Annotated in this window: 43 protein-coding genes and 1 pseudogene (1 of these 44 cut by a window edge); 15 read left to right on the forward strand and 29 right to left on the reverse strand. The window is 69.5% G+C overall.

What is annotated here, in order from left to right; genetic code table 11:
• Positions 1 to 480: the 5' portion of a sensor histidine kinase gene (locus tag D3230_RS03385; RefSeq protein ID WP_202343568.1), read on the reverse strand. The gene continues 777 nt to the left of window position 1, outside the view; 480 of the gene's 1257 nt are visible here — the first part of the coding sequence; the start codon lies at positions 478 to 480; its stop codon lies beyond the left edge, outside the window.
• A gap of 100 nt (positions 481 to 580) precedes the next feature.
• Here D3230_RS03385 and D3230_RS03390 point away from each other — a divergent pair, with 100 nt between their 5' ends.
• Positions 581 to 1330, forward strand: a complete 750-nt coding sequence (locus D3230_RS03390) for a GAP family protein (protein WP_202343569.1) — start codon at positions 581 to 583, stop codon at positions 1328 to 1330.
• 150 nt (positions 1331 to 1480) lie between these two features.
• On the opposite strand, the gene D3230_RS03395 is transcribed toward D3230_RS03390, so the two are convergent.
• The 4 genes from D3230_RS03395 to D3230_RS15800 form a co-directional block, all read right to left on the reverse strand.
• Positions 1481 to 2527 carry a hypothetical protein gene (locus tag D3230_RS03395; RefSeq protein ID WP_202343570.1) on the reverse strand — a complete coding sequence of 349 codons (1047 nt, stop codon included), beginning with the start codon at positions 2525 to 2527 and terminating at the stop codon, positions 1481 to 1483.
• Positions 2528 to 2711: 184 nt separating this feature from the next.
• A complete protein-coding gene (gene sucD, locus D3230_RS03400; RefSeq protein WP_202343571.1) occupies positions 2712 to 3614 on the reverse strand; it encodes a succinate--CoA ligase subunit alpha in 903 nt (300 codons plus the stop codon).
• Positions 3615 to 3648: 34 nt separating this feature from the next.
• Positions 3649 to 4815, reverse strand: coding sequence for an ADP-forming succinate--CoA ligase subunit beta (sucC, locus tag D3230_RS03405; RefSeq protein WP_202343572.1), 1167 nt, complete (start codon positions 4813 to 4815; stop codon positions 3649 to 3651).
• Between the two features lie 128 nt (positions 4816 to 4943).
• A complete protein-coding gene (locus D3230_RS15800) occupies positions 4944 to 6914 on the reverse strand; it encodes a GGDEF domain-containing protein (protein WP_237466669.1) in 1971 nt (656 codons plus the stop codon).
• 298 nt (positions 6915 to 7212) lie between these two features.
• Here D3230_RS15800 and D3230_RS03420 point away from each other — a divergent pair, with 298 nt between their 5' ends.
• Positions 7213 to 7842, forward strand: coding sequence for a TetR family transcriptional regulator (locus tag D3230_RS03420; protein WP_202343573.1), 630 nt, complete (start codon positions 7213 to 7215; stop codon positions 7840 to 7842).
• Between the two features lie 61 nt (positions 7843 to 7903).
• Here the strand turns inward: D3230_RS03420 and D3230_RS03425 are convergent, their stop codons facing one another.
• Positions 7904 to 10492, reverse strand: coding sequence for an ATP-dependent helicase (locus D3230_RS03425; RefSeq protein ID WP_202343574.1), 2589 nt, complete (start codon positions 10490 to 10492; stop codon positions 7904 to 7906).
• Between the two features lie 110 nt (positions 10493 to 10602).
• Here D3230_RS03425 and D3230_RS03430 point away from each other — a divergent pair, with 110 nt between their 5' ends.
• Complete coding sequence (locus D3230_RS03430) at positions 10603 to 11616, forward strand: asparaginase domain-containing protein (RefSeq protein WP_237466670.1); 1014 nt, start codon at positions 10603 to 10605, stop codon at positions 11614 to 11616.
• Between the two features lie 67 nt (positions 11617 to 11683).
• Here D3230_RS03430 and D3230_RS03435 read toward each other — a convergent pair whose 3' ends face one another.
• Positions 11684 to 12706 carry a glycerophosphodiester phosphodiesterase family protein gene (locus tag D3230_RS03435; protein WP_202343576.1) on the reverse strand — a complete coding sequence of 341 codons (1023 nt, stop codon included), beginning with the start codon at positions 12704 to 12706 and terminating at the stop codon, positions 11684 to 11686.
• A gap of 147 nt (positions 12707 to 12853) precedes the next feature.
• Between D3230_RS03435 and D3230_RS03440 the strand changes: the two genes are divergently transcribed.
• Positions 12854 to 13696 carry a Bax inhibitor-1/YccA family protein gene (locus tag D3230_RS03440; RefSeq protein WP_202343577.1) on the forward strand — a complete coding sequence of 281 codons (843 nt, stop codon included), beginning with the start codon at positions 12854 to 12856 and terminating at the stop codon, positions 13694 to 13696.
• A 357-nt stretch (positions 13697 to 14053) separates the two neighbouring features.
• On the opposite strand, the gene D3230_RS03445 is transcribed toward D3230_RS03440, so the two are convergent.
• Positions 14054 to 15418: an aspartate aminotransferase family protein gene (locus D3230_RS03445; protein WP_237466671.1), complete on the reverse strand. Its 1365-nt coding sequence runs from the start codon at positions 15416 to 15418 to the stop codon at positions 14054 to 14056.
• A 122-nt stretch (positions 15419 to 15540) separates the two neighbouring features.
• Here D3230_RS03445 and D3230_RS03450 point away from each other — a divergent pair, with 122 nt between their 5' ends.
• The 6 genes and pseudogenes from D3230_RS03450 to D3230_RS15805 all read left to right on the forward strand — a co-directional run.
• The gene (locus tag D3230_RS03450) at positions 15541 to 16614 is read left to right on the forward strand and encodes a phosphotransferase enzyme family protein (RefSeq protein WP_202343578.1); all 1074 of its coding nucleotides are present in this window, start codon (positions 15541 to 15543) and stop codon (positions 16612 to 16614) included.
• Positions 16611 to 17258 carry a GntR family transcriptional regulator gene (locus D3230_RS03455; RefSeq protein ID WP_202343579.1) on the forward strand — a complete coding sequence of 216 codons (648 nt, stop codon included), beginning with the start codon at positions 16611 to 16613 and terminating at the stop codon, positions 17256 to 17258. The genes D3230_RS03450 and D3230_RS03455 overlap by 4 nt, the downstream gene beginning before the upstream one ends.
• A 43-nt stretch (positions 17259 to 17301) precedes the next feature.
• A complete protein-coding gene (locus D3230_RS03460) occupies positions 17302 to 17679 on the forward strand; it encodes an iron chaperone (protein ID WP_202343580.1) in 378 nt (125 codons plus the stop codon).
• 60 nt (positions 17680 to 17739) lie between these two features.
• The gene (locus tag D3230_RS16305; RefSeq protein ID WP_202343581.1) at positions 17740 to 18279 is read left to right on the forward strand and encodes a helix-turn-helix domain-containing protein; all 540 of its coding nucleotides are present in this window, start codon (positions 17740 to 17742) and stop codon (positions 18277 to 18279) included.
• Between the two features lie 230 nt (positions 18280 to 18509).
• A complete protein-coding gene (locus tag D3230_RS03470; RefSeq protein WP_202343582.1) occupies positions 18510 to 20075 on the forward strand; it encodes a Na+/H+ antiporter NhaC family protein in 1566 nt (521 codons plus the stop codon).
• A gap of 141 nt (positions 20076 to 20216) precedes the next feature.
• Positions 20217 to 21179: pseudogene (locus tag D3230_RS15805) on the forward strand (aminotransferase class V-fold PLP-dependent enzyme); the annotation flags it as partial.
• A gap of 74 nt (positions 21180 to 21253) precedes the next feature.
• Here the strand turns inward: D3230_RS15805 and guaA are convergent.
• From guaA to groES, 7 genes are all read right to left on the reverse strand, one after another.
• Positions 21254 to 22846: a glutamine-hydrolyzing GMP synthase gene (guaA, locus tag D3230_RS03475; protein ID WP_237466673.1), complete on the reverse strand. Its 1593-nt coding sequence runs from the start codon at positions 22844 to 22846 to the stop codon at positions 21254 to 21256.
• Between the two features lie 128 nt (positions 22847 to 22974).
• Positions 22975 to 23424 carry a DUF3817 domain-containing protein gene (locus D3230_RS03480; RefSeq protein WP_202343583.1) on the reverse strand — a complete coding sequence of 150 codons (450 nt, stop codon included), beginning with the start codon at positions 23422 to 23424 and terminating at the stop codon, positions 22975 to 22977.
• Between the two features lie 10 nt (positions 23425 to 23434).
• Positions 23435 to 24322: an SURF1 family cytochrome oxidase biogenesis protein gene (locus tag D3230_RS03485; RefSeq protein ID WP_337249063.1), complete on the reverse strand. Its 888-nt coding sequence runs from the start codon at positions 24320 to 24322 to the stop codon at positions 23435 to 23437.
• Positions 24323 to 24402: 80 nt separating this feature from the next.
• Positions 24403 to 25524 carry a GuaB3 family IMP dehydrogenase-related protein gene (locus tag D3230_RS03490; protein ID WP_202343584.1) on the reverse strand — a complete coding sequence of 374 codons (1122 nt, stop codon included), beginning with the start codon at positions 25522 to 25524 and terminating at the stop codon, positions 24403 to 24405.
• A 165-nt stretch (positions 25525 to 25689) separates the two neighbouring features.
• Positions 25690 to 27192: an IMP dehydrogenase gene (gene guaB, locus D3230_RS03495; protein ID WP_202343585.1), complete on the reverse strand. Its 1503-nt coding sequence runs from the start codon at positions 27190 to 27192 to the stop codon at positions 25690 to 25692.
• Positions 27193 to 27264: 72 nt separating this feature from the next.
• Complete coding sequence (rarD, locus tag D3230_RS03500) at positions 27265 to 28188, reverse strand: EamA family transporter RarD (RefSeq protein WP_202343586.1); 924 nt, start codon at positions 28186 to 28188, stop codon at positions 27265 to 27267.
• A 112-nt stretch (positions 28189 to 28300) separates the two neighbouring features.
• On the reverse strand, positions 28301 to 28597 hold the full coding sequence (gene groES, locus D3230_RS03505) for a co-chaperone GroES (RefSeq protein WP_025133745.1): 297 nt from the start codon (positions 28595 to 28597) through the stop codon (positions 28301 to 28303).
• 268 nt (positions 28598 to 28865) lie between these two features.
• Between groES and D3230_RS16170 the strand changes: the two genes are divergently transcribed.
• From D3230_RS16170 to D3230_RS03520, 3 genes are read left to right on the forward strand one after another with little or no spacing between them, the layout of a single operon-like run.
• Positions 28866 to 29387 (forward strand): DUF4190 domain-containing protein, encoded by a 522-nt coding sequence (locus D3230_RS16170; RefSeq protein WP_272928971.1) that lies wholly within the window; start codon positions 28866 to 28868, stop codon positions 29385 to 29387.
• A gap of 10 nt (positions 29388 to 29397) precedes the next feature.
• The gene (locus D3230_RS16310; RefSeq protein ID WP_202343587.1) at positions 29398 to 29838 is read left to right on the forward strand and encodes a DUF4190 domain-containing protein; all 441 of its coding nucleotides are present in this window, start codon (positions 29398 to 29400) and stop codon (positions 29836 to 29838) included.
• A gap of 4 nt (positions 29839 to 29842) precedes the next feature.
• A complete protein-coding gene (locus D3230_RS03520) occupies positions 29843 to 31081 on the forward strand; it encodes a THUMP-like domain-containing protein (protein ID WP_337249064.1) in 1239 nt (412 codons plus the stop codon).
• A 16-nt stretch (positions 31082 to 31097) separates the two neighbouring features.
• Here D3230_RS03520 and D3230_RS03525 read toward each other — a convergent pair whose 3' ends face one another.
• The 9 genes from D3230_RS03525 to glmS all read right to left on the reverse strand — a co-directional run bounded on the left by D3230_RS03525 (position 31098) and on the right by glmS (position 38553).
• Positions 31098 to 31505: a DUF4190 domain-containing protein gene (locus D3230_RS03525; protein WP_202343588.1), complete on the reverse strand. Its 408-nt coding sequence runs from the start codon at positions 31503 to 31505 to the stop codon at positions 31098 to 31100.
• Positions 31506 to 31707: 202 nt separating this feature from the next.
• Positions 31708 to 32178 (reverse strand): DUF4190 domain-containing protein, encoded by a 471-nt coding sequence (locus tag D3230_RS03530; RefSeq protein WP_202343589.1) that lies wholly within the window; start codon positions 32176 to 32178, stop codon positions 31708 to 31710.
• Between the two features lie 161 nt (positions 32179 to 32339).
• Positions 32340 to 33434, reverse strand: coding sequence for a tRNA (adenosine(37)-N6)-threonylcarbamoyltransferase complex transferase subunit TsaD (gene tsaD, locus D3230_RS03535; protein ID WP_202343590.1), 1095 nt, complete (start codon positions 33432 to 33434; stop codon positions 32340 to 32342).
• Positions 33431 to 33928: a ribosomal protein S18-alanine N-acetyltransferase gene (gene rimI / locus D3230_RS03540; RefSeq protein WP_202343591.1), complete on the reverse strand. Its 498-nt coding sequence runs from the start codon at positions 33926 to 33928 to the stop codon at positions 33431 to 33433. Before rimI ends, tsaD begins: the two co-directional genes overlap by 4 nt.
• On the reverse strand, positions 33925 to 34572 hold the full coding sequence (gene tsaB, locus D3230_RS03545) for a tRNA (adenosine(37)-N6)-threonylcarbamoyltransferase complex dimerization subunit type 1 TsaB (RefSeq protein WP_337249065.1): 648 nt from the start codon (positions 34570 to 34572) through the stop codon (positions 33925 to 33927). Before tsaB ends, rimI begins: the two co-directional genes overlap by 4 nt.
• Positions 34569 to 35018, reverse strand: a complete 450-nt coding sequence (gene tsaE, locus D3230_RS03550) for a tRNA (adenosine(37)-N6)-threonylcarbamoyltransferase complex ATPase subunit type 1 TsaE (protein WP_237466907.1) — start codon at positions 35016 to 35018, stop codon at positions 34569 to 34571. Before tsaE ends, tsaB begins: the two co-directional genes overlap by 4 nt.
• 50 nt (positions 35019 to 35068) lie before the next feature.
• Positions 35069 to 36205 (reverse strand): alanine racemase, encoded by a 1137-nt coding sequence (gene alr / locus D3230_RS03555; protein WP_237466674.1) that lies wholly within the window; start codon positions 36203 to 36205, stop codon positions 35069 to 35071.
• Positions 36202 to 36624: a holo-ACP synthase gene (locus tag D3230_RS03560; RefSeq protein ID WP_202343593.1), complete on the reverse strand. Its 423-nt coding sequence runs from the start codon at positions 36622 to 36624 to the stop codon at positions 36202 to 36204. Before D3230_RS03560 ends, alr begins: the two co-directional genes overlap by 4 nt.
• 78 nt (positions 36625 to 36702) lie before the next feature.
• Positions 36703 to 38553 (reverse strand): glutamine--fructose-6-phosphate transaminase (isomerizing), encoded by a 1851-nt coding sequence (gene glmS / locus D3230_RS03565; protein WP_202343594.1) that lies wholly within the window; start codon positions 38551 to 38553, stop codon positions 36703 to 36705.
• Between the two features lie 32 nt (positions 38554 to 38585).
• Between glmS and coaA the strand changes: the two genes are divergently transcribed.
• Positions 38586 to 39635, forward strand: coding sequence for a type I pantothenate kinase (gene coaA, locus D3230_RS03570; RefSeq protein ID WP_202343595.1), 1050 nt, complete (start codon positions 38586 to 38588; stop codon positions 39633 to 39635).
• Positions 39636 to 39665: 30 nt separating this feature from the next.
• On the opposite strand, the gene D3230_RS03575 is transcribed toward coaA, so the two are convergent.
• From D3230_RS03575 to truA, 5 genes are all read right to left on the reverse strand, one after another.
• Complete coding sequence (locus D3230_RS03575; protein WP_202343596.1) at positions 39666 to 40127, reverse strand: DUF3995 domain-containing protein; 462 nt, start codon at positions 40125 to 40127, stop codon at positions 39666 to 39668.
• A 60-nt stretch (positions 40128 to 40187) separates the two neighbouring features.
• Entirely contained in the window at positions 40188 to 41537 is a 1350-nt protein-coding gene (glmM, locus tag D3230_RS03580; protein WP_202343597.1) for a phosphoglucosamine mutase, read from the reverse strand.
• A 17-nt stretch (positions 41538 to 41554) separates the two neighbouring features.
• Entirely contained in the window at positions 41555 to 42034 is a 480-nt protein-coding gene (rpsI, locus tag D3230_RS03585) for a 30S ribosomal protein S9 (RefSeq protein ID WP_202343598.1), read from the reverse strand.
• Positions 42035 to 42071: 37 nt separating this feature from the next.
• Positions 42072 to 42518: a 50S ribosomal protein L13 gene (gene rplM / locus D3230_RS03590; RefSeq protein ID WP_202343599.1), complete on the reverse strand. Its 447-nt coding sequence runs from the start codon at positions 42516 to 42518 to the stop codon at positions 42072 to 42074.
• A 398-nt stretch (positions 42519 to 42916) separates the two neighbouring features.
• Positions 42917 to 43852, reverse strand: a complete 936-nt coding sequence (truA, locus tag D3230_RS03595; protein WP_202343600.1) for a tRNA pseudouridine(38-40) synthase TruA — start codon at positions 43850 to 43852, stop codon at positions 42917 to 42919.
• A 107-nt stretch (positions 43853 to 43959) separates the two neighbouring features.
• Between truA and D3230_RS03600 the strand changes: the two genes are divergently transcribed.
• Positions 43960 to 45915: an acyltransferase family protein gene (locus D3230_RS03600; protein ID WP_202343601.1), complete on the forward strand. Its 1956-nt coding sequence runs from the start codon at positions 43960 to 43962 to the stop codon at positions 45913 to 45915.
• Positions 45916 to 45993 lie beyond the last annotated feature (78 nt).

A 45993-nucleotide genomic window follows, 5' to 3' on the forward strand; every position in this document is an offset into this window, starting at 1 on the left:
CAACGCGCCCAGCTGCAGCCCGATCATGAGCGCCGTACGCAGATCCCCGGTGACCGCGAGGCAGGTGAGAATCGCGGCGACCACGGCGGCGATCCCCCAGGCCAGCACGGCCTGTCTTGCGTGCGGCCGGAGCCGGACGGTCAACGCGTGCAGCTGTTCGAGGATCACCAGCAGGGGAACGAGCCCGCCCACGGTCAGCACATCCGCGATGAACAGCGGGATCGCGAGCCCCAGGCCGAGGCCGGGTGCGCGACGGCGCAGCAGTACGGTGGCGGCCGCGGGCATCGCGGTGGCGAGCGCCACCCAGGGGGCGGTCCGCGTCTCGGGGACGAGTGAGATGTCGCGCCACAGCCCGTCGAAGCCGAGCGCGGCGAGCAGCACCGCCACTGCCGCGTAGAGCAGCGCGATCGCCCAGGGCTCCCCCAGCAGGCGGCGCAACGCACTGCGCGGTGCGCGTTCGCCCCCGTCCATGTGTTCCATTTCAGCAGACCCTGTCGCAGCGCGCCTCAGCCCAAAGGATGAGGCCCGATCGGTCGCTGTGCCGATGCGCGGCTCCGCACTCGCCCGCGAGAGTGGCATCATGGACCTCCTCACTTCGCTCCCGCTGCCCGCGGGGCTCGCGATCCTCGCGCTCATCGATGGCCTCAGTATCGGCACGCTCGTGATCCCGCTGTTCCTTATCATCGCACCCGGCCGGCCGCGCGTCGGCCGCTTGACGGTGTACTTGGCCACGATCACCGCGTTCTATTGCCTGATCGGCGTCCTCTTTACCCTCGGCCTGGTCAGCGTGATCGACATCGCCCGAAGCATCGTGGACAGCACCGGCGGCCAGGTTCTGCTGCTCGTGGTGGGCGTCGCCGCCCTGCTCGCGGGCATCGGCCTCGGCACCGCGGACGCGCGGCGCCGGAAGCAGGCCGGAGATGGCGTCCCCACGAGCGGGCGACTCGTCCAGTGGCGCACCCGGCTCCTCGACGAGCGCGCCAGCGGGGCGGCCGTCGCGGGCGTCGCCCTCGCCGCGGGCACCCTCGAGCTCGCGGGCATGCTCCCGTACCTGCTCGGCATGACCATGCTTGCCGACGCCGAGATCTCCTCGCCGTTGCGGGTGCTGTATCTGCTCGGCTACTGCCTGGTGATGATCCTGCCCGCGGTGGTGCTCCTGGGGGCCCGCGTGATCGCGGCACAGGCCGTCGAGGCGCCGCTCCAGCGATTCTCCGCGTGGCTGCAGCGTACCGGCCCCGAAAACACGGCGTGGCTGCTCGGCATCATCGGGTTCCTGATCGCGCGCATGGCCGCGCAAAACCTCGGGATCGCGCTGCCGATCATCGGCTAGTCGCGGGGTTCCTGTGGCCCCGCGCCCGTGCTCCGCACTTGCCCAGCCAGATCACCGCCGACCGCGCACTCTCGCACCCTCCCAGGGCGCGACAACGCGCCACAGTGCGCGCTCGGCAGACATGAGGGCGCAGGCGCAGGAGGGCTCTGGCTACCAAGCGGCGGCGACCGCGCGGTGCGCCTCGAAGAGGGGGATCGTGGTGCCCTCCGGCGCGCGCCCGAAGCCGCACTCCGTGGCCACGCCAAACGGGCGCGTCACGTGCTGCTGCGCGGCCGCGATCCGGCGCTCCGCACCCGCCGCCCCGTCTTCGCGGTGCACGAGCCCCAGGTACAGCTCGGTCTCGGCCGGCAGCTGGAGCTCGGCGAGCGCCGCATAGTACTCGGCGTCATCGCGCTCGATCGGCACGGGCAGGTGCAGCCACGTCAGCGGGCGCTCCGCCGCGGCGACCACCAGATTCGCGAAGCGGGTGAGGTTCGTGGTGTCGCTCGGTTCGACGAAGTGCTGTTCCGCGACGTCTCCGTAGCACAGGTGCACCCCGACCTCGACGTCCGCGGGCACCCGATCGATCTGGCGAGCGAGGCGCGCACTGGTTTCCTCCCACACGTTCTCGAACCACTCGTGGGGCACGCCGCGCGTGCTGACCCCCTCGAGGATCGCGAACTCCAGCGCGGCGTCCCACTGAATCGCGAGGCGCTCGTGCGGGATCGCGGCGAGGATCGTGTCGAGTTCCGCGGCGAGCGCGGCCTCGTAGACGGGTTCGAACTCGGCCCGGTTCGCCGGGTGCACAAAGCTTCCCACCACGCCGAGCGGCGTCGGCAGGGAGACCTGAAAACGCGTGGCCGCGGGGATCTCGCCCGCCGCCTGCACCCGCGCGAACACCGCATACGACTCGAGCGCGGCCTCCGCGTACCCGAGCGGGGCCAGCGTGAGGTCCGCGGCCCGCACCCCGGGCGCGAGCTGCACGGGACGGGCGTCGAGCGTCCGGATCGGGATCGGCGTGTCCCCCACGCGCTCGATCCCCGGGGTCTGGCCCAGCCGGTCGGCCTGGAACACGATCCAGTGGAAGCGCTCCCCCACCTCGCCGTCCGGGATCCGCTTCAGGTGTGCCCCCAGCTCGGTCGCGGCGGTGCGGATCGTGGTCTCGGCATCGTCGAAATTGATGCTGCCCACGAGGTGGGCGCCCTGTGGCTGGCTCATGTGTGTGCTCCCTGCGGTGTGTGTGCGGCGGGCTGCGCCTCCGTTCAGTATCCCGCACCCGCGGCGCGCACCCCACTGTGTTGCGTCCGGTGACGCCGCACGCAGGCACCACCGCGCACCCCCGCACACGCACGAGACCCCGCCGGCGCGTGGCCGACGGGGTCTCCAGGGTGTGCCCGGCTGGTTACAGCGCGGCGAACGCCTCGCGCAGCAGCTCAGCGGTCTCGGTCGGCGTCTTGCCGACCTTCACGCCAGCCGCTTCGAGGGCTTCCTTCTTCGCCTGCGCGGTGCCCGCGGAGCCCGACACGATGGCACCGGCGTGGCCCATGGTCTTGCCCTCGGGGGCCGTGAAGCCGGCAACGTAGCCCACGACGGGCTTGGTCACGTTGGCCTTGATGAACTCGGCCGCGCGTTCCTCGGCGTCGCCGCCGATCTCGCCGATCATGACGATCGCCTTCGTCTCGGGATCCGCCTCGAATGCGGCGAGCGCATCGATGTGCGTGGTGCCGATGACCGGGTCGCCGCCGATGCCGATGGCGGTCGAGAAGCCGAGATCGCGCAGCTCGTACATCATCTGGTACGTGAGGGTACCCGACTTCGACACGAGGCCGATCGGGCCCTTGCCGGTGATGGTGGCGGGGGTGATGCCCGCGAGCGCCTCGCCCGGCGTGATGATGCCGGGGCAGTTCGGGCCGATGATGCGGGTCTTGCCACCGGTGGCCTTCGCGTGCGCCCAGAGCTCGGCCGAGTCCTTGACGGGAACGCCCTCGGTGATGATGACGAGCAGGCCGATGCCCGCGTCGATGGCCTCGATGGCGGCGTCCTTCGTGAAGGCCGGCGGCACGAACGCGACCGATACGTCGGCCCCGGTCGCGGCCATGGCCTCGGCGACCGTCGCGAAGACGGGCAGCTCGACCGGGTTGCCCGCGGCGTCAACGTGCGACACCGTGGTGCCGGCCTTGCGGGCGTTCACGCCGCCCACGAGCTGGGTGCCGGCCGCGAGCATGCGTGCGGTGTGCTTGGTGCCCTCGCCGCCGGTGATGCCCTGGACGATGACCTTGGAATCCTTGTTCAGGAAGATCGACATTCTGTTGCTTCTTTCCGTGAGTCTCGTCGGTGGCTTAGCGGGCGTTGGCGAGGTCGGCGGCCTTGTCGGCGCCCTCGTCCATGGTTGCGGCCTGGGTGACCAGCGGGTGCGCCGCCTCGTTCAGGATGCGGCGGCTCTCTTCGACGTTGTTGCCGTCGAGGCGCACCACCAACGGCTTGTTTGCCGCGTCGCCGAGCTTCTCGAGCGCCCCGACGATGCCGTTGGCCACCGCGTCACAGGCGGTGATCCCGCCGAACACGTTCACGAACACCGACTTCACCTGCGGATCGCCGAGGATGACGTCCAGGCCCGCGGCCATGACCTCAGCCGAGGCCCCGCCGCCGATGTCAAGGAAGTTGGCGGGCTTCACGCCGCCGTGGTTCTCGCCCGCGTAGGCGACGACGTCGAGCGTCGACATCACGAGGCCCGCACCGTTGCCGATCACGCCGACCTCGCCGTCGAGCTTCACGTAGTTGAGGTCCTGCTCCTTGGCCTTCGCCTCGAGCGGATCCTCGGCACCCTTGTCCGCGAGCGCCTCGTGGCCTGCCTGGCGGAAGTCGGCGTTCTCGTCGAGCGAGACCTTGCCGTCGAGCGCGATGATGTCACCGGCGCCGGTGAGCACGAGCGGGTTCACCTCGACGAGCGTGGCGTCCTCGCCCACGTACACGGCGTAGAGCTTCTCGAACACCGCGGCAACCTTGGCGACGAGCTCCTCGGGGAAGTTCGCGGCGCGCGCGATCTCCTCGGCCTTCGCGGCGTCGATGCCGCGCAGGGGATCCACCTCGATGCGCGCGAGCGCCTCCGGCTTCTCGACCGCGAGCACCTCGATCTCCATGCCACCCTCGACGCTGCACAGCGAGAGGTAGGAGCGGTTGGCGCGATCCAGCAGCACCGAGAAGTAGAACTCCTGGGCGATGTCGGCGCCCGCCGCGACCATCACGCGCTTCACGGTGTGGCCCTTGATATCCAGCCCGAGGATCGCCTCGGCTGCGGCGTGTGCTTCGTCGGCGTTCTTGGCGACCTTGACGCCGCCGGCCTTGCCGCGACCGCCAACCTTCACCTGCGCCTTGACAACCACGACGCCGCCAATTTTTTCGGCGGCGGCGCGTGCCTCGTCCGGGGTGTCGGCAACGATGCCGGCCAGCACCGGCACTCCATATTCTTCGAAGAGGTCTCGTGCCTGGTACTCGTACAGATCCACGTAGTGTCCTTTGCTTTGTGGTGGGGGACGCGAGGCAGAAAATGTCTCGATGTCGAGATAAGTCGACCAGTGGCTACCCTACCACTGCCCTCCCCGGGTGTGGACCCAGAATCCGCGCGCCACCCGCGCTATTTCCGCGCGGCCCGCGACGCGTACAGCCGCGCGTCCGCGCGCTCGATCGCGGCGTCGAGCGCCTCCTGGTTCCCGAGCTCCACGAGCCCCCACGACCACGCATACCCGGATGCCCGCGCCACTTGCTCGAGCTGTTCTTGCGCGGCACGCTGGTCCGCCCGGAATACGATCACGAACTCGTCCCCGCCGAGGCGCGAGACGATCCCGCCCGTGCGTCCCGTGATTCCGCGCATCCCCACTTCAGCACTCCAGCGCCGCACCGAGTCGCGCAGCGCCTCGTCACCCGCCGAGTGTCCGCCGCGCTCGTTGAGCTGCTTGAACCGGTCGAAGTCGATGAGCGCGACCGAGACCGAGTCCCCGGCGCGACGCGCCCGCTGGCGCAGCTCGGCGCCCGCTGCGACGAGGCCCCGCCGGTTCAGGGCGTGCGTGAGCGGATCGGTGCTGACCTGCACCTGCCCGAGACGTCGCACCGCGCGTGCGCCTTCGAAGCAGAAGAGCGCGATGAGGACCGAGTAGCTGACCATGATGAACGGGGACCCCAGGCCGTGCCCCAACTCCGGATTCCAGAGCAGCGTCGCGGCGACGCGCAGGGCGCTGCACGCCATGAACACGCGGGCGATCACGCTCGTGTAGAACCATCCCACATAGAGCGCGATCACCGGGAGCTCCAGCAGGGCGTTGATCTCGGCGTGCGGGTGTTGCGCGGTCAGCAGGAACATCGCCGACCAGACCTCGATGATCGCGATCATCCCGATCCCCGCCCACCGCGGGTAGCGGTGCCCGAACACCAGCGGAACGATGCCCGCGATCACGTACACGCTCACCCACGTCACGACGGACCGGATCTGCAGCCCCGGATGCGGGAGGAGGAGATCCGAGAGGAGCACGATCGCGAGGAGCAGCGGGATCAGCGCGCTCACGAAGGAGAACGGGGTCTGCCAGCGCACCCAGCGACTGATCTGGTCGCGCAGCCAGGCGCGCACGCGGCCCGGAATCCCGTCTCCCGGCTCCCGTTCGGCCGGCGCGGCCGCCGGGGCGACCCGCTCGTCCGGCGATCCCCCGTTCGCTTCCCGACGTCGCAGCGCCTCCTCGGCTCTGCGCTCGCGCTTGCTCGCGTACAGGCCGCCGTCGGCCCGCGCGAGCAGCTGCTCGGCGGTGTCGCCCGGACGGACCTCGGCGATCCCCCACGACCACGGGTGCTCGGAGACGTGCTGCAGACGCTCCACCACCTGCTGTGCCGCGGCCGCGTTCGTGTTCGGGAGCAGGATCACGAACTCGTCACCGCCCGCACGCGCCACGATGTCCCCCGCACGACTCGCCTCGCGCCACGCCTGCACCGTGCGGCTCAACACCAGATCCCCGGCCGCGTGCCCGCGGGAGTCGTTCAGCTCTTTGAATCCGTCGAGATCAATGGCGATCACGCTGAACGGTGCCCGACTCCCGCCGCGCTTCCGGAGCATGTCGGCGAGCCGGGCCTGAAGCCCCTGGCGATTCTGCGCCCCGGTGAGCTGATCGATCGACGCGATGCGCACCTGTCGCCGCCACAGGTACATGCCCGCGGTGAAGCAGAACAGCATGCCGAGAATTCCGTGCACGGCGACCGGGGCCCCGATCGCCCCGTCCGCGCTGAGGAGCGGGTTCCCCACCATCACCGCGCTGAAGGCGACGGCGCTCACGCCCATGATGATCAGGGCGAGCCGGGGCCGCACGAACCACCCGAGGTAGAACGCGACGACCGGCAGCTGCTGAATCGAGGCGATGACCGACGGCGGATCCTCCGGCAGACTCAGAAAGTAGGTCTGGGCGACCAGAAACATGAACACCGAGGCGAGGCCGATCCAGCGGGGGACGCGTCGCCCCAACCAGAGCGTCGCGAGGGATCCGGCACCGCAGAACACCAGCAGCCCCCACACGAACCAGCGGTTGTCCATGCCGGTGTGGGCGAGCAAGTCGACAACCAGGGTCATGCTGAGAAAGGATGCGGCTGCGAGCAGGTACGCCGAATGCGCGTCCTGCCGCGCGCTCAGGCGCTGCAACACCCCCCACATCAGACGGCCCACTCCCCACTGCGCGGAATATCCGCGCGGTCCCCCAAATTTCCCCTCAGGTAGCGTACACACACTCCGCAGAGAAATCGCGGATGTTTTCCTCCCGCGACACCGTTCGGCATTCTCAGGCACGCTCGCTAGACTCGGTCCAGGCGAAGCCACGCTCGGTACCACGAGCTTTCCATCCCGACCCGGCTTCGACTGGAGTTGACGCCGAGTGAGCACCACTGGAGTACCGAAGCCCGAGGGCCTCCGCGCACGGAAACGACGTGCGACCGAAAACGCGATCGAGACGTCAGCGGTGTCGCTGGCGTTGGAGTTGGGGATCGAGAACGTCACGGTTGAGGCAATCTGCGAACGCGCGGACATTTCGCGCAGCACGTTCTTCAACTACTTTCCCGCGCGCGACTACGCGATCGTCGGCCGCGCCATTAATTTGCCGGAGGGCACTGCCGCGTTCTCGATCCTGGACAGCAGCCCGGACGACCTCACGCTCGGCGTGTTTCGGCTCCTGTTCGCCGCGATCGGGCATAGCTATGTGAACACTGAGGTCGCGCGTCTGCGCGCGCAGTTGATCGCGGAGCAGCCGGTCGCCGGGCGCATCACCATGTCCTCGCTGTTGGAGTCGGGCTACGCGCTCACCGCGACCGCGGCGGCCTGGCTTGAGGCACACCCCGAGCACGCCAAGCTCGATTCCCCACTTCGTGAGGCGTCGCTCGCGGTGTCGCTCATGCACGGTGTGATCACCACGCAGATGAGCGATTGGATGACCGGGGACGGCGACGTCACGGCCAGCGACGAGGACTTCCACCGCGCCATGGCGGAGTACCGCACCCTCCTCGGCTAGCTCGTCGACGCCCGTGCCGGTGGCCTCGGCGCCGCCGGTCTCGCCGTGCCGAGGGTGTCGACTACTCGACCTTGCTGATCGGTGCGAGCTTCACGAGGAGCTTGCGCTCGCCAACCGACTCGAAGTCCACGTGCGCGATGCGCTTGGTGCCCGCCCCCGTGAGCTGCACCACCCGGCCCTCACCGTACTCGTCGTGCCGGACCCGGTCGCCCACCTCGAGTGCGAGGTCGCCGTTGTCGCGGCTCCCGAGCCCAATCGTGTTCGGGAAGCCGCCGCCCGCCGCCTGCGCGGCCTTCGCCGCCCGCTTGCGCTCCCGCCACTGCTCAAGCGCGGACTGCATGTTTCCGCTCGCGGGCTCCGACACCGCGGCCGCCCCGGATCCGCCCCCGCTCCCGAAGGAGACCGCGGACTCTGTCCGGCCGCCCCGTGAGCGGGATCCCGCGGCACCCGGCCGCGAGGGCGCGTTCAGCGCGCGGGAGGCCGTGCCCCCTCGGCTCGTGACTTCGCCCGGCGACTGCCGCCAGTCGATGAGCCCCTCCGGGATTTCTTGCAGGAAGCGGGAGGGCATCGCGACCGACACGTCGCCGAAGGTGGCGCGGGTCGACGCGAGCGTCAGATACAACCGTTCACGGGCGCGCGTGATGCCGACGTACATGAGTCGCCGTTCCTCGTTCACGCCACCGACCTCGTCCACGGACATCTGGTGTGGGATCAGTCCTTCTTCGACGCCGGTGATGAACACGGCCGGGTACTCGAGGCCCTTTGCCGTGTGCATGGTCATCAGGGAGACCGTGCCACTCGAATCGTCGAGATCGTCCGCTGCGGCGACCAGGCTGACCTCGGTGAGGAACGCGAGGAGCCCGGCACCCGGCTGCTTCACGTCGAATTCGCGGGCCACGGCGAGGAGCTCCTCAAGGTTTTCGGCGCGCGCGTCATCCTGCGGATCCCGCTTGGCCCGGAGCTTTTCGATCATCTCGGTTTCGTCGAGGATGAGCTTGAGCACGTCGCCCACCGGGGCCGGGGCCTTCTCCTCCGGGGCCTCGCCGGGCTCGGCGATCACATCGGTGGTGCCGCCGCCCGCGGCCATGCGCGAGGCGCGCACGAGCAGTTCCCCGAGTCCCAGGATGGCACCGCGCACCTTGGGTCCGAACGAGAGTTCCGAGGCCCGCAGGAGGGCGTCGTGCAGGGAAATCCCCTCGGCCTCCTGGAAGTTGGCAAGCTGCGCTTCGGCCATGGGGCCGATCCCGCGCTTGGGGGCGCCGAGGAGGCGCGACCACGCGATCGGGTCGTAGGGGTTCGCGATGCTCGTCAGGTACGCCATCGCGTCCTTCACCTCGGCCCGCTCGTAGAACTTGGTGCCACCGAGCACCCGGTACGGGATCGCAGAGCGGATCAGCAGTTCCTCCAACGCACGGGTCTGCGAGTTGGTGCGGTAGAACACGGCGATGTCGTTGTAGTCGAGGCCCCCGCGGTGCAGGTCCTCGATCTCTTCCGCGACGAAGCGGGCCTCGTCGTGCTGCGAGTACCCGGTGAAGCCGACGATCTGTGCCCCGTCGCCCTCCGAGGTCCAGAGGTTCTTCTCCTGGCGATCGAAGTTGTTGCCGATCACGGCGTTCGCGGCGCTGAGGATGTTCTGGGTGGATCGGTAGTTCTGTTCGAGCTTCACCACTTCGGCCCCCGCGAAGTCGCGCTCGAACTCAACGATGTTGCGGATGTCCGCGCCGCGGAACGCGTAGATCGACTGGTCCGAATCGCCCACCACGGTGAGGCTGGCACCGGGGATCTGCCCCGTCGCGTCGAGTTCCCGCTCCCGCACCGGCGGCACGAGCTGCCCGATCTGCGCGAGCGGCACCGGCCGCGTGAGCTCCCGGATCAGGGAGTACTGGGCGTGATTCGTGTCCTGGTACTCGTCGACCAGGATGTGCCGGAAGCGGCGCTGGTACACGGCGGCCACGTCCGGGTGGGCGCGGAACAGGTGCACGGTCTGCCCGATCAGGTCGTCGAAGTCGAAGGCGTTCGCCCGCCGCAGCTCCTGTTCGTACATGCGGAAGATCTCGACAAACAGGCGCTCCCGCGGATCGGACTCGTTCATGGTCGCCGCGTACGCGTCGACGTCGGTGAGTTCGTTCTTCAGGCGCGAGATCTTGGAGCCCGCGTTCGCCGGCGTGAAGCCGTACGTGTCCGCGTCGAGCTCCTTGATGATGCGCTTCAGCAGCGCACGCGAATCCGCGGAATCGTAGATCGTGAAGCCCGCCACGTAGCCGAAGCGTTCCGCCTCACGGCGCAGGATCCGCACACAGGCGGAGTGGAACGTCGATACCCACATGCCCTCCGCGGCGCTCCCGAGCAGCCCGCCGATGCGTTCCCGCATCTCCGCCGCGGCCTTATTCGTGAAGGTGATCGCGAGGATCTGGCTCGGCCAGGCTTCCCGCTCGCGAATCAGGTGCGCGATCCGGTGCGTGAGCACCCGCGTCTTGCCGGATCCGGCACCGGCCACGATCAAGAGGGCCGGGCCGCGCGCGATCACGGCGCGTTCCTGCGCGGGGTTCAGCCCGTCGAGCAACGGGTCACCGCCGCCGTCGCCCGACGCACCGCCGCCAAAGGCGCCGCCGACGGGGGCACCGGGATCCAGAAGTTCGAACTCGCTCATCGTGGCTCCAGTCTAGGCGGGACCCCCGACACTCAGGTCCCGCGCTCCACAGGGAGCGGCCCGGGCGGCCGAATCTGTGGAACCGGGCGTTATCGGCCACAATGGAAACCATGTCTGCCGCTGCCTCGTCCTCCCGCTCGGTCCTCGTATTCGCCACGGGCGGCACGATCGGGAAGCGCGCGAGCGAGAACGGGCTCGCGCCGGATCCCGATTTTCCCGAGGTGCTCGAGCAGATCGTCACCGGCATCTGCGGCCCGCTCGGGATCACGCCGCGCATCAACCACCTCCTCCCGCCGATCGACAGCGCGAACGCGGACTCGGACACCGCCCCCAAGATCGCGCGCGCGATCCGGGCCCGCGTGCGGACGCACCGGCCGCGGGGCGTCGTGATCACGCACGGCACCGACACGCTCGCCTTCACCGCCTCCCGGCTCGCCTTCGAACTCGCGGACCTCGGCGTCCCGGTGGTCATCACCGGCAGTCAGCTGCCACACGGGGCCGCAGACACCGACGCGATCGATAACCTCTCGCTCGCGATCCGGGCCGCCGTGCGGGCCGCTCCCGGCTCCCCGGTCGCGGTCGCGTTCGGCGGCGACCTCCTTCCGGCCGTCCGCACCACCAAGCACGACAGCCGCGCGCTCTCGGCGTTCCGCGCCGAGGCGCCCCTCGCCCGCGGCGCGCACGGCATGCCGGGAACGCCCACGGGCGGCACCCCCGAAACCATCCGGGCCGCCCGGATCCTCACGTTCCGGTTCGTCCCGGCGGTCACGGTCCTCGACCTGCAGGCCGCCGTTGGCGGGCGGCCCGACGGCCTGATCCTCGAGTGCTACGGCAGCGGGAATGCGCCGATGGCCCGGCTCGGCATGGCCGGCGTGCTCCGCGACATCGGGGCCGAGATCCCGGTCGTCGCGATCACGCAGTGCGCGCTCGGCGGGGTCGAACTCTCCCGCTACGCGGTGGGTCACGAGCTCGCGAAGGCCGGCGTCATCGACGGCTCGGACCTCACCGTGGAGGCCGCGACCGCGAAGCTCGGCTACCTGCTCGACGCCGGGTGGCACGGGCCCGAACTCCGCGCACTGATGGAGCGCAACCTCGTCGGCGAGTGCGCCGGCTCGTCGCGCTGAGAGCCCGGAACCCGCGGGCGGCTCTCGCCGCCGCGGGCGGATCCGGCACCCGCGAACGGGTCCGGGACTACGCGGGGAGTTCGCGCAGCGCCACGCCGAGGTCCGGGTGGTCCACGAAGATCCCGTCGACGCCGGAGCGCAGGATCAGGCCGAACTCCCCCTGCCAGTCGCCCCACTCCGCGCCGCGCAGCGACGACTGGAAGCGGACGTTCAGGAACCGGTTCTCCGGGCGCAGCGTCCAGGTGTAGACGAGCAGGCCGCGCGCGTGCGCCCGCGCCACGAGATCGGTGTGGCCCGTGGCACGCCCGAGCGCGTTCACCCGGATCAGGCTGCCCTTCGCCACGCTGATCCCGTCCACCCGCTGCGCGAGAAAATCGAGGCCCGCGTCGCTCCGATACCAGGCGTAGCTCCGGCTCGGCCGTCCCGGCTGCGGCTCGTCGGGAGGGGTCCCCATCCGTTCGGTCAGGTACACGAGCGTGCCTCGCACCCGAGCGCGGCTCAGGCTTTCGAGCACGCCCAGCTCGAAGGATTCGATGATGAGTTGCTCCGGGCGCGCGTCCCAGCCGGTGGCGGCAAGCTCCGCGAGCAGCAGTGAAGCGATGTCGAGCCCGGCCTGCAGCAGGAACTTCGCGTGCTTGATCTCCACCACCACACGCTTCGGCTGCCCCGACGCCGCCCCCGCCTCGTCGACGATGCGCAGCACATCCCGCAGTCGCAGGATCGGCTCGCTGTCGTCGTAGTCGCGGTTGTCGGGCCGCACCTTCGCGAGCCGCTCGCGGCAGCGCAGCCGCGACAGCTCGTCCCAGGTGAAGTCCTCGACGAACCAGCCGGTGTGTTTCTTCCCGTCCACGACCTTGGTGGTGCGGCGCGCGGCAAACTCCGGGTGATCGGCGACGTTGGTGGTCCCCGAAATCTCGTTCTCGTGCCGCACGACCAGGACCCCGTCGCGGCTCGCCACGATGTCCGGCTCGACGGCGTCGGCTCCCAGCTCGAACGCGAGGCGGTACGCCGCCGCGCTGTGCTCCGGACGGTAGCCCGGAGCACCTCGGTGCCCGATGATGAGCGGCCCCCCGGCCGCGCGCGTTGACATAGATCCAGCGTAGGGCACGGTGCGTCGATGCCGCCGCGGTCGGCCGCGAGTACGCCCTGCACGAACAGCCGACGAAGTCACAGCCGCCCCGAAGCCGCGAATCGATAAACTGGACCCACTCCAGACGCCAGGAAAGGATTCCGACGCATGAGCAACCCGGCTCTCAGCAACAACCCAGCACTGAACGGCAAGACCCTCAGCGCTGACGAGCTGCGCCGCATTTACGATCAGCCCGCTGCGCAGACGCAGCGCCCGGGCATCGACACCCCGGTCGAACAGGCAGGGTTCGGCGGCGAGCAGCCGCCGGTCATCACGCCCTCCGACCGGCCCATGACCTACGAGAACACGATCTCGAAGACGGTGATGCTCTTCATCATCGTGCTCGCGCTCGGTGCCGTGGGCTGGTTCTTCCCGATCCTCGCCCTCCCCGGTGCGATCGCCGGCCTCGTGCTCGGCCTCGTCAACGCGTTCAAGAAGGAGCCGAGCGTTCCGCTCATCGTCTCCTACGCCGCCGCACAGGGCCTGTTCCTCGGCGGCATCTCGGGGATCTTCGAGGCCCAGTGGCCCGGCATCGTGTCCCAGGCCGTCATCGGCACGCTCGCCGTGTTCGGCGTGACCCTGCTGCTGTTCCGCAGCGGCAAGGTGCGCACGAGCCCCCGCATGACCAAGATGGTGCTCATCGCCATGGTTGGCTACCTCGTGTTCTCCGTCGTCAACATGATCCTCATGTGGACCGGCGTGAACTCGGACCCGTGGGGCCTGCGCGGCGTGCAGCTCTTCGGGATCCCGCTGGGCGTCATCATCGGCGCGCTCGCGATCTTCCTCGCGGCGTACTCGCTGGTCATGGACTTCGAGCTCATCCAGAACGGCGTCCGCAACCGGGTGCCCGAGAAGTGGGCATGGTCCGCGGCCTTCGGCCTGATGGTCACGCTGATCTGGCTGTACGTGGAGATCCTGCGCCTGCTCGCGATCCTGCGCGGCAGCGACTAAGCACACTCCTCGGTGGGGGCTCGGCTACGGCCGGGCCCCCACTGGCGTGTTCGGGCACCGTTCACCCCGCCCGCCACGCACTTCGCGCCCCATACCAGGCGCAGCGAGCCCCCCACCCCAGGCGCAACGCGCGCCCCACACCACGCGCACCGCGCGCCCCACACCACGCGCACCGCGCGCCCCACACCGCGCGCACCGCGCGGCGCGCACTCCCCCGCCAGCGCCCTCACGAACGCGCCGGAGATTCACGGATTTCGAGGAGATTTTTCGCGTTATGCGCCCGTGGCCGCAGAATCTCCGTGGCTTTCGTCGGCCTGGCGGGGCCGGATCGCCGCGTGAACCGGCCCGGCCCCGAAACTACCGGGTTGCGCGCAGGGCCGCGGCGAAGCCGTCCAGGAAACGCTCCGCGTCGGCCTCGGTGAACACCAGGGGCGGCCGGATCTTCAGCACGTTCTCCCCCGTCCCTGACGCGCTAACCAGGATCCGGCGTGCTCGGAGCTCGTTCACGATCCCGAGCGCCGCTGCCGGATCCGGCCTTCCCTCGCCGTCCACCATTTCCACGCCCAGGAACAGCCCCGCCCCGCGGACCTCTGCAACGCGCTCGTCCCCGGCGCTCGCCGCGCGCAGGCCATCCGCGAGCAGCGTTCCCAGCCGTGCGGCGTGGGCGAGCAGTGAGCGGTCCTCGAGCTCATCGAGCACGGCCCCCGCCGCGGCGACGCTCACCGGGTTTCCGCCGAAGGTGTTGAAGTAGCGCACCTCCGCGCCGAAGCGATCAAACAGCCCGGGAGATCCGATGACCGCGGAGATCGGCATCCCGTTGCCCATCGGTTTCCCGAGCACCACGAGATCCGGCACGAGCCGGTGGCGCGCGAACCCCCACCATGCCCCGGTGCGCCCGAAGCCGGGCTGCACTTCGTCGGCGATGTACAGTCCCCCGGCGGCCCGAACGAGTTCGGCGGCCCGGCCGAGGAACCCGCGGGGTTCGAGCCGCAGGCCGTCACTCGAGAGCACCGAGTCGACGATCATCCCGGCACACGGGATCCCGCGCGCCGCGAAGCTCGCGATCGCCGCGCGCACTTGCGCGAGCCACACGTCCTCGGCTGCGGCACCCCCGGGCCCGTGCACCGAGTCCGGGGCGTCGAGGAGCGCCACGGTGTCCGGGATCGGGTTCCCCGGCCCCAGGCTCGGCGAGATCGCGGCGGCGGCGGCCGTGGTGCCGTGATAGGCATTGCGGGTGATGATGATGCCCTCGCCGCCCGTCGCGTGACGGGCGATCCGGAGCGCCAGGTCTACGGCCTCGCTGCCGGTGCACGCGAAGATTGCCTGCGTCAGCGGCGCGGGGAACAGCGCGGTGAGTCGTTCCGCGTACTCGATCACGCCGTCGGTGAGGTAGCGGGTGTGCGTGTTCAGGGTGCCCAGCTGCGCGGTGACCGCCTCCTGCACCCGCGGATTGCTGTGCCCCACGACGGGCACGTTGTTATACGCGTCAAGGAAGTCGTTGCCGTCGGCGTCGAACAGGTGTGCCCCGTGCGCCCGCACCGGGTGCAGCGGTTCTCGGTAGAAGAGACGGTACGGGCGGCCCAGGACGCGCTCGCGACGTCGGATCAGCTCCCGATCCGACGCGGCGAGTTCGGTGCCGGCCGCGGCGTCGTAGCCGTTGACCATGACCGAGCGTGACGCGGCCGGATCGGAACCGGTGACTCGGGCTGCCTGCGATGTCATGCCGTGCACTCCTCACACTTCCGAGAATTTCTCAGATTGGTCACCAATATAGGCTAGATTGTGAGAAATGTCCCGGGATTGCTCAGCACTGTAGCGGCGTCCCCTCAGCTATCGGAGGTGTCATGCGCCCGCGCACCCTGTCTCTGGACCCGAGCGAAGCCGCTGCGCTCCTGCTCCGCACCCACGGGATCGCCACCACCGCCCCGTTGCAGCCGCTCGGCAGCGAACTCGCCAGCACCTTCCACGCCCACGGGATCCTGCCCGGCGGGGCGCCGGCGGAGCTGGCGGTCAAGATCCAGGCCTCCGACTCGGACGAGACGGCCGTGCAGCGCTGGCGGGCCGAAATCGCCCAGCGCCTCGCCGACGCGGGTGCCCCGGTTCCCGCCACCGTTCCGGCGCAGGACGGCACCCTGCTCGGCTCCGAGGCCCGACGCGACAGCGAGCCGGGCGGATCGGAGGAGCGGGTCGCCGTGACCGTCACGCGCTGGATCCCGGCGACGCCCTACGGCGCGCTCCGGGCCGGGATGTCCGGCCCCGACCTCAACACGACCGCTTTCGGCTTCGCGCTCGGGGCGGAGGCGGCGCGCATGCAGCAGACCCTGGCCGCGGCGCCCCCGCCGCCACGCGCCATCACCCACACCTGGGCGGCCGAGACGATGGATGCGGTCATCCAGGCCCACCTTCCCGACGTCACCAGCCCCCGGGTGCGCCGTATCGCAGCGGCCGCCCGGGCGCTCCTCGCCCGCGAGGTCGCGCCGCAGGCGGCACGGCTCCCCCGCGCGCTGGTGCATCAGGACCTGCACGACTCGAACGTTCTCGCCGATTCTGCGGGCCGCGTCGCGGCAATCCTTGACTTCGACGACATGCTCGTGGGCTGGCGCGTCGCGGAGCCGAGCATCGCCGCGGCCTACCTCGCGCGGCACGCCGCCGACCCCGCCGCGGCCGTCGCGGCGCTGGCCGCCGGCTGGGAGTCGATCCTGCCGTTCACTCCCGCCGAGCGCGCGGTGTTCCAGCCGCTCGTGCTCGCCCGGCTCGCGCTGAATATCACGGTGTGGCACGTTCGGCTGGGGCACGACACCGCGGGATCGGCGGACGGGGATCGTGCGGACTACGCCGAGCTCCGGTCCACGGGTTCCGAGCAGACCTTCGACGACCTGTGTCACGCCTGGGGCGTCGCGGAGGGGGCGAGCGCATGAACTCGCCGACCGCCGTCGCGGCCACGCTCCGCGACCAGATCCTCTCGCTCACGCGCGCCCCAGGGACCCCGCTGCGCGAGGTCGCCCTGGCGGAGGAGTTCGCGTGTTCGCGCCGCACGGCCCGCGAAGCGCTACAGCTCCTGGCCCGCGACGGTCTCGTGACCCACGAGCAGCATCGCGGGGCCGCGGTGCGCGAGTTTCAGGCGCAGGACATCCGCGATCTCTACCGCGTGCGCCGCACGCTCGAGGGCCAGGGCGCGATGGCGTGTGCCTCGGCCGCCCCGGAGCTCCTGCGCGCCGTCGATGCGGCGTACGAGGATCTCGCCCGCGCGGCGACGGCCGGGCAGGACTCCGTCGGGCACGCGCTCGCCGATCTGCGATTCCACGCCTCCGTGATCGCCCTGATCGGGAGTCAACGCCTGAACGCGTTCTTCGCGCAGATCGCGGTCGAGATGGCCTATGCCATCCGCCTGATCCAACGGCTCGAAGTCGAAACCGCGACGTCTCCCGCCGACGTGCTGCTGGATCATGCTCGGATTCGTGACGCGGTGCTCGCGCGCAGCCCACTCGCGGCCCAGCGCGCGGTGATCGAGCACATCGAGGAGAACGAGCCGCGCCTGCTGCGACTCCTCGAACGGCGCTGAACATCCCGTGGTGCTCGGGCCCGCCTCGTGCGATACTCACTCCATGAGTAGCAGCGCAGCACCCGGGGCCGAGGTCACGAGCTACCTCACGACGCTCCCTGATCCGGATCGGACACGGATCGCGCAGCTGTACGCGCGTGTCCGAGCGCTCGCCCCCGATGCCACCGAGGGGCTGTCCTACGGGATGCCCTCGCTGTTGTACCGCGGCAAGGGCCTCTTCTCGGCGATGCAGACGCGGCATTACATCGGCGTGTACCCGCACGGCAACCTTGCGGAGCTCGCGGACGCGGTGGCCGCCGCGGGCCTCGGCAGCACGAAGGGCTCAATCCATCTGGGCCCGGGACAGGACCTCGACGACGAGCTCCTCGCGCAGTTGGTGCAGCGCCGGATCGCGCAGATCGACGCACGCGCGGGGCGGTAGCGCGGCCACACCGCGATCGCCCCCGAGCCCCGGGCACCCCGCGTGTGTCAGAATACTGGGGTGCTTGGCGAACGGATCAGGAATCGGCGACAGGAGCTCGGCCTGACCGCGCAGCAACTCGCGAGCGCCGCGGAGCTCTCCCCCGCGCAGGTGAGCCAGATCGAACGCGGCAACAATGATCCCAGTCTGGAAGCGCTCCGGCGGATCTCGCGTGCGTTACGCACCCCCCTCTTTGATTTCTTCTCTGATCAGACCGAACAACCGGTCCGCGTGGTGCGCGAGGCCGAACGGATGATCATCCGCTCACCGCACGGGGGCCTCTCGTACTCCCGGGTCTCACCCGGGAGCGGGCGCCTGGAGGTGCTCGCCGGGCAGTTGGAGCCGGGTGCCGCGTCCAGCGATACGCTGTGGTCGCACCCGCCCAGCGAGGAGTGCGTCCTGGTGTCACAGGGCACGCTCACGCTCGAAGTAGATGAGTCCATCGTCGAACTCGCCGCGGGCGACAGCGCCTACTTCGCGTCGGCGCACCCGCACCGCTTCGTGAACCGCACCGATCAGGTCGTGACCTTCACGATCTCGGTGACACCCCCGAGCTACTAGCGCCGAGGGCAGCTGCCCGCCGGTCGGGCAGCCTCCGCGTTCGGCCCCGGCCCCCGGGGCCGTGGCGCCCCCCCCTGGCTCGGTGCGGAGGGGAAACGGCGGCCGATGCGGCCACCCAGAATTTATTGGTGTTGAATTTCACTTTAGTTTGAGTAAACTCGGTGTCGCGTCCTCCCGTGACGCTTCCCGACCGAACTCGGGGTCAACCGCACTCAGATCAAAGGTGAGCTATGAGTCAAGACCGGGCTGCCACGCCCCTCACATTCCGAATCGGCCTCTTCGGTGCGTTCATCGCTCCGATCGTCTTCGTCGTCTCCACCATCCTTTTCTTCGTCGTGTTCCGTGCGTTCGATATGAACGCCCTCACCACCGCCGCCTTGATCGGGCTCTTCATCGCCGCGCCGTTCGCGCGGGGCTACGATTCGTTCTGGGCGGCCGCCGTGCGAGGCGTCTCCTCCCCGACCTCGATCACACTCATCCTGCTCCTGTTCTCGATCGGCCTGACCTCCTCCCTCATCAAGTCGACCGGCATCTCCGAGGGGTTCATCTGGCTCTCCCTCTCGCTCGGGGTGCACGGTGGCCTGTTCATTGCGATCACCTTCGCCGCGGTCTGTGCGATCGCGATGGCGACCGCGTCCTCACTCGGCACCATGTTCACGGCGTTCCCGATCTTCTATCCCGCAGGCTTCGTGCTCGGTGCCGACCCGGTACTCCTCGCCGGTGCCATCCTCTCGGGCGCGCTCTTCGGGGATAACCTCGCCCCCATCTCGGATTCAACGGTGATCTCATCCACCACGCAGCGCTACCGGACGCGGCCAGGCACCGCGGAGGTTCCGGGCGTCGTCGGCAGTCGCCTCCGCTACTCACTCACCGCCGCAGTGATCGCGTTCGCGCTCTTCCTCGGGATCGGGACCGCGGTCTCGCCCGGCAGTTCCGCGACCGCCGGTGCCTCCCCGTCCGACTTTTCGGCGCAGGGACTGTGGATGCTCTTGGCGGTCGTCGCGCTGCTCGCGACCGCCATCATGACCCGCAACATCTTCAAAGCGGTGACGGCCGGGCTGATCTCCGGCATCATCGTGGGGCTCATCAGCGGCGTCCTGACCCCCGCGGGGATCATCGGGGTCGAGAACGATGCCATCACCGGTTTTCTTGTCGGCGGTGTCACCAACATCCTCCCCATCATCGGACTGAACGTGGGGATCTTCGCCATGCTCGGGGTCCTCGAAAGCGCGGGGGTGCTCGACCGGCTGGTCGGCGCCGTCGTCTCGAGCGGTTGGGTCACCACCCCGCGACGCGCGGAGGTGGCGATCGGGGCGGGGATCCTGGCCACGACCACCCTGTTTGCCGGAGTCAACGGCCCGTCGATGCTGGTGTTCGGCCCAATCGCGGACCGAATCGGTGCACAGGTGGGGCTTCATCCCTACCGTCGCGCCAACGTCATGGATTGCTTCGCGCTCGGGCTCGGGAGCGTCGTTCCCGTGGTGAGCTCGTTCCTGTTTATCGCGAGCCTGCTCACCGCGGATCAGGGTCCTGCGCCGGCGCTCGACCCGATGTCGATCTTCACCGGAGCGTTCTATCCTCTGGTCCTCACCGTCGTGATCGGCGTCGCCGTGGCCACCGGCTGGGGGCGCCGCTTCGAGGGTCACAACGGCGCGCTCGAAACCGAGCAGTCCCGAGCCGTCATTGTCACGGCCGACCACGGCCTCGCCGGGGACGCCCCCAACGTCGACCCCGCGCAGGCACCCGGCGCACCCGCCCCCACCACAGCTTCTCCGAGCCCGCACGTCACACACTAAGGACACCTCATGCACACCACCGTTCCACCGCTCACCCCCGCGCAGTTCCGCGGCCTGTTTCCGGCACTCGATGACGCACCTCATTTCGCCTCGTGCAGCCAGGGGGCGCTCTCTGATCACCTCGCCCACACCATGCAGCGCATGACCGCAAGCCTGATCGACGCCCAGGCTCCCTGGGATGTGTGGGTCGGCAAGGTCGAGGAGTACCGCACTCGGTCAGCTCAGGTCCTCGAAGTCGCGAGCGACACGGTCGCGGTGCTCTCCTGCGCGTCGGAGGGCGCCTTCCAGGTCGTCTCCTCGCTGGACTGGAGCGGGACACGCACCCGCCTGGTCACGTCTGACCTCGAGTTCCCCTCTGTCGGGAACGTGTGGCGCGCACAGCACGATCCGATCGAGGTCGTGAACGTCCCGGGGATCGAGGCGGCCCTCCACGCGGAATCTTGGATCCCGTTGATCGATGAGCGCACCAAGCTCGTCTCAATTCCTCTGGTCAGTTACATCAACGGCACCCGCCCGGAGATCGAGCGGGTCATCGCGCACGCACACTCCGTTGGGGCGCTCGTGTTCGTCGACGCGTACCAGGGCGCCGGCGTGGTGCCGTTCTCCGCGACCGCACTCGACTGCGACTTTCTCGTCACCGGCAACCTGAAGTACCTCCTGGGGCTGCCCGGGATCGCATCCCTGTATGTGAAGGACTGCGTGAATGTGGAGCGTCCGGCCGGGCTGACGGGTTGGTTCGGACGAGTGAACCCCTTCGCCTTCGACCCGGCCGGCGTGGACTACCCGCAGAATGCCCGCCGATTCGAGATGGGCACCCACCCGATCCCCTCCGCGTATGCCGGGGTTGCGGGGTATGAGACGCTCGCACGCATTGACCTCCGCGAGAGCTGGGGGCACATCGAAGGGCTGCGGGATCAGCTGGCCGCCGAGCTGAACGCGCAGGGACACACCCTCGATTTCCCTGCCGACCCCGCGCACCGCGGACCGGAGGTCGCGATCGTCAGTGCCAACCCGGACGCGGTCGCGGCCCGTCTCGCCGAATCCCGCATCGGGACGTCCCCGCGCGGCGAGCGGCTCCGGTTGTCCTTCCACGCGTACTCGAACGAGCAGGACGTCGCGAAGCTCGTCGCCGCGCTCGCGCCGCTGTCGTGTGCGACGCCCGAGGCGTCAGCGCGGGATTACTCCCACTCGATGGTCCCCGGCGGCTTCGACGTGACGTCGAGCACCACGCGGTTCACCTCGGGGACCTGGTTCGTGATCTTGTTCGAGATGCGCGCCAGCACGTCGTACGGGACGTGCGTCCAGTCGGCGGTCATCGCGTCCTCGGAGGACACCGGGCGCAGCACGATCGGGTGACCGTAGGTGCGGCCATCGCCCTGCACGCCCACGGAGCGCACGTCGGCGAGCAGCACGACCGGGCACTGCCAGATCTGCTGGTCCAGGCCCGCGGCGGTGAGCTCGGCGCGGGCGATCGCGTCGGCTTCGCGCAGGATCTCGAGGCGCTCGCGCGTCACCTCACCCACGATACGGATGCCGAGGCCGGGGCCGGGGAACGGCTGGCGGCCGACGATCTCCTCGGGAATGCCGAGCTCGCGACCGATCGCCCGGACCTCGTCCTTGAAGAGCGCGCGCAGCGGCTCGATCAAGGCGAAGTCGAGATCGTCGGGCAGGCCGCCCACGTTGTGGTGCGACTTGATGTTGGCGGTGCCGGATCCGCCACCCGATTCCACAACGTCCGGGTACAGGGTGCCCTGCACGAGGAACTTCACGGACTCGCCCTCGGCCGCCGCCTCGGCGACGAGGTCACGCTGCACCTGCTCGAACGCGCGGATGAACTCGCGGCCGATGATCTTGCGCTTCTCCTCGGGATCGGTGACTCCGGCGAGGTGTCCCAGGAAGGTGTCCGCAGCGTCCACGGTGATGAGCCGCACGCCGGTCGAGGCGACGTAGTCGCGCTCCACCTGCTCACGCTCGCCCTTACGGAGCAGCCCGTGGTCCACGAACACCGCGGTCAGCTGATCGCCGATCGCCTCGTGCACGAGCGCGGTCGAGACGGCGGAATCCACGCCGCCCGAGAGCGCCGAGATGACGCGGGCATTGCCGACCTGCTCGCGGATGCGCGCGACCTGCTCGGTGATCACGTTGCCCGCGTTCCAGTCCGCGGGAATCTCCGCGACGTGGTGCAGGAAGTTCTCGAGGATCGCCTGGCCGTGATCCGAGTGCTTCACCTCGGGGTGCCACTGCACGCCGTAGAGCTTGCGCTCCGGCGAGCCGAAGGCGGCAACCGGGGTGACCGCGGTGCGGGCGAGCACGTCGAAGCCCGCGGGTGCCTGCTGCACGGCGTCGCCGTGGCTCATCCACACGTTCTGCGTCTCGGGCTGGCCGCCCAGGATCGCGCCGCCGTCGCCGATCACGGTGGCCTCGGTCGCGCCGTACTCACGATCGCCCGTGTTGCCGACCTCGCCGCCGAGGGCGCGGGCCATCACCTGGAAGCCGTAGCAAATCCCGAGCACGGGGATGCCGAGGTCAAAGATTGCGTCATCAAACTGGGGCGCACCGTCGGCGTACACCGAGGAGGGGCCGCCGGAGAGGACGATACCGAGCGGGTTGCGGGCCGTGACCTCAGCCGCCGTGATCGTGTGCGGGACGAGCTCGGAGTAGACCCCGGCCTCGCGCACGCGGCGTGCGATCAGCTGCGCATACTGCGCGCCGAAGTCCACCACGATGACGGGGCGGTGCCCCGTGTCCATCTGTTCTGCCTGTGTCGCCATGTTCGAGTGGGGTGACCTTTCGAAGTCGGAAGGGAAGTGCAACCAATTCTACCGCCCCGCGCGGGCGGCTCGGGCCGCGGAGGCGGCTCAGCCCGCGGAGGCAGTGGGCGGGGCGGCCGGAGCGGCGGCTACGCCTGCGCGGCGGCGGATTCCTTGTCGTTCAGGAAGCTGGTCACCTCGCGCACGATCCGCCCCTCCAGGAAGAACGACATCAGCGGGATCACGCCGCCCAGGGCGATCAGCAGGAAGCGACCAAAGTTCCAGCGCATCGGGCTCCACACCATGAAGTCGGACACGAGGTAGACCACGTAGAACCAGCCGTGCGCGATCAGGATGGCCTTGAACAGGTCGAAGCCCTGCGGCACGAAGTCGCTATCCACGCCCTCCGGCGCGAGCGGCACGAACTCGGCCACGGCGTTCGGGGTGAAGAGGAACAGCTGCACGCCGAAGGCGTACTTCATGACCATCACCGCACACAGCAGCAACAGCATGATGCCCGTGATGACGGAGGTGACCTTGTAGAAGCTCAGCGCCTTGCGGATGCGCGGGTAGTCGGCGGGCTTCGGCTGGAGTTTCATGGTGTCCTATCTATTCGGCGCTGGGGCGCGACCCCGTGGCGGCGGCGGGATCCTCCCCCGCCGCCTCCTGAAGCATGAGTTCGTGTTCCTTCTCCCACGCGTCGCGCGTGAGCCGGAACCAGAAGAATACGGCGAAGCCCGCGAACACGACCCACTCGATCGCGTAGAACACATTGAGCCAGTTCACCTGCTCGGGCGGCAGCGGCGCCACCGAGTCGATCGGGTCGAGGGCGACCTCGGCGAGCGTGTCGAACACCGCCCCTTCCGGGTGCGCAACGAGGTACCCCGAATACACGGGGGCGTCCACGCCGCGCCACACATTCGCGAAGTGCGCGGGGATCATGGTCTGCATCGCCTGCGGATCGTCACCCGGCTTCGGCACCTGCGGGCCTTCAGGGGGCATGTAGCGGCCCTCGAGATCGAGTGTTGCGCTCAGGCGGGCGGCCGCCTCCGGCTGATTCAACGCCGTGATCGCGCGCTGGGCGGCGGCCACATCCGGTGCCCAGCCGAGTGCTACGGCGAGGTGCGCGCGTCCGGGGGCGTCGGTGACCAGGTGGCCCACCACCCAGGCACCGGTCTCGCCGTCGTTGGTCCGCGGCGCGACGATCTGGAAGTCGTCGGGCACCACCGAGCCGCTCAGGTGCACCACCACGCCCGCGGCGTCCTCGGTGACCCCCTTCGCCAGGTCCGTGACCTCCGCGAGCGGGCGAGAGGTTTCCGTGTCGATGACGGTCTCATCGGCCGAACGCACGGCGATGCCCATCTGCCACTGGCCGAGCCAGGCGAAGCCGCCTGCGACGGCGAGGGCGAGCAGGAGCGCGAGCACCCAGAGCGGACGCCGCATCACCTGCCCGAGGGTCGGCTCCCCGAGGTATTCAGGCTTCTGCGGTGTCGACACCGGGTGCGTTCTCGATTCTCAGTTCGGCGGTGGGAGGAAGCGGTGGGAGCGGTGGCGGGCGATGCGCGCCGCCGTGCCGCCTAGCGTTCGGCGTAGACGAGGCCGACGCGCTGGAACTCCTTGAGTTCCGAGTAGCCGGTCGTGGCCATCGCGCGGCGCAGTGCGCCCACCAGGTTTGCGCTGCCATCGGCAACGTTCGCCGGGCCGTTCAGGATCTCCGTGAGCGGGGCGACGGTCTTCACCGGCACGCGGTGCCCACGCGGCAGATCCTCGTGGTGGGCTTCCTGACCCCAGTGCCAGCCGTGGCCGGGGGCGTCGGACGCCTTGGCAAGCGCACCACCCAGCATGACCGCGTCCGCGCCGCAGGCGACGGCCTTGATCATGTCGCCCGAGGTCCCGAGCCCGCCGTCAGCGATGACGTGGACGTAGCGCCCGCCCGACTCGTCGAGGTAGTCCGAGCGGGCCCCGGCGACGTCGGCGATGGCGGAGGCCATCGGTGCGCGGATCCCGAGCGTCACCCGGGTGGTCGAGGAGGCCCCGCCACCGAAGCCGACGAGCACGCCGGCGGCGCCCGTGCGCATCAGGTGCAGCGCCGACTGGTACGTCGCCGCGCCGCCGACGATCACGGGCACATCGAGCTCGTAGATGAACTGCTTGAGGTTGAGCGGCTCGCGTCCCTCACGGGAGACGTGCTCGGCGGAGACCGTGTTGCCGCGAATCACGAACAGGTCAACGCCGGCCTTGACCACCGTGTCGGTGAGCTCCGCCGTGCGGTGCGGCGACAGGGCACCCGCAACGGTGACCCCCGCATCCCGGATCTGCCCCAGGCGGTCCCGGATCAGCTCGGGCAGGATCGGCGCGGCGTAGAGTTCGCGCATGCGCTGCACGGCCGCCACGTCATCGGTGATCGTGGCGAGTTCCGCGAGCAGCGGCTCGGGGTTCTCGTGTCGGGTCCAGAGGCCCTCGAGGTTGAGGACGCCCAGGCCGCCGAGCTTTCCGAGGGCGATCGCCGACTCGGGCGACATCACCGAGTCCATGGGCGCGCCCAGCACCGGGATATCGAAGTGGAAGGCGTCGATCGACCAGGCGGTCGACACGAGCTCCGGGTCCCGGGTACGGCGGGTGGGGACCACACCGATCTCGTCAAAGGTGTACACGCGTCGCGCCCGCTTGCCGCGGCCGATCTCGATCTCGTTGCTCACCCGACCAGTCTATCGGGCCGCGAGCTGGGGAGGTCCCGGCAGTCTGCCGCGCAGCGCCCCACCGGGCCTCCCCCACGTACACGAACGGGCACTTTCGCAGCGAAACGCAAAAATTTCGGTACGAAAGTGCCCGTTCGGCACGGCCCGCAGAGCGCGGGGAGGCGTCTAGCGCTTGTAGTTCGGCGCTTCGACGACCATCTGCACATCGTGCGGGTGGGACTCCTTGAGCCCGGCCGCCGTGATGCGCACGAAGTTGCCGCGCTCCTTCAGCTCGGGAATGCTGCGCGAGCCCACGTAGAACATCGACTGGCGCAGGCCACCGATCATCTGGTGCGTCACGGCTCCCACCGGGCCGCGGTACGGGACCTGCCCCTCGATGCCCTCGGGGATCAGCTTCTCATCGCTCGGCACGTCGGCCTGGAAGTAGCGGTCCTTGGAGTACGAGGTGCGCTCACCGCGCGTCTGCAGCGCGCCGAGCGAACCCATGCCGCGGTAGTTCTTGTACTGCTTGCCGCCGACGAACACCAGGTCGCCCGGGCTCTCGTCCGTGCCAGCCAGCAGCGAGCCCATCATGACCGACGAGGCACCCGCCACGAGCGCCTTCGCGATGTCGCCGGAGTACTGCAGCCCACCGTCGGCGATCACGGGGATCCCCGCCGGGGTCGCCGCCTTCGCGGCCTCGTACACGGCGGTGACCTGGGGGACGCCGACACCGGCGATCACGCGGGTGGTGCAGATCGACCCGGGCCCCACGCCGACCTTGACGGCGTCGGCACCGGCCTCAACGATGGCCTTCGCGCCTGCGTAGGTCGCGACATTGCCGCCGATGACGTCGACCGCGGCGAACGCCGGGTCGGCCTTGATCTTCGCGATGATGTCGAGCACCCCGCGGCTGTCGCCGTTTGCGGTGTCCACCACGAGCACGTCCACGCCCGCGTCAACCAGCTGCCCGGCGCGCTTCCAGGCGTCGCCGAAGAAGCCCACCGCGGCGCCGACACGCAGCCGCCCGGCCTCGTCCTTCGTGGAGAACGGGTACTGCTCTTCCTTGTCGAAGTCCTTGACGGTGATGAGGCCCGTGAGGCGCCCCTCGCCGTCGACCAGGGGCAGCTTCTCGATCTTGTGCTTCCGGAAGATCGCTGCGGCCTCCTCGCGAGCGATGCCCGCGGGGCCCGTAATGAGCGGCATCCGGGTCATCGCCTCGGAGACCCGCACGTTCGCGCGATCCTTGGGGTCGATGAAGCGCATGTCGCGGTTCGTGATGATGCCGAGCAGCACGTCGTTCGAGTCGACCACGGGCAGACCGGAAACGCGGTACTCGCCGCAGATCGCGTCCACCTCGGCGACCGTCGCGTCGACGGTCGTGGTGACGGGGTTCGTGATCATGCCCGCCTCGCTGCGCTTGACCCGGTCGACCATTTCGGCCTGATCCTGGATCGACAGGTTGCGGTGCAGGATCCCGAGCCCGCCGTTGCGGGCCATCGCCACAGCCATGCGGGTCTCCGTCACGGTGTCCATCGCCGCGGAAACGAGCGGGATGTGCAACGAGATACGCCGGGTGAGCTGGGTCGTGGTGTCTGCCTCGCTGGGGATGACGTCGGTATGCCCAGGCAGGAGCAACACATCGTCGTAGGTCAGACCGGTGAAGGCGAAGGGATCACGCTGTTCCATGGAACCTCATCTGTGTTGTGGTTGGAGACTGGTGGGTACGGCAGAGCCCGGGGTGAGGCCACCGCACCACGTTCAGTCTAAGGGAATCGGGCCGGTATTGAGCTGCGCTCCGGGCGAACGCCGCAGCTGGATCACCATGTCGGTGATCAGGATCACAAGGGCGATCCACACCGCGATAAACCCGATCCAGCGGCCCGCGGAGACCACTTCGTGCATCACGAAGTAGCCGTACAGGAATCCGAGGATCGGGGTCAGGAACTGCAGGAACCCGAGGTAGGAGAGCGGGAGGCGGCGGGCGGCCTCACCGAACAGGATCAGGGGGATGCCCGTCATGACCCCGCTGAAGAGCACGAGCACCAGGACGCCCGTGCCGTAGGAGTACGCGGCGAGCCCGGCGGTGCTGGCCACCCACAGGATCTGGACCGCGGCGATCGGGGCCGTGGTGAGCGTTTCCACCGTCAACCCGGTAAGGCCGTCGACGGCTTCGCCGGCGTGCTTGTGCACGGCCCCGTAGAGCCCGAACGACACCGCGAGCCCGAGCGCGATCCAGGGGAAGCTGCCGTAGGCAATCGCGGCGATCACGACACCCACGGTGGCGATGGCGACCGCGATCCACTGCATCCGGCTCAGCTTCTCGCCGCGGACCGCGACCCCGATGAGGATCGTAAAGAGCGGGTTGATGAAGTAGCCGAGCGAGGTTTCGATCACGTGCCCACTCATCACGCCGATGACAAAGATCTGCCAGTTTGCGTACAGCAGCAGCGCCGAGAGTGCGAACCACCCCAGCAGCCGCGGGGTCCGCAGGATCCGCGCGATGCTCCGCCAGCGCCGTGTCACCGTCGCGAGGATGGCGCAGAACACGAGGGTGGCACCCACCCGCCACGGCACGACCTCAAGGGGGTTCACCATCGCGATCAGGCCAAAATAGAACGGGAACGCGCCCCAGAGCAGATAGGCGGAGAATCCGTATCCGAGTCCGGCGCGCGTTTGGTTCACCGATTCAGTCTACTCCCGCGCGGGCGGGGTGCCGACCGCCCCTCTCACACCGCGAAAACGCAACGGGCACCCTGACCCGAAGGTCAGGGTGCCCGTGTACACGTGGTGCGAGTTAGCGCGTCACGACCGCGAGGATGTCGCGAGCCGAGAGGACGAGGTAGTCATCGCCGCTGACCTTGACCTCGGTGCCACCGAACTTCGAGTAGATGACCACGTCACCCACGGCAACGTCGAGCGGGATGCGGGTGCCGTTGTCGGAGACGCGGCCGGGGCCCACTGCCACGACTTCGCCCTCCTGCGGCTTTTCTTTGGCGCTATCCGGGATCACGAGACCGGATGCAGTGGTCTGCTCGGCCTCGACCTGCTTGATAACGATACGATCCTCGAGCGGCTTGATGGCAACCGACACAGTTGACCTCTTTCCAGGTTGACGAGACTTCTCGCGCCCACCCGTTGCGAGCGCGTCTACCCCTGAGTCTAGGACGCGAGTTGGCACTCATGCAAGGGGAGTGCCAGTTCGCGGGATCGCGGAAAGCGAACGCGCCGCTGAGAACACACCAGGAACTTCACCCCGGAATCCGCTCGCTGTCAGACCCCGCCGGTAGACTGGTCGTAACCGAGGACGGGGCCGCACGGGGCTGCTTCCCCTGAACTGACCGGTGCCCCAAGGAGAAATCATGTCGATGCCACAGGACCCCCAGGCCGGCGCCACCCCGCAGGCACCATTCGAGGGCAGCGCCGCGGATCAGACTCCGACCGCCGCCGGCGCGACGCAGCCGACCGTCCAGCTACCATCAGCCGCACAGCCATCGGCCGCACAGCCCACGTCGGCCCAGCCCGCGGCCGCGCAGCCCGCCCCCGCCTATGCCCACGCACCCTACGGCGCGCCCTACCAGGCCGCCCCCGCGCCGGCGCGCAGCACCACCCTTCAGGGCACCACCATGGGGCAGACGAACACCTTCGCCTTTCTCGCGATCATCCTCGCCTTCATTTCCCCGATCGCGGGCATCGTCTTTGGCCACATGGGACTCAGCCAGATCAAGCGCACGGGCGACGCGGGGCGCGGCATCGCGCTCACGGGCCTGATCATCAGCTACGCATGGTTCGCCTTCCTCGTCGTGTTCATGGTGCTCTACATCGGATTCATCGTGATGATGGTCGGCCTCGCAGCCGATTCAATTCCGAGCTACACCTATTAAGCCGGGTCTCGTGAGCCAGCAGCCTCCTCCGGGCGACGCGTCGTCCCCCCAGGACCCCCAGAACCCCGAGACCCCGGATGCGCCGCGCTACGCGCCGCCGGTCTACGCGGCCCCGGTGTATCCGGCGCCGGGAGCACCGGGGGCGCCCTCGTGGCAGGGACAGCCGACCCCCGGGTACCCGAGCGCTCCGCCGGTCTACGCCGGGCGTCCGGCGGTGCCGACCAACACGCTCGCCATTCTGGCGCTCATCTCAGCCTTCATCGCCCCCTTCGTGGTCCCGGTGGTGCTCGGGCACCTCAGCCTGAACCAGATCCGACACACGAGAGAGGGCGGACGCGGGCTTGCCATCGCGGCCCTCATCCTCGGCTACATTCAGGTGGCGTTTTGGGGACTGCTCATCATGTTCTTTATTTGGGTCGGGGTCGTCGCAGCGGCCGCGCCCACCATGTAGACCGGTGGCCACCGACGCGCCTCCCGGATGGGACTTTTTCTTTGAGAACGCCGGCCTCGACGCGCTGAGCCGCACGGCCGGAGAGCTTGCGGCGGGGGCCGATCCGGCCCGCCTCAACGCTGAGCTGCGCCGCAGCGGACTGACCCCTGAGCAGACCGCCGCGGTGCTCACGCAGGCGATGCTCCGGCTGAAGGCACGCGCCAAGTTCGGCGACCTTGCCATGTCGCTCCTGTTCACCCCGGCCGGCCTCGAGCAGGCCACCCGCGCCGGCGTCGCCGCACGGCACGCCGCCCGCTTCCGTGACGCCGGATGCACGCGCGTGGCAGATCTCGGGTGCGGGGTGGGTGCGGAGTCGATCGCACTGCTCGGCGCCGGAATCGCGCCGCTCGCGGTGGAGCTCGACCCGTTGACCGCGCGCATCGCCGCGCACAACCTGGGGGTGGCCGCCGCACACCACCGCAAGCCGCACCCCGAGGTGCGGCTTGGCGATGCCGAAACGCTCGGTCCCGGCGACGCCGATGGCGTGTTCCTCGATCCCGCCCGCCGCACGGCCGGGCACTCCGACACCCGCCGTGTCGCCTCACCGAGCGACTACTCCCCCTCGCTCGACTTCGCCTTTGCCCTCGCGGACGCCCTCCCGACCGGGGTGAAGCTGGGCCCCGGCCTCGATCGCGAGCTCATTCCTGACGCCGCGGAGGCGCAGTGGGTCTCCGTCGACGGCCAGGTCGTCGAAACCGGACTCTGGTTCGGCGCGCTCGCCCGCCCCGGGGTGAAACGATCGGCGCTCCTGCTCCGCGACGGCACCGCAGCCGAACTCAGCGCGAGCGCGGACAGCCCCGATGCGGAGGTTCGCACGCGCGGGGAATACCTCTACGAGCCCGACGGCGCGGTCATCCGCGCACGCCTCATCGGAAAGCTTGCGCACCAGATCGGTGCGGGCATGCTCAGCGACGGCATCGCCTACCTCACCGCCGATCGGCACATCCCGACCGCATTCGCGCAACCGTTCAGAATCCTCGAGGAACTTCCGGTGCGCGAGAAGGAACTCCGGAAGGCGCTCGCGACGCGCGGAATCGGGTCACTCGAGATCAAGAAGCGCGGCGTGGATGTCGACCCGGCTGCCCTGCGCACCCGGCTCAAGCTCCGCGGTTCCAAGCGTGCCACGCTGTTTCTTACCCGTGCCGCGGGTGCGCACGTGGCGCTGCTTGCCGAGCGCGTGACCCAGCGGGGGCTCCCGAGCTAGGCCCGCACCTCCTCCCCTACGGGAACTGCGCGGCCTCGCGCTCGAGCAGCTCTTGGAACTGCTGTTGGACCGCCGGATCATTCACGGCCTGCTGCAGCGTGTGGGCGGCCCAGATCAACAACCACGTCCAGAGCGCCACACCGACCACAATGCCCATCGAGCCCGTGATGATTCCGGTGAGGCTCAGGCCACGCGGCTGCTGTTTCGCCTTCGCGACGATCCCGAAAATGAGGCCGACGAGAGACACGATCGGCCCCCAAAACGGCACCCAGAACATCCCGAGCCCCACGATCCCCGTGACCATACCGGTGATCGCGAGCCCCTTGGGGACGAACGGGGGCATGGCGGGCCCGAATGGCGGGGCGGACCCCAGCGCGGGACTGGCGTGCGGCGGCATCGCGGCGTACGGCTGGTACTCAGACACGTGGCTCCTTCCCTGCGGATCGGCGAGCAGCCCCCGAGGCCGCCCGGGTCTCCACCGGCACCGAGCCTACGGGGCGGGCCGAGACGGGGAGCTCCGATGCGCCCCTTTTCACGTGTTCGGGCCCGAAGGCACTCAGCGCGATATGCCGTGCTGAGTGCCCGCGGGCCCGATTTCCCCGGGAGCAGCTCCCGGAAACGTCACGCTAGTTCGTCGTCGAGGACTCCTCCTCGAGCTGCTGCTGCAGCTGCTCAAGCTCCTGCTGGAACTCGGGGTTGTTCGCGATCTGGCTGGCCGCGACGAGCAGCCCGATCCAGATGATCACGCCGACCACGATTGCGAGGGCGCCCGTGATGATGCCCGTGATCGCCATTCCCTTGGACTGCTTCTTCACGAGCGCCACGATGCTGAGGATCACACCGACCACACCCAGCAGCGGGCCAAACACGGGAATGAAGAACAGCACCACCGAGGCCACCAGACCCACGATGCCGAGGATCATGCCGGTGATCGCCATGCCCTTCGGCTGCACCGGCGCCACGCCGTAACCGGACTGTGACGCGGTGGGGTACGAGGCAGCGGGGGCCTGCGGCGGGACCGGCGCCTGCGGAGGCACGGAGTTCTGGGGCGGGACGGGACTCGGGTTCGGGTCGTTGCCCGGCAGGTTCTCAGACATGATGCTCCTTGATGTCGATCGGTCATACGGAGGCTCTGAGAGCCCCGTCTGCATCGAGCCTACGGAATCTTCTGCATTCCCGGTACGAGAAATTCCGGATTTCCGTAGATTTCCCGTGCGGTACCGCGCAAAATTCGGTCAGTTCTCCCGCGCGAACGGCGCTACGCCACCTGTACCTGTTGCACCGGCAGGGTCGAATCAGCGCCAAAGTCCAGGCTCGACGGCGCGCGCCCCGCGGTCACCAGCTGTGCGCCAAGCGAGGCGATCATGGCACCGTTGTCGGTGCACAGCGACAGCGGCGGCACCCGCAGGGTCACGCCGGCCGCCCGTGCCCGCTCCTCCGCGAGCGCACGGATCCGCGCGTTCGCGACGACACCCCCGCCGAGCAGGAGCCGCGGCACGCCCAGGTCCGCGCAGGCCGCCAAAGCCTTGGTGAGCAAGACGTCCGCAACGGCCTCCCGGAAGCTTGCCGCCACGTCCGCGACGGGCACCGGGGCGCCGGTCGCTTCGTGCTTCTCGACCCACCGCGCCACGGAGGTCTTGAGTCCCGAGAACGAGAAGTCGTAGCGGTGCCGTTCGAGATCCTTGGGGCGGGACAGCCCGCGAGGGAACCGGATCGCGTGGGGGTCGCCAGCCGCAGCAACTCGATCGATCTGCGGCCCACCCGGATACGGAAGGCCGAGCAGGCGCGCCACCTTGTCAAACGCTTCGCCCGCCGCATCGTCGATGGTCTCGCCGAGGAGCTCCACGTCGGTCACGAGATCCCGCACCAACAGGAGCGAGGTGTGCCCGCCCGACACCAGCAAGGCCACGGTCGGCAGTTCGAACTCGCCGACGGGCCCGACCGCCGGCCGCAAGCCGTCCCCCTGCAACAGATCCGCGCCGACGTGCCCGACGAGGTGATTCACGGCATACAGCGGCTTCCCGAGCGAGACCGCGAGCGCCTTTGCCGCGGCGACCCCGACCATCAGCGCGCCCGCGAGACCCGGGCCGCTGGTGACCGCGATCGCGTCGAGTTCGTCGAGGCGCACCCCGGCTTCGGTGAGGGCCTGCTGGATCGTCGGAGTCATCGTTTCGAGGTGCGCGCGCGCAGCGACCTCCGGGACCACGCCCCCGAATCGCGCGTGCTCGTCCATTGAGGAGGCGATTGCGTTCGCCAGTAGGGTGCGGCCCCGAACGATGCCGACTCCGGTCTCGTCGCAGCTGGTTTCGATCCCCAGCACCAGGGGTTCCCGTGACGGCGCGCTCGCGCTCATCGTGCCTCCTTCAGTTCTGCTCGCATGACGATCGCGTCGATGCCCTCCGGCTGGTAGTAGCGCGGACGCACGCCGATCTCCGCGAAGCCCAGGGAACGGTAGAGCGCGTGCGCCACCGGGTTGTCCGCGCGGACCTCGAGGAACAGCTCTCGCGCCCCGAGCTCCCGAGCCCGCGCCATGAGTGCCTCCATCAGCCGACGCCCATTGCCGGCGCCTCGCGCTTCCGCGAGCAGCGCGATGGTCTGCACGTCTCCCTCGCTTCCGACCACCAGCACGCCGCCGTACCCCCAGATCACAGGCGCAGACCCCGAGTCCGGCACCGTTTCGAGGACAAGGTACCGGCGATGGTCGGCGGCGAGTTCCTCTGCGAGCGACGCGCGACTCCAGGCTGAGTCCGCAAACACCGTCGATTCGATCTGCCACAGCGCGTCGAGATCGGCGGCGGTCGCGGGCCGAATTCGCGTGACCACGGGCGTCCCGGCTGACTCGCTCACGTGCTGACCCGCTTCGGGGCACCCGGCTGGACCACGTCGGGTGCGCGCAGGTACTGCGCGCGATCCTCCGCAAACGGCGCCCCCACGGCGAGCCGGCGTGCAGCCAAACGCACCAGTTCGGCACCGGGAATCAGCTCCGGCCACACCTCGTTCGTGACCGGCGCATAGTCTGCGCGCGGAACCAGCACCGGCCCGCTCAGCGGTTCCGGGATCCCCGCCCAGCCCAGCCCCGAGTACTCCGTGACGAACAGCTCCCGCCGGCGCGCGTCCTGCACCACGCGCACGCCAGCAACGGCCCCCTGTTCCAGGACGCCCAGCGCGACGGCTTCGTGCCCCTCGAGGGGAAGAAGCGGCACCCCGCGGCCGAGCGCGAACGCGTGCGCGGCGGCGATCCCGACCCGGAGGCCGGTAAACGGACCCGGCCCGATCCCCGCGACGACACCGGTCACCCGCTCCGGCGCGACGCCGCTCTCGCTGAACACCGACGTGAGCAACCCGCCGATGGCCTCCGCGTGCCCGCGCGTATCCAGGCTCTCCGCCGTCCAGACCCGGCCGTCGGCACCGAGCGCGACAGAGGTACCGATCGCCGTGTCGATGGCGAGCAGGACGTGCGTCCCGAGTTCGGGAACCTCAAGCGATGTCACAGCGTCTCCTCCGCCCAGCGCGGCCCGTTCCAGTGCAGCGTCACGGTGCGCGCCTCCACCGGCGCCTCGGACCAGTCCATGTCTTCCTCGTCATCGTCGCCGGTCGGCCGGTCGATCACGACGTCAAGCCAGGATTCTCGCGTGTCCACGAGGCCGGCACCCCACTCGGCAACCACGACAGACCCGTCAAAGTCCAGATCGAGATCGTCGAGTTCGTCGGCGCCCGCGAGCCGGTACGCGTCAACGTGCACCAGCGGTGCGCCGCCCACGAGCGACGGGTGCGTGCGCGCGAGCACGAAGGTGGGGCTCTGCACGGGTCCGCGCACGCCGAGCCCCTCCCCGATCCCCCGCGTCAGGGTCGTTTTCCCGGCCCCGAGCGGGCCGGTCAGCAACACCAGATCCCCCGCACGGAGCACGGCCCCGAGCCGCTGGCCGAGCGCGTGCATCGCGTCGGGATCCGGGATCTGATGCACGCTCACCCGAGCCTGATCGGCGCTCACGGCAGCGTCGTCTCCGACGCCACGCGGAGCACGCGCGGGCCGATGCTTGCGACAATCTCATAGTTGATCGTGCGCATGAGCCCCGACCAAATCTCGACCGGCGGGTAGCCCCGCTCAGGGTCGCCGAAGAGCACCACGGGATCGCCCAGCGAGAGGCGCCCGGCGAGGGGCCCCACGTCGATGATGAACTGGTCCATGCCGATCCGGCCCACGATGGGGCGAGGCTCACCGGCCACGGTGACCCAGGCCCCCGAACCGTTGAGCGCGCGCGGCATCCCGTCGGCATACCCCATGGGGACGAGCGCCAAGGTCGTCGCGGTCTCGCAGACGTGGTTAAAGCCGTACGAGACGCCAGTCCCGGCGGGTACCCCACGGAGCGCGATGATCTCGGACCGCAGCGTCATCGCGGGGATGAGCCCGAGCTGAGCTGAGGTCTTATCCGCGAACGGGCTGAGCCCGTAGGCCGCGATACCGACGCGCACCGCGGTGTAGTGCAGGTGGGGGGACGACAGCGTTGCCGCGCTCGCGGCCAGGTGACACAGCTCGGGTTCGACCCCCGCCGCGCGCAACCGGGCGATCGCGTCATCGAAGCACGCGGCCTGCGCACGGTCCGCGTCCGCCCCGGCGTTGGCCAGGTGACTGAAAATGCCGCGGACCCGGATCGTGCCGGTGTTCGCGAGCTCGGCGGTGCGCGCGAAGAGCGCGTCCCAGTCACGTTCGGACGCGCCGTTGCGGCTCAGGCCGGTGTCCACCTTCAGGTGGATGGTCACGGGACGATCGTGTTGCCGGGCCGCGGCGGCGGCGCGCTCCAGCTGCGGCAGATCGCTGATCCCCAGTTCGATATCGGCCAGCGCGGCCTCACCGAAATCGGCCCGCACACCGTGCAACCAGCAGAGGATCGGCCCCGTGATTCCGGCCTCCCGGAGCGCGAGCGCCTCCTCCAGATCCGCGGTTGCGATAATCGTCGCGCCGCCCTCGAGCGCGGCCTGCGCGGTGATCGCCGCGCCGTGGCCGTACCCGCCGGCCTTCACCACGACGATGACCGCCCCGCCCGTGAGCTCGCGCACGCGTGCCACATTGTGCCGGATCGCCGGGAGCGAGATGTCCGCGACGCGCATCGAGCCTGTCCTCATTCCGACCTCGTCTCCTCAGGGGCGGCCTGATCCGCCACCATCGCGCTGTGTTGATCGTATGCCTCGCCGCTCCGCTCGACGATTACAAACGCGGTCGCCAGCCCCGCGTCGTGCGTCATCGACAGGTGAATGCGGTCGCCGCCGCGGACCGCGAGGGCCGCGACGAGGCCGGGCGTGGGCGCGAAGGCGGGCGCCCGATCGGCCCCCCGGACCACATCCATGTCCTGCCAGCTCACCCCGTCAGACCCGCCGAGCGCCTTGATGAGCGCCTCTTTCGCGGCAAAGCGCGCAGCCAGCGAGGCCGTGGACAGCGGCCGCTCCCCCGGCGTGAACAGGCGCGGGCGCAGCGCGGGGACGCGCGCGAGCTGCCGCTCGAAGCGCTCGATATCGACCGTGTCGACGCCGATCCCGATGATCATTCGTTCCGCCCTGCTGTGCCTGTGATGGGGTGCGTTCCCCGCCGGGAAAGCGGCCGGGGAGTTCCCGGCCGCGCCCCGCTACTCGACCGTGACGGACTTCGCCAGGTTGCGGGGCTGGTCCACGTCCAGGCCCTTCGCGGTCGACAGTTCAAGCGCGAACCACTGCAGCGGCACCACCTGCAGGAACGGGTCGAACAGACCGTCCGAGAGCGGCAGGCGGATGACCTCGTCCGCGTAGGGCAGCACCGAGGTGTCCCCCTTCTCCACGAGTGCGATCACCCGGGCACCGCGGGCACGGATCTCCTGAATGTTGGAGACCACCTTCGCGTGCATCAGCGGCGAGGTCCGCGGGCTCGGAACGAGCACGAATACCGGCTGGCCGTGATCGATGAGGGCGATCGGGCCGTGCTTCAGCTCGCCGGCGGCGAAGCCCTCGGCGTGAATGTACGCGATCTCCTTGAGCTTCAGCGCGCCCTCCAGCGCCACCGGGTACCCGACGTGGCGCCCCAGGAACAGCACGGAGCGGGTGTCCGCCATCCAGTGCGCGAGTTGCGCGATCTCCTCGTGCGTCTCCACGGACTCGCGCACCTTTTCCGGCAAATCAGCAAACTGCTGCACCGCGGCTGCGGAGTCCTCGGCGGAAAGCGTGCCGCGGACGCGTCCGAGGTGCAGACCGATGAGGTAGAGGGCCGTCATCTGCGCCATAAAGGCCTTCGTGGAGGCGACCGCCACCTCGGGGCCCGCGTGCGTGTACACCGCGGCATCGGATTCGCGCGGGATCGTGGCGCTCTGCGTGTTGCAGACCGAGATGGTCTTCACCCCGCGCTCGATCGCGTACTTCACCGCCATGAGCGTGTCCATGGTCTCGCCGGACTGGCTCACCGAGATCACCAGGGTGCGTTCGGTGAGCACCGGATCGCGGTAGCGGAACTCGTGGCTGAGCTGCACGTCCACCGGGATACGCGCCCACTGCTCGATCGCATAGGCACCGACCTGGCCCGCGTAGGAGGCCGTGCCGCAGGCGATGATCACGATGCGATCCACCTCGCGAAGCACGTCATCGCCCAGGGCTTCGAGCTCGGGGATGACCACCTGGTCGCCCTCCACGCGTCCGCGGACCGTGTTGGCGACCGCCTCGGGCTGCTCGTTGATCTCCTTCGCCATGAAGGAGGACCAGCCGCCCTTGTCCGCGGCTTCCGCGTCCCACTCCACCTCGAACTCGGTGTAATCGACGGGGGTCCCCGCGAAGTCAGTGATCTGCACGGACTCCGGGGTGATGATCGCAATGTTGTCCTCGTTCACCGCGACGGCGCGACGGGTCGAAGACACGAAGGCGGCGACATCGGAACCGAGGAAGTTCTCGCCATCCCCCAGGCCCACCACGAGGGGCGAGTGGTGGCGCGCGGCAACGATCTTGCCCGGCTCGTCCTCGTGGGTGGCGAGCAGGGTAAAGGTCCCGTGCAGGCGCGTGACCACGTTTCGGAACGCCGTTTCGAGATCCCCAGTCTTCGCGACCTCGAGTCCGAGCAGGCCCGCGACGACCTCGGTGTCCGTCTCGCCGATGAGCGAGACACCCGCGGCCTCCACCTCAGCGCGCAGCTCGGCAAAGTTCTCGACGATGCCGTTGTGAATCACCGCGAGCTTGCCGTCGTCCCCCAAGTGTGGGTGAGCGTTCTCGTCGGTCGGGCCGCCGTGGGTCGCCCAGCGCGTGTGCCCGATCCCCGCGTGGGCGGCAGCCACCGGGCTATCCTCGAGCAGCTCCTCAAGCCGAGCAAGCTTTCCCGAGCGCTTGCGCACCGCGACACCTCCGGTGTCGTCGATCACCGCAATCCCGGCCGAGTCGTACCCACGGTACTCCAGCCGTCGCAGTCCATTGATGAGCACGCCGACCGTATCATTCGGGCCAACATATCCGACGATTCCGCACATGCGCACTAGTTTAATGGCAGCATGGATGGACAATGGCCGAGATCCACACACCCCAGACTTCCCACCCGCGTTCCAGCCGTGTCAGCGCAGACACTCACGGCGGACCGAACGGGACCCGCGAGGTAAGCACGGACACGATTCCACTCGTGCGTCCGGAGTTCACCTCCCCCTTCATCGAGATCGGGCGTGACGAGTGGGCCCGGCTTGCCGGCTCCACCCCGATGCCGCTCACCGAGGACGAAGTGGAGGCCTTTCGGGGCCTCGGCGAGCCGCTCGACCTCGCCGAGGTCTCCGAGGTGTACCGTCCCCTGTCCCGCCTGATCAATCAATACGCGATCGCCGCGCGAGAAATGCACGAGCGCACGCGCGGCTTCCTCGGACGGGGCGGCGATCGGCCGAGCCCGTTTGTCATCGGGATCGCGGGATCTGTCGCGGTCGGAAAGTCCACGGTGGCGCGCATCCTGCGCGATCTGCTGGCGCGCTGGCCGGAGACGCCCCAGGTGTCACTCGTCACCACGGACGGCTTTTTGTACCCCAACGCGGAGCTCGAGCGGCGCGGGATCTCGCACCGCAAAGGCTTCCCCGAGTCCTACGACCGACGCGGCCTGCTCCGCTTCGTTTCCCAGGTCAAAGCGGGTATCGACGAGGTGCGCGTGCCGCACTACAGCCACCTGCTCTACGACATCGTGCCCGACGAGTACACGGTGGTGCGCCGCCCGGACATCCTCATCGTCGAGGGCCTGAACGTGCTCCAGCCCGCGTCCATGGAGCACCCGCTCGCCGTCAGCGATCTCTTCGACTTCTCGGTCTACGTGGACGCCCGCACCTCAGACATCCACCAGTGGTACCGGAACCGCTTCTTGCGGCTCCGCGAGAGCGCGTTCGCGAACCCGAGCTCGCACTTCAGCCGCTTCGCGGGCCTGGACGACGACGTCGCGTCGGCCCTCGCCGACGAGTTCTGGAACAACATCAACGAGCCCAACCTGGTCGAGAATATCCGGCCGACTCGGGCGCGCGCCTCGCTTGTGCTGCGCAAGGAGGCCAATCACCGCGTGCAGAAAGTGTTGCTCCGGAAGCTGTAGTTTCGGCAGCGCCCGCGGGTGCCGCCGCCGTTAGCGGGCGGTGTTCGCGGTGTGCGTGGGGCGCGGCCGCCGTTTCGCTCCGATGAGCACGGCGACCCCCAGCACCGCGCACAGCGGGCGGTAGACCCGGGCGTCGAGCCGCACGAAGCGATCCTGCGCCGCGGGCATCCCGAGCGCTGCGAGCGCGACATCGCCGCCCACGGCGGCGCGGGTCAGCAGCGCGAGCCCCGTCAGTCGGCGCACCCGCACGACGCCCCGGCCGTTTCCGAACGCGCCGGCGGTCACCACTGCGCCGGTCGCGGCGATTCCCGCGACGGCGGCCGTGGCACCCGTCCCCGGGAACGCGTCGGGGCCCCCGACAACGGCCTCCCCGAGCGCACGGCGATCCCGCGCGGGCCAGCTCGACCCGGCCGCCCAGACGCCGTGCAGCGCGGCGACCGCGCCCAGACCGATCCCGCTGACCACTCGCGCACCGCGCACCCAGAGACTCATGCCCCCACGGTACTCCCGTTTGGGAGTGCCGTGGGGGCAAGATTGCTCAGCGCGCACCCGCTAGACCGCGAGGCGCTCCTTGACGATCGCCGCGAGATCGTCGGCGAGCTTCTGCGCCTGCTCGACCTCCTGCGCTTCGACCATCACGCGCACCACGGGCTCGGTGCCGGACGGGCGCAGGAGCACGCGGCCCTGGCCGCCGAGGGCCACCTCGGCCTGGCGCACGGCCTGCTGCAACACGTCGTCGCCCGCAACCCCCGCACGATCCACACCACGCACGTTCACGAGTACCTGCGGGTAGACCCGCATGCAGCTCGCAAGCTCCGCGAGGGTCTTGCCGCTGCGCACGAGCTCCGCGGCGAGGTGCAGGCCCGTAAGGATCCCGTCGCCCGTCGTCGCGTACTCGCTCATGATGACGTGGCCGGACTGCTCGCCACCCAGCGAGTAGCCGTGCGCGTTGATCGCCTCGAGGACGTACCGGTCGCCCACCCCGGTCTCAACGACGTCGATACCGTTGTCGGCCATCGCGAGCTTGAGTCCGAGGTTCGACATGACGGTGGCCACGAGCGTGTTCTGATCGAGCTTGCCGCGGGCCGCCATCGACAGCGCCAGGATCGCCATGATCTTATCGCCGTCTACGACGTTGCCGTCGGCGTCAACCGCCAGGCAGCGATCCGCATCGCCATCGTGGGCGATGCCCAGGTCAGCGCCGTGCTCGCGAACAGCGGCGATCAGCGGATCGAGGCAGGTCGAGCCGACCCCGTCGTTGATGTTGAAGCCGTCGGGATCGTTGCCGATCACCGTCAGCTTCGCGCCGGCGTCAGAGAACACGTCCGGGGAAATGCCGGCCGCGGCACCGTGGGCGCAGTCGAGCACGACATGCAGGCCGTCGAGGCGGATGCCGTCGAGCGTGCCCAGCAAGTGCACGAGGTACCGATCCTCCGCGTCCGCGAAGCGCCGGATCCGGCCAACCTCGCGCCCGGTCACCGCGATCGCGGGGCGCTCAAGCGCGGCCTCGATCTGGTCCTCGATGTCATCGGCAAGCTTGCGCCCGCCCTCGGCGAAGAACTTGATGCCGTTATCGGCCGCCGGGTTGTGCGAGGCTGACACCATCACGCCAAAATCGGCGCCCGTGTCAGCCACGAGGTACGCGGCGGCGGGGGTCGGGATCACTCCGGCATCGAGCACATCGACGCCGGCAGAAGCCAGGCCGGCCGCGACAGCGGCCGAGATGAACTCACCAGAAACCCGAGGATCGCGGGCAACGACCGCGATAGCGCGACGGCTCTCGCTCCGGGCAGAACGCCCAAGAACGAGAGCCGCAGCGTCGGCGAGGTTCAGGGCCAGCTCGGCGGTCACGTCGACCCCGGCCAGACCCCGAACCCCATCGGTGCCAAACAGGCGTCCCATAGGGGAAGGCCTCCTGCTTAGCGCTTCGAGTACTGAGGCGCCTTGCGGGCCTTCTTGAGACCGGCCTTCTTGCGCTCCTTGATACGAGCGTCGCGGCTCAGGAAGCCAGCCTTCTTCAGTGCCGGGCGGTTGTGCTCGGCATCGATCTCGTTGAGGGCGCGAGCAATCGCGAGGCGCAGCGCACCGGCCTGGCCCGAGGGGCCGCCACCGGCGATGCGTGCGATCACGTCGTACGAGCCGTTCAGCTCGAGCGTCGTGAACGGATCCGTGATGAGCTGCTGGTGCAGCTTGTTCGGGAAGTACTCGGCGAGCTCACGACCGTTGACGGTCATGGTGCCAGCACCCGGGATGAGGCGCACGCGGGCGATCGCCTGCTTGCGACGGCCCACAGCTGCACCGGGAACGGTGAGCGCCGGGCGGGGTGCGGATGCGGTTGCCTGCGATGCGGGCGACTCGGTGGTGTAGCTCTCAGGGGCCACGGTCTGCTCTTCAGTCACTGTGAAGTCTCTCTCTGAATGTCTCGTCGGGGCGCAGTTACTGCGCGACCTGGCCGAAGGTGTACGGGGTGGGCTGCTGCGCAGCGTGCGGGTGCTCGGCACCCTTGTAGACCTTCAGCTTGCGGAACAGGTCTGCGCCGAGGGAGTTCTTCGGCAGCATGCCGCGGATCGCCTTCTCCACAGCGCGCTCGGGGTTCTTCTCGAGCAGCTCGGTGTAGCTCATCGAGCGGAGGCCACCCGGGTAGCCCGAGTGGCGGTAGGCCTTCTTGTTCGCTGCCTTGTTGCCCGTGAGGACCACCTTGTCAGCGTTGACGATGATGACGTAGTCGCCCATGTCCATGTGGGGAGCGAACGTCGTCTTGTGCTTGCCGCGGAGCAGAGCTGCCGCGTGCGATGCCAGGCGGCCGAGGACCACGTCTGCGGCGTCAATGACGATCCAGTCGTGCTTCTGATCAGCTGCCTTCGGCGAATATGTGCGAGTCACTATCGTGCTGCTTTCTATCGAATTGGAGGTGTTTCGTGAATCCCACTCCGTTGCCCAGTCCCATACGGGTGCTGTGACGATGGAGGGCTCAACAAATCGGATGCTTACGCACCAAGGATCAACTTTAGCACAGCCTGGCCGCAGCGACCCCCGGGCGTGGCCCCGCGGGCCCCTGGCCAGGTCCGCCTGGTGCGCGGCGCGGCCCGCCCCTGCCCCCGCCCCTGCCCGCGCCCGCCCGCTCCCGCATCCGCCCGCTCCCGCCGAACCCGAGGCAATTTATCTAAGGTGAGCCAAATTCGGTGATATTTGGGCCCGTTTAGATAAATTACCTCGGGTTCGGCGGGGGGATGCGCCGGGCGGGGCGGGGTTCGGCGGGGCGATTCGCCGGGCTGGGCGGGTTACGCCTCCGGGAGCGGGGCGCGGCGGGCCCGTGTTGCGTCGGCCCGGGCGGCGAGCTCCTGGGCGTCCTCCGGGTACCGGATCTCCTCGAGCGAGAGGCCGTGCGCCGGCATCACCGTGAAGCGGCTCGAGCGGACTCGGGCATCGCGGAGTTCGCGGAGCTCGTCCTCCGTGATGCGGCCGCTGCCGACGGCCACCACGGCCCCTACGAGGGCCCGCACCATCGAGTGGCAGAACGCATCCGCCTCAATCCGGGCAGCGAACGCCCCGTCCTCGGTACGCCGCCACTCGAAGCAGAGCAAGTCCCGCACCGCGGTCGCGCCCTCCCGCGCCTTGCAGAACGTCGTGAAGTCGTTGAGGCCGAGCAGTTCGTCGGCAGCCCGCTGCATGGCGTCGAGATTCAGCGGAACGGGCATCTCCGCCGTGAATCGCGCCGTGAGCGGGTCCCGTCGGCCATCGTTCGGGCGCACGCGGTACTCGTAGCGGCGGCGCAGCGCGGAGAACCGGGCGTCGAACGCCGCGGGCACCAGGCGTGCCGAGTGCACGGCGATGTCCGGCGCGCTCCGCTTCAGCACGCCGTTGAGCTTGCGAGCGCGCGTTGCCGCCGCTGCCGAGGTGTCCGCGTCCGCCGCGGAGGCCGCCGGATCACCCAACGCCGGGGCGTCTCCCGCGGGGCGCACCCCGGACCACTTCTCCAGCTGCGCAGCGGTCACGTCCAGGTGAGCGACCTGCCCGCGCGCGTGCACCCCCGCATCGGTGCGCCCGCCCACCGTCAGTCGCGCCTCGGGCGTGCGGAGCAGGACCCCCAGCGCCGCTTCAAGTTCTCCCTGGACGGTGCGCAAGCCGGGCTGCACGGCCCAGCCGGAAAAGTCGGTCCCGTCGTACGCAAGGTCGAGGCGCACGCGTGCCGCTGCGGGGAGGGGTTCAGGAGTCACGCTTCGATCCTGCCAGATCCGCCGGACCGGGCACACCGCGCTCAGCCTCCGCCGCGTACACTAGAGCCGGACCCCGCGCATTCGACGCATCGTCCGAGAGCCTCTTCATGCCCCATTCCCCCACTCCCGCCGCCGCCCGCCACGCCCGCTTCGGCGGACTCGACGGCCTGCGCGCACTCGCGGTGGGTCTCGTCCTGGTGTATCACCTGTTTCCGCTGGCCCTGCCCGGTGGCTTCCTTGGTGTCGATATTTTCTTCGCGATCAGCGGATTCCTGATCACGTCGCTGCTCCTGCGCGAAGCCGCCACGCACAGCACGATCCGGCTCGGCTCGTTCTGGCGGCGGCGGGCACGCCGGCTCTTGCCGGCCCTCGGCCTGGTCCTGCTCGTCTGCGCGGCGCTCGCGCTGCCCCTCGGCGGAGATCTCCTCGTGGGCATCGGGGGCCAGATCGCCGGCGCCTCACTGTTCGTGAGCAACTGGGTGTTCATCGCGAACGGTGCGGACTATTTCGCCCGCGACACCCCTGAACTCTTCCGCAACACCTGGTCGCTGTCGATCGAGGAGCAGTTCTACATTCTGCTCCCGCTCCTCGTCCTGCTGTTGCTGAAGCTGCGAGGCCGGAGCAGCCGCGCCATTCCCCTGCTCCTGCTGGGGGTGGGGTCCGCCGCGCTCATGGCCGAGCTGTCCCTGCAGGGGGCGGATCCGACGCGCGTGTACTTCGGCTCGGATACACACACATTCGGCTTGTTCTGGGGTGCGGCTCTTGCGGCACTGATCCAGCCCCGGGAGACGATGCTCCCCGCGCACGCTCCCGGCCGCGGCCGGCAACTGGGCTGGGGATTCGTGGCCGTCGCTTCGCTCGCCGTCCTGGCGTGGTTGGCCGCCACCCTTCCCGAGGGCAGCCCGCAGAGTTTCCAGGGCGGCTTCCAGCTCGCTACCGTGGCCGCGCTCGCACTTGTCTGGGCGGTCACCCGCCCCGGTGCGCTGATCGGCCAGGCGCTCGACGTGCAGCCGCTACGCTGGATCGGTGAGCGCTCCTACGGGATCTATCTGTGGCACTGGCCGCTGCTCCTGATCGCGACCGCGGTGTGTGGTCCGACGCAGCCCTGGCTCGTCGCCGCTCTCACTCTCGCGGGCACGCTCGGAGCCGCCGCGCTCTCGTACCGCTACGTCGAGCAGCCCGTGCGCCGCTTCGGACTGCGACGCTCGATTCGCCTGCTCCTGCGTCCGCTCGGGGCCACGCCGCGTCAGCGCACCGTCGCGATCGCGCTCGGCGCGGTACTCGCGGTGACGGTGCCGGCCGGCATCGCCGCGATCGTGACCGCCCCGTCACAGACCTCCGCGGCCGAGGCGATCGCCCGTGGCCAGGCGGCGCTCGACCGCTCCGAAACGACCACCACCGCGCCGGGAGCGCCGCCGACCACGGGCCCGTCGGGCGGGACGGCGGATGCGGACGACGAGGGCACGCGCGACCCCGACGACAAGAACGACGAGGCCGCACGGGGCGCCTCGGATCCCGAGCCATCCCCCACCCCCGACGCACCGCTCGTGCCGGAGGGCAGCGAGATCAGCGCCGTCGGAGACTCCGTGATGCTCGCAAGCCTCCCGGAGTTGGAGGAGGCGTTCCCGGGGATCGCGATCGATGCCGCGGTATCCCGAGGTATGGGCGTCGGTGTGGAACTCACGGCGGAGTGGGCGTCCGACGGATCGCTGCGGCAGGTGCTCCTCGTGGGCCTCGGCACCAACGGTCCGGTCGACCCGGAATCGCTCGACGAGCTCCTGACGATCGCCGGCGATCGTCCGCTCATCCTCGTCAACGCGCACGCCGACCGTGAGTGGATCCCGCAGGTCAACGCGACCCTGACCGAGTTTGCGGCCGCGCATCGGGGCGTTGTCGTCGCGGACTGGACCGGGGCCGTGGCGGGGGTCGCCGACGCGCTCGCGGGCGACGACATCCACCCGAACCCGAGCGGCGGCGTCATCTATGCGGCCTCGGTGCAGCGGGCCCTCGAAGCGCTCCAGCAGCCGGGCGAGGCCCGGGGCTTCGCGCTCCCCCGGCGCTAGCTGTACTGACCCGGAGGGTTGTTGACATAGGAGAGACCTTCGTTGTCGAGTTGGAGCTGTCTAGTTCCCCTGCTCGTT

Origin of the sequence: Leucobacter chromiireducens subsp. solipictus (assembly GCF_016758195.1) — a bacterium.
Classification (GTDB): Bacteria; Actinomycetota; Actinomycetes; order Actinomycetales; family Microbacteriaceae; genus Leucobacter; species Leucobacter solipictus.

Coding starts and splice junctions, on each gene's coding strand:
- D3230_RS03390 (WP_202343569.1), top strand. CDS start 581: ATGGACCTCCTCACTTCGCTCCCGCTGCCCGCGGGGCTCGCGATCCTC.
- D3230_RS03395 (WP_202343570.1), bottom strand. CDS start 2,527: ATGAGCCAGCCACAGGGCGCCCACCTCGTGGGCAGCATCAATTTCGAC.
- sucD (WP_202343571.1), bottom strand. CDS start 3,614: ATGTCGATCTTCCTGAACAAGGATTCCAAGGTCATCGTCCAGGGCATC.
- D3230_RS15800 (WP_237466669.1), bottom strand. CDS start 6,914: ATGACCCTGGTTGTCGACTTGCTCGCCCACACCGGCATGGACAACCGC.
- D3230_RS03425 (WP_202343574.1), bottom strand. CDS start 10,492: ATGAGCGAGTTCGAACTTCTGGATCCCGGTGCCCCCGTCGGCGGCGCC.
- D3230_RS03430 (WP_237466670.1), top strand. CDS start 10,603: ATGTCTGCCGCTGCCTCGTCCTCCCGCTCGGTCCTCGTATTCGCCACG.
- D3230_RS03435 (WP_202343576.1), bottom strand. CDS start 12,706: ATGTCAACGCGCGCGGCCGGGGGGCCGCTCATCATCGGGCACCGAGGT.
- D3230_RS03440 (WP_202343577.1), top strand. CDS start 12,854: ATGAGCAACCCGGCTCTCAGCAACAACCCAGCACTGAACGGCAAGACC.
- D3230_RS03445 (WP_237466671.1), bottom strand. CDS start 15,418: ATGACATCGCAGGCAGCCCGAGTCACCGGTTCCGATCCGGCCGCGTCA.
- D3230_RS03450 (WP_202343578.1), top strand. CDS start 15,541: ATGCGCCCGCGCACCCTGTCTCTGGACCCGAGCGAAGCCGCTGCGCTC.
- D3230_RS03455 (WP_202343579.1), top strand. CDS start 16,611: ATGAACTCGCCGACCGCCGTCGCGGCCACGCTCCGCGACCAGATCCTC.
- D3230_RS03460 (WP_202343580.1), top strand. CDS start 17,302: ATGAGTAGCAGCGCAGCACCCGGGGCCGAGGTCACGAGCTACCTCACG.
- D3230_RS03470 (WP_202343582.1), top strand. CDS start 18,510: ATGAGTCAAGACCGGGCTGCCACGCCCCTCACATTCCGAATCGGCCTC.
- guaA (WP_237466673.1), bottom strand. CDS start 22,846: ATGGCGACACAGGCAGAACAGATGGACACGGGGCACCGCCCCGTCATC.
- D3230_RS03480 (WP_202343583.1), bottom strand. CDS start 23,424: ATGAAACTCCAGCCGAAGCCCGCCGACTACCCGCGCATCCGCAAGGCG.
- guaB (WP_202343585.1), bottom strand. CDS start 27,192: ATGGAACAGCGTGATCCCTTCGCCTTCACCGGTCTGACCTACGACGAT.
- D3230_RS16170 (WP_272928971.1), top strand. CDS start 28,866: ATGTCGATGCCACAGGACCCCCAGGCCGGCGCCACCCCGCAGGCACCA.
- D3230_RS03530 (WP_202343589.1), bottom strand. CDS start 32,178: ATGTCTGAGAACCTGCCGGGCAACGACCCGAACCCGAGTCCCGTCCCG.
- tsaD (WP_202343590.1), bottom strand. CDS start 33,434: ATGAGCGCGAGCGCGCCGTCACGGGAACCCCTGGTGCTGGGGATCGAA.
- tsaE (WP_237466907.1), bottom strand. CDS start 35,018: ATGCACGCGCTCGGCCAGCGGCTCGGGGCCGTGCTCCGTGCGGGGGAT.
- alr (WP_237466674.1), bottom strand. CDS start 36,205: ATGAGGACAGGCTCGATGCGCGTCGCGGACATCTCGCTCCCGGCGATC.
- D3230_RS03560 (WP_202343593.1), bottom strand. CDS start 36,624: ATGATCATCGGGATCGGCGTCGACACGGTCGATATCGAGCGCTTCGAG.
- glmS (WP_202343594.1), bottom strand. CDS start 38,553: ATGTGCGGAATCGTCGGATATGTTGGCCCGAATGATACGGTCGGCGTG.
- coaA (WP_202343595.1), top strand. CDS start 38,586: ATGGCCGAGATCCACACACCCCAGACTTCCCACCCGCGTTCCAGCCGT.
- D3230_RS03575 (WP_202343596.1), bottom strand. CDS start 40,127: ATGAGTCTCTGGGTGCGCGGTGCGCGAGTGGTCAGCGGGATCGGTCTG.
- glmM (WP_202343597.1), bottom strand. CDS start 41,537: ATGGGACGCCTGTTTGGCACCGATGGGGTTCGGGGTCTGGCCGGGGTC.
- D3230_RS03600 (WP_202343601.1), top strand. CDS start 43,960: ATGCCCCATTCCCCCACTCCCGCCGCCGCCCGCCACGCCCGCTTCGGC.